Source organism: Vibrio sp. (assembly GCF_050299255.1).
Classification (GTDB): Bacteria; Pseudomonadota; Gammaproteobacteria; order Enterobacterales; family Vibrionaceae; genus Vibrio.
On the sequence record NZ_JBNKVP010000003.1, the window covers coordinates 1 to 57671 of the forward strand.

At 53.0% G+C, this 57671-nt stretch carries 54 protein-coding genes; 15 read left to right on the forward strand and 39 right to left on the reverse strand.

The features are described from left to right. Window positions 1-344: 344 nt before the first annotated feature. From hemG to ACQY6F_RS01795, 3 genes are read right to left on the reverse strand one after another with little or no spacing between them, the layout of a single operon-like run. Window positions 345-872: a menaquinone-dependent protoporphyrinogen IX dehydrogenase gene (gene hemG, locus ACQY6F_RS01785; RefSeq protein ID WP_428771866.1), complete on the reverse strand. Its 528-nt coding sequence runs from the start codon at window positions 870-872 to the stop codon at window positions 345-347. A gap of 9 nt (window positions 873-881) precedes the next feature. Then, window positions 882-2339 (reverse strand): TrkH family potassium uptake protein, encoded by a 1458-nt coding sequence (locus ACQY6F_RS01790; protein ID WP_428771868.1) that lies wholly within the window; start codon window positions 2337-2339, stop codon window positions 882-884. 37 nt (window positions 2340-2376) lie between these two features. Further along, entirely contained in the window at window positions 2377-3006 is a 630-nt protein-coding gene (locus tag ACQY6F_RS01795; protein WP_428771869.1) for a YigZ family protein, read from the reverse strand. Between the two features lie 220 nt (window positions 3007-3226). Between ACQY6F_RS01795 and fadB the strand changes: the two genes are divergently transcribed. After that, window positions 3227-5398 (forward strand): fatty acid oxidation complex subunit alpha FadB, encoded by a 2172-nt coding sequence (gene fadB, locus ACQY6F_RS01800; RefSeq protein WP_428771870.1) that lies wholly within the window; start codon window positions 3227-3229, stop codon window positions 5396-5398. A 12-nt stretch (window positions 5399-5410) separates the two neighbouring features. Further along, complete coding sequence (fadA, locus tag ACQY6F_RS01805) at window positions 5411-6574, forward strand: acetyl-CoA C-acyltransferase FadA (protein ID WP_428771871.1); 1164 nt, start codon at window positions 5411-5413, stop codon at window positions 6572-6574. A gap of 30 nt (window positions 6575-6604) precedes the next feature. Here fadA and punR read toward each other — a convergent pair whose 3' ends face one another. Next, on the reverse strand, window positions 6605-7525 hold the full coding sequence (punR, locus tag ACQY6F_RS01810; RefSeq protein WP_428771981.1) for a DNA-binding transcriptional activator PunR: 921 nt from the start codon (window positions 7523-7525) through the stop codon (window positions 6605-6607). A gap of 157 nt (window positions 7526-7682) precedes the next feature. Here punR and punC point away from each other — a divergent pair, with 157 nt between their 5' ends. Then, on the forward strand, window positions 7683-8882 hold the full coding sequence (gene punC / locus ACQY6F_RS01815; protein WP_428771872.1) for a purine nucleoside transporter PunC: 1200 nt from the start codon (window positions 7683-7685) through the stop codon (window positions 8880-8882). 53 nt (window positions 8883-8935) lie between these two features. On the opposite strand, the gene ACQY6F_RS01820 is transcribed toward punC, so the two are convergent. Continuing rightward, window positions 8936-9712: a transporter substrate-binding domain-containing protein gene (locus ACQY6F_RS01820; protein WP_428771873.1), complete on the reverse strand. Its 777-nt coding sequence runs from the start codon at window positions 9710-9712 to the stop codon at window positions 8936-8938. 89 nt (window positions 9713-9801) lie between these two features. On the opposite strand from ACQY6F_RS01820, the gene ACQY6F_RS01825 reads away from it, so the two are divergent. After that, entirely contained in the window at window positions 9802-10542 is a 741-nt protein-coding gene (locus ACQY6F_RS01825; protein ID WP_428771874.1) for an amino acid ABC transporter permease, read from the forward strand. A gap of 40 nt (window positions 10543-10582) precedes the next feature. Here the strand turns inward: ACQY6F_RS01825 and glmU are convergent, their stop codons facing one another. From glmU to ACQY6F_RS01940, 23 genes are all read right to left on the reverse strand, one after another. After that, entirely contained in the window at window positions 10583-11944 is a 1362-nt protein-coding gene (gene glmU, locus ACQY6F_RS01830) for a bifunctional UDP-N-acetylglucosamine diphosphorylase/glucosamine-1-phosphate N-acetyltransferase GlmU (protein ID WP_428771875.1), read from the reverse strand. A gap of 186 nt (window positions 11945-12130) precedes the next feature. Next, complete coding sequence (locus ACQY6F_RS01835) at window positions 12131-12553, reverse strand: F0F1 ATP synthase subunit epsilon (protein ID WP_176319949.1); 423 nt, start codon at window positions 12551-12553, stop codon at window positions 12131-12133. 18 nt (window positions 12554-12571) lie between these two features. Next, window positions 12572-13975 carry a F0F1 ATP synthase subunit beta gene (atpD, locus tag ACQY6F_RS01840; protein ID WP_428771876.1) on the reverse strand — a complete coding sequence of 468 codons (1404 nt, stop codon included), beginning with the start codon at window positions 13973-13975 and terminating at the stop codon, window positions 12572-12574. 35 nt (window positions 13976-14010) lie between these two features. After that, window positions 14011-14877 (reverse strand): F0F1 ATP synthase subunit gamma, encoded by an 867-nt coding sequence (atpG, locus tag ACQY6F_RS01845; protein ID WP_428771877.1) that lies wholly within the window; start codon window positions 14875-14877, stop codon window positions 14011-14013. A gap of 43 nt (window positions 14878-14920) precedes the next feature. After that, window positions 14921-16462 carry a F0F1 ATP synthase subunit alpha gene (gene atpA, locus ACQY6F_RS01850; protein ID WP_428771878.1) on the reverse strand — a complete coding sequence of 514 codons (1542 nt, stop codon included), beginning with the start codon at window positions 16460-16462 and terminating at the stop codon, window positions 14921-14923. 13 nt (window positions 16463-16475) lie between these two features. Then, entirely contained in the window at window positions 16476-17009 is a 534-nt protein-coding gene (gene atpH / locus ACQY6F_RS01855; protein WP_428771879.1) for a F0F1 ATP synthase subunit delta, read from the reverse strand. Between the two features lie 14 nt (window positions 17010-17023). Beyond that, the gene (gene atpF / locus ACQY6F_RS01860) at window positions 17024-17494 is read right to left on the reverse strand and encodes a F0F1 ATP synthase subunit B (RefSeq protein ID WP_428771880.1); all 471 of its coding nucleotides are present in this window, start codon (window positions 17492-17494) and stop codon (window positions 17024-17026) included. Window positions 17495-17565: 71 nt separating this feature from the next. Continuing rightward, a complete protein-coding gene (gene atpE / locus ACQY6F_RS01865) occupies window positions 17566-17820 on the reverse strand; it encodes a F0F1 ATP synthase subunit C (protein ID WP_002540812.1) in 255 nt (84 codons plus the stop codon). A 59-nt stretch (window positions 17821-17879) separates the two neighbouring features. Continuing rightward, a complete protein-coding gene (atpB, locus tag ACQY6F_RS01870; RefSeq protein WP_428771881.1) occupies window positions 17880-18689 on the reverse strand; it encodes a F0F1 ATP synthase subunit A in 810 nt (269 codons plus the stop codon). An 8-nt stretch (window positions 18690-18697) separates the two neighbouring features. Next, window positions 18698-19087, reverse strand: a complete 390-nt coding sequence (locus tag ACQY6F_RS01875) for a F0F1 ATP synthase subunit I (RefSeq protein ID WP_428771882.1) — start codon at window positions 19085-19087, stop codon at window positions 18698-18700. Between the two features lie 188 nt (window positions 19088-19275). Continuing rightward, complete coding sequence (locus ACQY6F_RS01880; RefSeq protein WP_428771883.1) at window positions 19276-20157, reverse strand: ParB/RepB/Spo0J family partition protein; 882 nt, start codon at window positions 20155-20157, stop codon at window positions 19276-19278. Between the two features lie 24 nt (window positions 20158-20181). Then, complete coding sequence (locus tag ACQY6F_RS01885; protein WP_428771884.1) at window positions 20182-20955, reverse strand: ParA family protein; 774 nt, start codon at window positions 20953-20955, stop codon at window positions 20182-20184. A gap of 10 nt (window positions 20956-20965) precedes the next feature. After that, window positions 20966-21601 (reverse strand): 16S rRNA (guanine(527)-N(7))-methyltransferase RsmG, encoded by a 636-nt coding sequence (gene rsmG, locus ACQY6F_RS01890; protein WP_428771885.1) that lies wholly within the window; start codon window positions 21599-21601, stop codon window positions 20966-20968. After that, a complete protein-coding gene (gene mnmG, locus ACQY6F_RS01895; protein ID WP_428771886.1) occupies window positions 21598-23496 on the reverse strand; it encodes a tRNA uridine-5-carboxymethylaminomethyl(34) synthesis enzyme MnmG in 1899 nt (632 codons plus the stop codon). Before mnmG ends, rsmG begins: the two co-directional genes overlap by 4 nt. A gap of 477 nt (window positions 23497-23973) precedes the next feature. Further along, entirely contained in the window at window positions 23974-24408 is a 435-nt protein-coding gene (mioC, locus tag ACQY6F_RS01900) for an FMN-binding protein MioC (RefSeq protein WP_428771887.1), read from the reverse strand. 280 nt (window positions 24409-24688) lie between these two features. Continuing rightward, window positions 24689-26050, reverse strand: a complete 1362-nt coding sequence (mnmE, locus tag ACQY6F_RS01905; protein WP_428771888.1) for a tRNA uridine-5-carboxymethylaminomethyl(34) synthesis GTPase MnmE — start codon at window positions 26048-26050, stop codon at window positions 24689-24691. A gap of 121 nt (window positions 26051-26171) precedes the next feature. Further along, the gene (gene yidC / locus ACQY6F_RS01910; protein WP_428771889.1) at window positions 26172-27791 is read right to left on the reverse strand and encodes a membrane protein insertase YidC; all 1620 of its coding nucleotides are present in this window, start codon (window positions 27789-27791) and stop codon (window positions 26172-26174) included. 2 nt (window positions 27792-27793) lie between these two features. Next, complete coding sequence (yidD, locus tag ACQY6F_RS01915; RefSeq protein WP_428771890.1) at window positions 27794-28051, reverse strand: membrane protein insertion efficiency factor YidD; 258 nt, start codon at window positions 28049-28051, stop codon at window positions 27794-27796. Continuing rightward, a complete protein-coding gene (gene rnpA, locus ACQY6F_RS01920; protein WP_428771891.1) occupies window positions 28018-28374 on the reverse strand; it encodes a ribonuclease P protein component in 357 nt (118 codons plus the stop codon). The genes yidD and rnpA overlap by 34 nt, the downstream gene beginning before the upstream one ends. A gap of 10 nt (window positions 28375-28384) precedes the next feature. After that, window positions 28385-28519, reverse strand: a complete 135-nt coding sequence (gene rpmH / locus ACQY6F_RS01925; RefSeq protein ID WP_005378825.1) for a 50S ribosomal protein L34 — start codon at window positions 28517-28519, stop codon at window positions 28385-28387. A gap of 230 nt (window positions 28520-28749) precedes the next feature. After that, the gene (locus ACQY6F_RS01930; RefSeq protein WP_428771892.1) at window positions 28750-29487 is read right to left on the reverse strand and encodes an amino acid ABC transporter ATP-binding protein; all 738 of its coding nucleotides are present in this window, start codon (window positions 29485-29487) and stop codon (window positions 28750-28752) included. Further along, window positions 29484-30155: an amino acid ABC transporter permease gene (locus ACQY6F_RS01935; protein WP_428771893.1), complete on the reverse strand. Its 672-nt coding sequence runs from the start codon at window positions 30153-30155 to the stop codon at window positions 29484-29486. Before ACQY6F_RS01935 ends, ACQY6F_RS01930 begins: the two co-directional genes overlap by 4 nt. Window positions 30156-30232: 77 nt before the next feature. Continuing rightward, a complete protein-coding gene (locus ACQY6F_RS01940) occupies window positions 30233-30979 on the reverse strand; it encodes an amino acid ABC transporter substrate-binding protein (RefSeq protein WP_428771894.1) in 747 nt (248 codons plus the stop codon). A 380-nt stretch (window positions 30980-31359) separates the two neighbouring features. On the opposite strand from ACQY6F_RS01940, the gene dnaA reads away from it, so the two are divergent. From dnaA to ACQY6F_RS01965, 5 genes are all read left to right on the forward strand, one after another. Continuing rightward, window positions 31360-32766: a chromosomal replication initiator protein DnaA gene (dnaA, locus tag ACQY6F_RS01945; protein WP_428771895.1), complete on the forward strand. Its 1407-nt coding sequence runs from the start codon at window positions 31360-31362 to the stop codon at window positions 32764-32766. 62 nt (window positions 32767-32828) lie between these two features. Next, the gene (gene dnaN / locus ACQY6F_RS01950; protein WP_428771896.1) at window positions 32829-33929 is read left to right on the forward strand and encodes a DNA polymerase III subunit beta; all 1101 of its coding nucleotides are present in this window, start codon (window positions 32829-32831) and stop codon (window positions 33927-33929) included. Window position 33930: 1 nt separating this feature from the next. After that, a complete protein-coding gene (gene recF / locus ACQY6F_RS01955) occupies window positions 33931-35031 on the forward strand; it encodes a DNA replication/repair protein RecF (protein ID WP_428771897.1) in 1101 nt (366 codons plus the stop codon). 17 nt (window positions 35032-35048) lie between these two features. Beyond that, complete coding sequence (gene gyrB, locus ACQY6F_RS01960; protein ID WP_428771898.1) at window positions 35049-37466, forward strand: DNA topoisomerase (ATP-hydrolyzing) subunit B; 2418 nt, start codon at window positions 35049-35051, stop codon at window positions 37464-37466. A gap of 329 nt (window positions 37467-37795) precedes the next feature. Continuing rightward, entirely contained in the window at window positions 37796-38230 is a 435-nt protein-coding gene (locus ACQY6F_RS01965) for an Hsp20 family protein (RefSeq protein WP_428771899.1), read from the forward strand. Between the two features lie 63 nt (window positions 38231-38293). On the opposite strand, the gene ACQY6F_RS01970 is transcribed toward ACQY6F_RS01965, so the two are convergent. The 3 genes from ACQY6F_RS01970 to glyQ form a co-directional block, all read right to left on the reverse strand. Then, the gene (locus ACQY6F_RS01970) at window positions 38294-39547 is read right to left on the reverse strand and encodes a valine--pyruvate transaminase (protein WP_428771900.1); all 1254 of its coding nucleotides are present in this window, start codon (window positions 39545-39547) and stop codon (window positions 38294-38296) included. A gap of 188 nt (window positions 39548-39735) precedes the next feature. Next, on the reverse strand, window positions 39736-41802 hold the full coding sequence (gene glyS, locus ACQY6F_RS01975; protein ID WP_428771901.1) for a glycine--tRNA ligase subunit beta: 2067 nt from the start codon (window positions 41800-41802) through the stop codon (window positions 39736-39738). Between the two features lies 1 nt (window position 41803). Then, window positions 41804-42724: a glycine--tRNA ligase subunit alpha gene (gene glyQ / locus ACQY6F_RS01980; RefSeq protein WP_428771902.1), complete on the reverse strand. Its 921-nt coding sequence runs from the start codon at window positions 42722-42724 to the stop codon at window positions 41804-41806. 418 nt (window positions 42725-43142) lie between these two features. On the opposite strand from glyQ, the gene ACQY6F_RS01985 reads away from it, so the two are divergent. Both ACQY6F_RS01985 and ACQY6F_RS01990 read left to right on the forward strand, forming a co-directional pair. Continuing rightward, entirely contained in the window at window positions 43143-43697 is a 555-nt protein-coding gene (locus ACQY6F_RS01985; RefSeq protein WP_428771903.1) for a TMEM165/GDT1 family protein, read from the forward strand. Between the two features lie 115 nt (window positions 43698-43812). After that, complete coding sequence (locus ACQY6F_RS01990) at window positions 43813-44073, forward strand: hypothetical protein (RefSeq protein ID WP_428771904.1); 261 nt, start codon at window positions 43813-43815, stop codon at window positions 44071-44073. Between the two features lie 33 nt (window positions 44074-44106). Here the strand turns inward: ACQY6F_RS01990 and tusA are convergent, their stop codons facing one another. Further along, window positions 44107-44355, reverse strand: coding sequence for a sulfurtransferase TusA (gene tusA, locus ACQY6F_RS01995; protein WP_428771905.1), 249 nt, complete (start codon window positions 44353-44355; stop codon window positions 44107-44109). A gap of 131 nt (window positions 44356-44486) precedes the next feature. On the opposite strand from tusA, the gene ACQY6F_RS02000 reads away from it, so the two are divergent. Beyond that, window positions 44487-44672, forward strand: coding sequence for a hypothetical protein (locus ACQY6F_RS02000; protein ID WP_428771906.1), 186 nt, complete (start codon window positions 44487-44489; stop codon window positions 44670-44672). Window positions 44673-44855: 183 nt separating this feature from the next. After that, window positions 44856-45797 (forward strand): LysR family transcriptional regulator, encoded by a 942-nt coding sequence (locus ACQY6F_RS02005; protein ID WP_428771907.1) that lies wholly within the window; start codon window positions 44856-44858, stop codon window positions 45795-45797. Window positions 45798-45840: 43 nt separating this feature from the next. Here the strand turns inward: ACQY6F_RS02005 and ACQY6F_RS02010 are convergent, their stop codons facing one another. The 6 genes from ACQY6F_RS02010 to ilvG all read right to left on the reverse strand — a co-directional run bounded on the left by ACQY6F_RS02010 (window position 45841) and on the right by ilvG (window position 53268). After that, window positions 45841-46821, reverse strand: a complete 981-nt coding sequence (locus ACQY6F_RS02010; RefSeq protein ID WP_428771908.1) for an MDR family oxidoreductase — start codon at window positions 46819-46821, stop codon at window positions 45841-45843. Between the two features lie 171 nt (window positions 46822-46992). Beyond that, on the reverse strand, window positions 46993-48525 hold the full coding sequence (ilvA, locus tag ACQY6F_RS02015) for a threonine ammonia-lyase, biosynthetic (protein WP_428771909.1): 1533 nt from the start codon (window positions 48523-48525) through the stop codon (window positions 46993-46995). Window positions 48526-48528: 3 nt separating this feature from the next. Then, on the reverse strand, window positions 48529-50370 hold the full coding sequence (gene ilvD, locus ACQY6F_RS02020) for a dihydroxy-acid dehydratase (protein WP_428771910.1): 1842 nt from the start codon (window positions 50368-50370) through the stop codon (window positions 48529-48531). After that, on the reverse strand, window positions 50363-51322 hold the full coding sequence (locus ACQY6F_RS02025; RefSeq protein WP_428771911.1) for a branched-chain amino acid transaminase: 960 nt from the start codon (window positions 51320-51322) through the stop codon (window positions 50363-50365). Before ACQY6F_RS02025 ends, ilvD begins: the two co-directional genes overlap by 8 nt. Window positions 51323-51335: 13 nt before the next feature. Further along, complete coding sequence (ilvM, locus tag ACQY6F_RS02030; RefSeq protein WP_428771912.1) at window positions 51336-51620, reverse strand: acetolactate synthase 2 small subunit; 285 nt, start codon at window positions 51618-51620, stop codon at window positions 51336-51338. Window position 51621: 1 nt separating this feature from the next. Further along, on the reverse strand, window positions 51622-53268 hold the full coding sequence (gene ilvG, locus ACQY6F_RS02035; protein WP_428771913.1) for an acetolactate synthase 2 catalytic subunit: 1647 nt from the start codon (window positions 53266-53268) through the stop codon (window positions 51622-51624). Between the two features lie 464 nt (window positions 53269-53732). On the opposite strand from ilvG, the gene ACQY6F_RS02040 reads away from it, so the two are divergent. Then, window positions 53733-55256 (forward strand): YifB family Mg chelatase-like AAA ATPase, encoded by a 1524-nt coding sequence (locus ACQY6F_RS02040; RefSeq protein ID WP_428771914.1) that lies wholly within the window; start codon window positions 53733-53735, stop codon window positions 55254-55256. A 15-nt stretch (window positions 55257-55271) separates the two neighbouring features. On the opposite strand, the gene ACQY6F_RS02045 is transcribed toward ACQY6F_RS02040, so the two are convergent. Continuing rightward, on the reverse strand, window positions 55272-56264 hold the full coding sequence (locus ACQY6F_RS02045; RefSeq protein ID WP_428771915.1) for a DUF2860 domain-containing protein: 993 nt from the start codon (window positions 56262-56264) through the stop codon (window positions 55272-55274). 160 nt (window positions 56265-56424) lie between these two features. Here ACQY6F_RS02045 and ACQY6F_RS02050 point away from each other — a divergent pair, with 160 nt between their 5' ends. Beyond that, window positions 56425-57303: an acyltransferase gene (locus tag ACQY6F_RS02050; protein ID WP_428771916.1), complete on the forward strand. Its 879-nt coding sequence runs from the start codon at window positions 56425-56427 to the stop codon at window positions 57301-57303. Window positions 57304-57671 lie beyond the last annotated feature (368 nt).

A 57671-nucleotide genomic window follows, 5' to 3' on the forward strand; every position in this document is an offset into this window, starting at 1 on the left:
TGAAACCGAAGTTTCGAATTTTGATTATCATCAACGAGTGCCCACACAGATTGATAGGTTTATATTGTTAAAGAGCGGTGTTTTAAGCTTCACTCAAAACGGACGGCTATTTTAGCGAGATAAGTTTTAGTGTCAACCACTTTTTGCAAACTTTCTTTCGACATTCTGTCGGGCTAAATTTTGCCTGCTTGACTCAGCTAGGAAGCTTGTTGCGCCTTGCCGTGTCAGCGAGGGGGCATTATAGAGATCGGACTGAACTTGGCAAGTCTTTTTGTACAACTTTTTTCGATTTTTTATCTTTCGAGTAATATTTGCTCGAAACGGTCAAAAACCTTGGTTCCGATCTACATTTGCTGAAATTTATCCGCAAAAAGGCTGACCTTTTGCCAGTTGGTATATTCGACCTCTTTACTGGTGTCGGTTTCGCCGCCAGTCAGAGTCATAATCAAGCGAATCATCATTTTGTCGAACCAGCGGTAACGTGGGTAATAGAGAGCACCGGCAAACACACCGATCAATTCCGGCTGCCATGGGGACTTTTTCAAAAAGGTTTTGATATAGGCACTGCCTTCCGGAGTATCTTTACCCTGCTCTTCTTTGCGGGCAGTGAGGTTTACACAGAAAAATGCCACTTTATTAGCCGCAAGTTGCTGCTGATAGCGGTCGATAAACTGATACAGCCTTTTATTCAGATGGCCATAGCGAATCGATGCACCGATCAACACCCGCTCATACTGGTCGAAATCGACCTGATCCATCTGGTGTAAATCCTTCAGTTCGCAATCCAATCCCGTCAATTGGTCTGCGATAAACTGCATTATTTTCTTGGTTTGCCCTTCCTGACTGGAGTACAAAAACAGAGCTTTGGACACGCGATCTCCTTAACTTCGCCAAAAGGTTGGCGTAAGTAATATCAACAGAGTAAAAATTTCCAGACGACCAAACAGCATGGACACCACCAGTACCCATTTTGCTTTGTCGTTAATATCACCAAAATGCAACGCCACTTCGCCCAGTCCCGGTCCGAGGTTGTTCAGTGTGGCGGCAACGGCAGAAAACGCACTCAACTCCTCCATTCCCGTGGCAATCAGCGCCAACATACACACGACGAACACCAGCGCATAGGCTGAGAAAAATCCCCACACTGCATCCACAACCCGCTGTGGCAATGCGGTACTACCCAGTTTAATGGTGTACACCGCCCGGGGGTGGATCAGGCGTTTCATTTCCCTGCCCCCCTGGAGCGTCAGCAGCAGAATACGAATCACTTTCAGGCCGCCACCGGTTGACCCGGCACAACCACCGATAAAAGATGAAAACAGTAGTAATACCGGCAAAAACAGCGGCCACTCAGAAAATCCTGTGGTGGTAAACCCGGCTGTGGTCGATATAGACACGGTCTGAAACAGCGCCTGATCGAACGCCTCATAGATAGAACTGTAACTGTGGTTACTCAGCAGCACCAAGAAGCACGCCACAAACAGTACCGCCTGAATGAATAAAAAAGCACGAAACTCCGGATCCCGCCAATAGTAGCGAGGGTGAACACCGCCCGAGGCGAACGCGGCAAAATGAAGCGAGAAATTACAAGCCGAAATCAGCAGAAACACTACCGTAATCATATTAATGGCGTAACTATCGAAATAGCCGATACTGGCGTCATGGGTCGAAAATCCACCGATAGCGATAGTGGAAAAGCTATGGCTAATGGCATCAAAGGGCGTCATGCCCGCCAGCCAGAATGCCAGCGCGCAACCGATAGTCAGGCTGAGGTAGATATACCAGAGTGCCTTAGCCGTTTCGGCAATCCTCGGGGTCATTTTGCTGTCTTTCACCGGCCCGGGTATTTCCGCCCGGTAGAGCTGCATGCCACCGATCCCCAGCACCGGCAGGATAGCCACCGCCAGGACAATGATTCCCATCCCGCCGAACCATTGTAAAAACTGGCGGTAAAACAGGATCGCTTTCGGCAACTCATCCAGACCGACGATTACCGTAGCCCCGGTGGTCGTCAGGGCTGAAAACGACTCAAAAAACGCATCGGTTACCGAGATGTTTGGATTGCTGGCAATCAAAAACGGCAGAGAACCGGCACTACCGATAACCGTCCAGAACAGTACCACGATCAGAAAACCGTCGCGGGCTTTTAATTCATATCGATGACGACGGTTGGGAAACCAAAACAGACCACCGCAAAACAGTAGGACAAAAAAGGTGGTAACAAAAGGTACACCCTCCCCATCCCGGTAGATAAAGGCTACCAGGGCCGGTGCCAGCATAGTGACACTAAACAAAGCCAGTAATAATCCGACGATACGGATAATCGAACGATATTGCATGCGTAATTGTGGTTGAAGCTTAGCTTCTGACTTCCTGTTAGCTCTGCTGCCTTTGTGGCGATATGACAATCGCCTTTGCTGCACTTTTATTGGTGATTGACTGGGTAAATGCTTCGACCTGTCGCGCTTCAATTTCTACCAGTAGCTCAACGTGATCGCTGTAATCAGCCCCGATTTCCACCGCATCAAACTGGCTGATAATGGACTGAGCTACCGGCATGAAGCCATAGTCTAGCTTCACTATTCGTTTTGTGGTGATTTTTTTCTCCAGAGTTTGAAGCAGCTTTAACGCTTGCTGCACCCCGCCGCCGTAGGCCTTAACCAGTCCACCGGTACCAAGTTTGATACCACCGGAATAACGAGTCACCACCGCAGTGATCTCCCCGACACCCGATCCCGACAATTGAGCCAGAATCGGCTTACCTGCGGTACCAGACGGCTCGCCATCATCGCTGAATCCCCACAACATAGAATCTTCCGGCCGGCCAGCAACAAATCCCCAGCAGTGGTGCCTGGCTGCCGGATGACGGGCTTTTATATGCTGAACAAACGCTTTTGCCGCATCCACGCCAGTGGTATGGGCCAGATTAGTAATGAAAAGACTCTTCTTTATCTCTTCCTCTGTTTCGACCGGATCTGCCGGAATACAAAAAGGGAGCGTGTTCATAGGGTTCCACTGCTGATATGACGGGTGCCAGAGTGTATCACAGCCACTATACGGATCTGAATGTTATGCTCAACCGCACAATGTTAAACACTTGTTTGAAAAATGTATTGAAATCGAGTCAGGGCCAGTCCAAACTTAATCCACTGGTCAAACCAGGATTAATAACGAGAACGATTTACCTCTACACGCAATCTCTGATTGAAAGTCATGGAGATAGACAATGATTTACCAAGCCAACACCCTACAGGTAAAGGAATTACAAGATGGCATCGCAGAGTTGAGCTTTTGCGCTCCTAACTCGGTGAACAAGCTTGACCTTGCAACACTGGAAGCCCTCGACCAAGCGCTGGACAAACTCGCGCAGTACCCTGGACTGAAAGGTGTGCTACTCACTTCCGATAAAGATACCTTCATCGTCGGTGCCGATATCACCGAATTCCTCGGCCTGTTTGCCAAACCCGAACACGAACTGGAAAAGTGGTTACAGTTTGCCCACCGCATTTTTGACAAGCTGGAAGACCTGCCCGTTCCGACGCTTTCGGCACTCAAAGGACACAGCTTAGGCGGCGGATGTGAGTGTGTACTTGCTACTGACTTCCGTATCGGTGATAAAACCACCAGCATCGGCCTGCCGGAAATCAAACTTGGCATCATGCCCGGTTTTGGCGGTTGTGTACGCCTGCCGCGCTTGATCGGCGCAGACAGTGCGATGGAAATCATCACCCAGGGCAAAGCCTGCCGCGCAGAAGAAGCGTTAAAAATTGGCCTGCTGGATGCAATCGTAGAGAGCGACAGCCTGATCGAATCCGGCCTGGCTACCCTTAACCAGGCGATCAATGAAAAGATTGACTGGCAGTCACGCCGCCAGCAAAAACAAGCCCCACTGACGCTGAGTAAACTGGAAGCCATGATGAGCTTCACCATGGCCAAAGGCCTGGTAGCCCAAAAAGCGGGCCCGCATTATCCGGCGCCGATGGCGGCGGTCACCACCATTGAGCAGTCCGCTCAGTCTGGCCGCGAAGAAGCGATGGCTATCGAGCGCAAGCACTTCATTACCCTGGCTAAATCCAAAGAAGCGCAAGCGTTAATCGGACTGTTCCTCAATGATCAGCACATCAAATCGCTCGCTAAGAAAGCGGCTAAATCCGCCACCAAAGACACCAACCGTGCCGCGGTGCTCGGTGCTGGCATCATGGGCGGCGGCATCGCCTACCAATCTGCGCTGAAAGGCGTGCCAGTATTGATGAAAGACATCGCTCAGGCATCACTGGATCTTGGCATGACCGAAGCGTCTAAACTGCTTAATAAGCAGCTGGAAAGAGGCAAAATCGACGGCTTCAAAATGGCCGGTATCCTGGCCTCTATCACGCCAAGCCTACATTATGCCGGGATCGAAAATGCCGATGTGATCGTTGAAGCGGTAGTAGAAAACCCGAAAGTGAAAGCGGCGGTATTAAGCGAAGTTGAGCAACAGGTGACTGCGGATACGGTACTTACCTCCAATACTTCCACTATCCCGATCGATCAGTTGGCGGAATCACTGCAACGCCCGGAAAACTTCTGTGGCATGCACTTCTTTAACCCTGTACACCGTATGCCACTGGTGGAAATCATTCGTGGTAAGCAGACCTCGGATGAAACCATCAACCGCGTAGTCGCCTATGCGGCTAAAATGGGCAAATCACCGATCGTAGTGAATGACTGCCCAGGGTTTTTCGTCAACCGGGTACTGTTCCCTTACTTTGCCGGATTCAGTCTACTGCTGCGCGACGGTGCCGACTTTACGCAAATCGATAAAGTGATGGAACGTCAATTCGGCTGGCCTATGGGCCCTGCGTATCTGCTGGATGTGGTTGGCATCGATACTGCTCACCATGCTCAGGCAGTCATGGCTCAGGGCTTCCCAGAGCGGATGGCCAAGTCCGCCCCTGACGCTATCGATGCGCTGTTCAACGCCAACCGATACGGTCAGAAAAATGGCGAAGGCTTCTACAGCTACAGCGTCGACCGCAAAGGAAAACCGAAGAAGACCTGGACCGAATCAATCCAGCCGATTCTGGCACCGGTTTGTGCAGCGTCTCAGCAATTTGATGCCCAGTCGATTATCGACCGCTGCATGATTCCGATGATCAACGAAGTCGCACTCTGCCTGCAGGAAGGCATCATCGCTTCACCTCAAGAAGCCGATATGGCACTGGTTTATGGCTTAGGCTTCCCTCCTTTCCGCGGTGGCGTATTCCGCTACCTGGATACTGTTGGTTTACAGCAATACGTCGACAACGCCAAACAGTACGCTGATTTGGGACCACTGTATCATGTACCACAACTGCTGATCGATATGGCCGCAAAAGGGGAAACCTTCTACGGCGCGCAGCAAGCCAGTTCAATCTAAGGAGAGATGCCAATGAAAAATGTAGTAGTGGTCGATTGCCTTCGTACCCCAATGGGCCGCTCCAAAGGTGGAGCGTTTCGAAATGTTCGCGCAGAAGAGCTGTCGGCTCACCTGATGAAAGGTATCCTGGCCCGTAACCCGCAAGTGGACCCTGGCGACATTGAAGATATCTACTGGGGCTGTGTGCAACAGACTCTGGAGCAAGGTTTCAACATCGCCCGTAACGCGGCGCTGCTGGCTGGCTTACCGATTGAAATCGGTGCGGTAACGGTGAACCGCCTGTGCGGCTCGTCAATGCAGGCGTTGCATGATGCTACCCGTTCTATCATGGTGGGTGATGCAGATATCTGCCTGATCGGTGGTGTCGAGCACATGGGCCACGTGCCAATGACCCACGGGATCGACTTCCATCCCGGTTTATCGAAAAACGTCGCCAAAGCATCCGGCATGATGGGCCTGACTGCAGAGATGTTGGGTAAACTGCACGGCATCAGCCGCGAACAGCAGGATCAATTTGCCGCCCGCTCCCATGCCCGTGCGCATGCCGCCACGGTTGAGGGCCGGTTTAAAAATGAAATTCTGCCAACCGAAGGCCATGCCGCTGACGGTACCCTGTTCACGCTCGATTACGATGAAGTGATCCGCCCGGAAACCACAGTGGAAGGACTGGCACAACTGCGTCCGGTGTTTGACCCGGCCAACGGTACCGTCACCGCAGGCACCTCTTCGGCTCTGTCGGATGGCGCGTCAGCCATGCTGATCATGAGCGAAGAGAAAGCCAACCAACTGGGGCTGAAAATTCGCGCCCGGGTAAAATCAATGGCGATTGCCGGCTGCGATCCGTCTATCATGGGGTATGGTCCGGTACCGGCCACCATGAAAGCGCTGCGCCGCGCTGGCTTAACCATTGAAGATATGGATGTGGTCGAGCTGAATGAAGCCTTTGCGGCTCAGTCGCTACCGTGTGCTAAAGACCTGGGACTACTGGACGTCGTGGACGAAAAAGTCAACCTCAATGGTGGCGCGATTGCGCTTGGCCACCCGTTGGGTTGTTCCGGTTCGCGGATCTCTACCACGCTGATCAACCTGATGGAAGCCAACGACGCTAAATACGGCCTGGCAACCATGTGTATCGGTTTGGGACAGGGAATTGCAACCGTATTTGAACGCCCATAAGCGCTCCCCCCTGCTGATTATATGCCGGCATTATTGCCGGCATTTTTTATCGGCCGACAACCAGTCATGATAGAGCCGCTGACTGTCACCGAGGTAATCCACCATCCACTCGATCATTTTGTGATTGTCGTCTTTGTGCCACACCAGACAACAGTGGCTGAGCGGTTTTTCTGCTGGTAATACCCGTTCCACCAGGGTACCGTCCGCCAGCAACGGCGCGGCGATATGCCGCGGCATATACCCGACCCCGACAGCATGTTCCAGACACTCAATGGCACTGTTCCAGTTAGGCAGCAGCAGGCGCCGCTGCTGCGGATAATGGACGGTATGACGCTTGGGCAGCACCTGGGACGTGTCATCCAGGCAGATCGCCGGAAACTGGCTGACCAACTGCTCGTTTAGCTCAGCGGCACTGGCGCAGGGGTGGTCCGCCGCCATCACAAACGCCCAGTCCAGTACCCCCATCTCCCGGATGGCGTAATCGCCACCGACCGGTATCGCCGAGGTCGCCCCGATGGCAATATCGGCCCGCCCCTGAGAGATAGCCTCCCAGGAGCCGTTAAAGACTTCCATATTGATCTGCAGTTCAGCATGAGGAAAGGTCTGATAAAAGTGTTCGATCAGTGTTGGCAACTTATCCAGCCTGACCACATTATCCAGCGTCAGCCGTAAACTCTGCTGCCAGCCATGAGCGGCGCGCCGGGTCTGGCTGCGCAGCTCTTCCATCTGGCGCAGCATCCCGCGAGCCTGGCTGAGGAACAGCTCGCCCGCCGGGGTCAGTTCAACCCGACGCGGCAGCCGGCGAAACAACAGCACGTCCAGTTCCTGCTCCACCTGACGAACACCATAGCTGATCGCCGACGGCACTTTGTGTAACGCTTGTGCCGCCGCGCTAAAACTGCCCAACCTGGCGACGGTATCGATCATCTCCAGCGAAGATTGGGAAAACACGCCCATAAACTACCTTTCAATTTTTTTGATTGATAACTACAAATTTTAGCGTTTTATTTTCCACAAATCGAAAAATAGAATGGCATGGTAATTAATTCAGGGTTGGCGCCAACTGATCTTAGCGAATAAATGATTAAATAATTTGATTGGTTAAAAAATGAAAATATCAAAACTGCAACTGGTGTATCTGGCTGCGCTGTCTATGCTCGGTTTTATCGCCACCGATATGTACCTGCCCGCTTTTAAACTGATGGAAGCCGATTTTGTCACCGGCCCTGAGCAGATTGCGCTGTCGTTAACTGTGTTTCTGGGCGGTATGGCCGTCGGTCAGTTACTCTGGGGCCTGGCCTGCGATAGATATGGCCACCGCAACACCTTAGCGGCTGGGCTGATGATCTTTACCTTCGCCTCATTTAGTCTGGCGTTTAGCGATCAGGTGTGGCAATTGCTCTCACTGCGTTTTGTCCAGGCAATTGGCGTTTGTGCGCCAGCGGTGATCTGGCAGGCAATGGTCATCAAACGTTACTCCACCAGCAGCCAACAGATTTTTGCCACGATTATGCCGCTGGTAGCGCTCTCTCCGGCCCTGGCACCACAGTTTGGGGTACTGCTGACCGAAAGCTTGGGCTGGCCGAGTATCTTTGTCGCGTTGGGCCTGATGGGACTGCTACTGCTCACGGCGACCCTGAGCCAGCAAAATGCCGCTGCAGAAGTCAAACAAACCAGCATCTCTGCCGATATCAGAGCGCTGCTGGGGTCAAAAACCTACCTGGGTAACGTATTGATGTTTGCGACCGCATCGGCGGCCTTCTTCGCTTACCTGACCGGGATGCCGGAGATCATGGCGCAACTGGGTTATCAGGCCAAAGAGATAGGTCTGAGCTTTATTCCGCAAACCATCGCTTTTATGACGGGTGGCTACCTGGGTAAAGTCGCGGTGAGAAAATATGGTGATGAAAAAGTACTGCGCCAATTGCTGGGCCTGTTCAGTGTCGCGGCACTGCTGATCTTGCTGGCATCACAATGGCAACTGACCTCTATCTGGCCCATATTAGCGCCGTTTTGCCTTATTGCCCTGGCCAATGGTGCTCTGTACCCCATCGTGGTGAACCGCGCCCTGGCCAGTGCCCAGCAAAGCCCTGCGACCGCAGCCGGACTGCAAAACAGCCTGCAAATCTGTGTCAGCAGCCTGGCCAGTGCGCTGGTGGCTGCCATGGCCAGCCAGGCACAGATCGTCACAGGTGTGGCCATCATCATCTGCACCGGCGGCTTATGGGTTGGCTATATTGTTGCTAACCGGGCACTATCAAAGCACTTTACCACGCCGGATAATTCGCGTGTGGTGCGGGACGAATAGTTAATAGTAGCAGAGCCGCGTTGGCGGCTCTTTGCGCTTGCAATAATGCGTCACTAGAGGCTTTTCAGCCCCCACTTCTCGGCGGTAGTTTTAAAGAAACCCTGGGTTTTCTTCAACTCAACCCAGTGATTGATGTAGTTAATCCAGACCTGATCGTCCTGTGGCAGCAACATGGCAATCGGAGTCGGTCTGCGTGGCTCGGCAACCGGCACGATCGCCAGTTGACTGAATTTCTCGACTAAGGTCGCCGCCTCGACATTCGAGGTCACCGATACATCAGCCCGTTTGGCCAGCAGCTCCTGAAAATCCCGCGCCGGTGCTTCTATCACGATATGCTGGGCAGACGGGAAAAACTCTTTGACCATTTTCTCCTGCACGGTGCCCAGAGTGGAAGCCACCTTCACCGATGGCGAGTCAAAATCACTCCAGTCGGCGTATTTGGCCAGATCACTTTTTTGTACCACAGGCACAAAGGCCAGATAGAAATAGGGCTGGCTGTAACCGGCCACTTTAGCCCGCGACATATTCAGTGACGCGCTACCGGTAATGTCGTATTTGTTGGCGGTAATGCCGTTGACCAGAGTTTTCCAGTCGGTGGCCACATACTCGACTTTCACCCCCAGGTCCTTGGCCAGCTCAGTGGTCACATCGATATCAAAGCCGCGATAACTGTTGTCGGCGGGATTTTTCATCGTCATAGGGTTCCAGTCCCCTGTGGTGCCGACTCTCAGTACACCAGCTTCTAGGATATCCTGCAGACGGCTGCTGGCATTCGCCGCTCCGGTAATGGCCAGCAAACACAATCCAAATGTCACTAATGCTTTATTCATTGTTCTGTCCTTAAAATTTGGCCACGTGCCATCTATCATTGATAACATAGCAGTAACAAAGGGATTTTCTAGTTTTATCAAGGAGTCATGTGACGATACGAATTTTGCTGCTGGCCAGTTTGGCGTTACTGACCGGCTGTAGCCAATACCAGTGGGGCTGGTATGTGCTCGACCCGGCCACACTGCAGGGCAAAACAAACCTGAAGTTTCTGGTCGGCGGTTTCACCGCCACCATTCAGGTCTCCTTACTGAGTATGCTGCTGGCGATGACCATCGGCTTAATGGTTGCCCTGCTTGCCCTGACAAAGTCGCGACTGCTGCGCGGGATTAACCGCGTCTATGTAGAAGTGATCCGCTCCATTCCGGTGCTGGTGCTGCTGCTGTGGGTCTATTACGGCATGCCGACACTACTGGATATCTCCCTGACCCACTTCTGGGCTGGTGTAATTGCCCTGACCATTGCCGAAAGTGCCTTTATGGCAGAAGTGTTTCGCGGTGGGATCCAGGCCATCAGCCGCGGCCAGCATGAAGCGGCGGAGTCGCTCGGGTTGAACTACTGGCAAAAAATGCGCTGGGTGATCCTGCCCCAGGCGATACGCCAGATACTGCCACCGCTTGGTAACCAGTTTGTCTATATCCTGAAGATGAGTTCACTGGTCAGCGTGATCGGCCTTAGCGATCTGACCAGGCGAGCCAACGAGCTGGTGGTTAATGAGTACTTACCTCTGGAAATCTACAGCTTTCTGGTGCTGGAGTATCTGCTGCTGATCCTGTTGGTATCTCAGGCGGTGCGCTGGCTGGAAAAAAAGATCGCCATTCCCCATCATTAAAAAACGCCGCATTATGCGGCGTTTGTCGATAGCTAGCGTGCTATTTGTTTTTCACCGGTCGTTGCCAGCCAGTAATTTTACGCTCTTTAGCGCGAGTGATGACTAACTCACCTTCGGCAACATCTTTGGTCAGAGTAGTCCCAGCACCGATAGTGGCACCATCGGCAATCGACACCGGAGCCACCAGCTGACAGTCAGAACCGACGAACACGTCATCACCGATAATGGTTTTGTGCTTATTGGCACCGTCGTAGTTGCAGGTAATCACCCCCGCGCCGACATTGGTACGCTGACCGATCTCCGCATCGCCCAGATAGGTCAGGTGGTTGGCCTTTGACCCTTCCCCGATGCGGGCATTTTTCACTTCAACAAAGTTGCCGACATGGGCATCGTCGCGCAGTTCTGCGCCGGGACGCAGGCGGCTGAATGGCCCGACAGTACACTGCTCACCCACCGTCGCACCTTCAATCACGCTGTACGGGCGGATCACAGTGTTGTCGTCGATTTCACAGTCTTTCAGCACACAGCCAGCACCGATCACTACGTTATCACCCAGGGTGACGCTGCCTTCGATAATCACGTTGACGTCGATCTCAACATCCATACCGCACTGCAGCTGGCCACGCAGATCAAACCGGGCCGGATCGCGCAGCATCACGCCCTGTTGCAGCAATTTCTGCGCCTGAATCGCCTGGTAGGCACGTTCAAGACGCGCCAGTTGTGCGCGGTCATTGACCCCTTCCACTTCAATCGGCGTGACCGGATGGACCGCTTCCACCGCCCGGCCCTCTTCATGCGCCGCAGCGATAACGTCAGTCAGATAGTACTCGCCCTGGGCATTATTGTTGTTCAGCCCGGACAACCAACGTTTCAGGTCGCCGCCGGTGGCCACCATCACACCGGTATTGATCTCTTTGATCAGCTTCTGCTCGTCAGTGGCGTCTTTCTGTTCCACGATCGCCACTACCGGGCCATTTTTACGTACGATACGGCCATAGCCGGTCGGATCGTCCAGCACTACGGTCAGCAGCGCAATGCCACCGGTCGGCTGGGCATCCAGCAGGCTTTCGATAGTCTGTTCCGAAATCAGCGGCACATCGCCGTACAGCACCAGCACTTTTTCATCGTCGGCAAAGCTTGGAGATGCCTGATCGACCGCATGACCGGTACCCAGTTGATCCGCTTGCAGTACCCAGTTGACCTGTTCCGCGGCCAGGCTGGTTTTCATCTGGTCACCGCCGTGGCCATACACCAGGTGGATGTTTTGCGCCCCCAGGCCGTTACAGGTATCAATCACATGTTTGACCATAGGTTTACCCGCCAATGTATGCAAAACTTTCGGCAAGTTGGAGTACATCCGGGTGCCTTTACCCGCGGCCAGGATCACTGCGCTGAAGTTCATAACTATCCTTTTAATTCTTTTACTGTAAAAACTGGCCCTAGTTTATCCCGCTTAATGGCATTAGTTAATCAATTGGCCATAATTTCCGGGCAAAATTAAGTCAAATAGCGTCAATTTGTTCTACGCCAGACAGCAAAAAGGCGGTCTATGACCGCCTTTCTCTCTTAGTTCAACGCTGCTGGTAAATTAGCGGCGTTTCTTTGTCAGCTCGATAACTCGTAGCTGAGCAATGGCTTTAGCCAGTTCACTGGCCGCTTGTGCGAAGTCCATATCGCCGTGCTGGTTCTGGATTTGCTCCTCAGCGCGACGTTTCGCTTCTTCTGCCTTCGCTGCGTCTAGCTCTTCACCACGGATTGCGGTATCAGCCAGCACGGTCGCCGTGCCAGGCTGTACTTCAACCATACCACCAGAAACATAAATAATTTCTTCGTGGCCGTGCTGCTTAACAATGCGCACCATACCAGGCTTGATAGCGGTCAGCAGCGGTGTGTGGCCGTGGAAAATACCAAGCTCACCTTCGCTACCGGTCACCTGAAATGTTTCAACACGTCCGGAAAAGATTTTCTTTTCTGCGCTGACCACGTCAAGGTGAAAGGTTATTGCTGCCATATCGCCTCCTAGTTAGCCTTATAGCTTCTTCGCATTCTCGATAGCATCGTCAATGGAACCGCAGTACATGAACGCTTGCTCTGGAATGTCATCGAAGTCACCTTCCAGCAGACCTTTGAAGCCACGTAGAGTCTCTTTCAGAGGTACGTAGATACCAGGGTCGCCAGTGAATACTTCCGCTACGTGGTAAGGCTGAGTCAGGAAACGCTCAATCTTACGAGCACGAGATACCACTTGCTTGTCTTCTTCAGACAGCTCATCCATACCCAGGATGGCAATGATATCTTTCAGCTCTTTATAGCGCTGTAGAGTCTGCTGAACGCCACGAGCGATGTCGTAGTGTTCTTGACCAACGACCAGCGGATCCAGCTGACGAGAAGATGAATCCAGTGGGTCGATCGCAGGGTACAGACCCATAGCGGCGATGTTACGGTTCAGTACAACTGTCGCATCCAAGTGAGCGAAGGTTGTTGCTGGAGACGGGTCGGTCAAGTCATCCGCAGGTACGTATACCGCCTGTACAGACGTGATAGAACCTTGTTTGGTTGACGTGATACGCTCCTGCAGAACACCCATCTCTTCAGCTAGGGTTGGCTGGTAACCTACCGCTGAAGGCATACGGCCCAGCAGTGCGGATACTTCTGTCCCCGCCAGGGTGTAACGATAGATGTTATCGATAAACAGCAGTACGTCACGACCTTCGTCACGGAAGCGCTCAGCCATAGTCAGACCGGTCAGAGCAACACGCAGACGGTTGCCCGGTGGCTCGTTCATCTGGCCGTAAACCATCGCTACTTTTGATTCTTCTGGTTTCTCGACGTTTACAACGCCCGCTTCCTGCATTTCGTAGTAGAAGTCGTTACCCTCACGAGTACGCTCACCTACACCAGCAAATACTGAAAGACCAGAGTGTTGCAGTGCGATGTTGTTGATAAGTTCCATCATGTTAACGGTCTTACCTACACCTGCACCACCGAACAGACCGATTTTACCACCCTTAGCGAATGGACAAACCAAGTCAATAACCTTAACCCCTGTTTCCAGCAGTTCAGTTACGTTCGACTGTTCTTCATAGCTTGGTGCTTCACGGTGAATAGAGTAAGACTCTTCTGCACCGATTTCACCACGCTCATCAATCGCATCACCAAGCACGTTCATGATACGACCTAGGGTTTTAGTACCTACTGGCACTGAGATTGGAGCGCCAGTATTTTCTACTGTCATTCCGCGACGTAAACCATCAGAGCTACCCATTACGATACAGCGAACTACGCCACCGCCTAGCTGCTGCTGAACTTCAAGAACCAAGCGTTCTTTAGCTTCCGTAAGGTTCAGAGCGTCGTATACACTAGGTACATCGCTCTGTGGGAACTCTACGTCGACTACCGCACCGATGATCTGTACGATCTTACCTGTAGCCATCGTTAATCCTCTAAACTGTTTCGTTTTACCTATGCTTAAACCGCTGCTGCACCACCGACGATTTCAGACAGTTCCTGGGTAATCGCAGCCTGACGGGCTTTGTTGTACACCAGTTCCAAATCTTCAATCAGGTTTGTCGCATTATCAGTTGCCGCTTTCATCGCAATCATTCGAGCTGCTTGCTCACAGGCCAGGTTTTCCACTACGCCCTGATAAACCTGAGACTCTACGTAACGCACTAATAGCGTATCCAGCAGAGGTTTTGGTTCAGGCTCATAGATGTAGTCCCAAGCGTGCTCGCGCTGCATCTCTTTGCTGTCCGATTTAGGCAAAGGTAGCAATTGATCGATCGTTGGTTGTTGCACCATTGTGTTGACAAACTTGTTGAACACAACGAACAGGCGATCCAACTCACCTTCATCATATTTCTTCAGCATCACGCTGACAGAACCGATCAGGTCTTGCAGGGCTGGGCTGTCGCCAAGACCCGATACCTGAGCCGCGACTTTTGCACCGCTGTTGTTAAAGAAGGCGGTGGCTTTAGAACCGACAATCGCCAGCTCCACTTCCGCGCCTTTTTCTTTCCAGCTCTGCATATCTGTAATGGCTTTCTTGAACACGTTAATGTTCAGGCCACCACACAGACCGCGGTCGGTAGAAATAATGATATAACCAACACGTTTGGCTTCACGCTCTTCCAGGTACGGATGACGGTACTCCAGATTCGCGTTTGCCACATGACCGATCACTTTACGCATTGTTTCCGCGTATGGACGAGAAGCTTCCATGGCGTCTTGTGAACGACGCATTTTTGAAGCTGCTACCATTTCCATCGCTTTCGTAATCTTCTGAGTGCTTTTTACACTACCGATTTTACTACGTATCTCTTTTGCGCCGGCCATCGTTACTCTCCATTAGTTGGTGGCACTTAAGGCCACCGACTTATTACCAAGTTTGGGTTGCTTTGAAGTCGTCGGTCAGCTTCTTCAGCTGCGCTTCGATTTCATCATTGTAAGCACCCGTCTTGTCGATCTCAGCTGCCAATTCAGCGTATTGACCGCGAGCGTACGATAGTAGAGCCGCCTCAAAATCCAGAACTTTGTTCAGTTCTACATCTTGCAGGTAACCGCGCTCTGCCGCAAAGATAGTCAGTGCCTGGTCAAAAACAGACATCGGAGCGTACTGCTTCTGCTTCATCAGTTCTGTTACTTTTTGACCGTGGTCTAGCTGACGCTTAGTGGCTTCATCAAGGTCAGACGAGAACTGAGCAAACGCTGCCAGTTCGCGGTAAGCTGCCAGTGCAGTACGGATACCGCCAGACAGTTTCTTGATGATTTTCGTTTGCGCTGAACCACCTACACGAGATACTGAGATACCTGGGTCAACCGCTGGGCGAACACCCGCGTTGAACAGCTCAGTCTGCAGGAAGATCTGACCATCGGTAATCGAGATTACGTTAGTCGGTACGAATGCCGAAACGTCACCAGCTTGGGTTTCGATGATTGGCAGGGCAGTCAAAGAACCGGTCTTACCTTTCACTTCACCGTTAGTGAAACGCTCTACGTACTCTTCGCTTACACGAGCGGCACGCTCTAGTAGACGAGAGTGGAGGTAGAATACGTCACCTGGGAAGGCTTCACGGCCTGGTGGACGTTTAAGTAGTAGAGAGATCTGACGGTAAGCTACTGCTTGCTTAGATAGATCATCGTAAACAATCAGTGCGTCTTCACCGCGATCGCGGAAGTATTCACCCATCGCACAACCTGCGTATGGCGCCAGGTATTGCAGTGCGGCAGATTCAGAAGCCGATGCAACCACTACGATAGTGTTTTTCAGTGCGCCGTGCTCTTCCAGTTTGCGAACCACGTTGGCGATTGTCGATGCTTTCTGACCGATCGCTACGTAGATAGAGAAAATACCAGAGTCTTTCTGGTTGATGATCGAGTCGATCGCCAGCGCTGTTTTACCAGTCTGACGGTCACCGATTACCAATTCACGCTGACCACGACCGATTGGGATCATTGAGTCAACAGATTTGTAACCGGTTTGTACAGGCTGGTCTACCGATTTACGGTCGATTACACCTGGGGCGATCACTTCAACAGGCGAAGTCAGTTTGGCTTCGATAGGACCTTTACCATCGATAGGCTCACCCAGCGTGTTCACTACGCGGCCTAGCAGTTCAGGACCAACTGGTACTTCAAGAATACGACCAGTACCTGTTACTTTCATGCCTTCCTTAAGGTCAGCATATGGGCCCATTACAACCGCACCAACCGAGTCACGCTCAAGGTTAAGTGCCAGTGCAAAACGGCCACCCGGTAATTCAATCATTTCACCTTGCATCACGTCCGCTAGGCCGTGAATGCGAATAATACCGTCGCTTACCGATACGATGGTACCTTCATTACGAGCTTCACTCACAACTTCGAAAGATTCGATACGTTGTTTGATCAGTTCGCTGATTTCCGTGGAATTAAGTTGCATGCTCCAATCCCCATTAAGACTGCAATGCATCGCTCAGGCGGTTCAAACGACCACGCGCTGAGTCATCGATGACTAGGTCTCCGGCTCGAATAATCACCCCACCAAGTAGGGCCTCATCTACACTGCAATTCAGCTTCACTTTGCGCGCAAGGCGCTGCTCAAGTTTGCTAATGATGTCTGCCTGTTGCTGCGTCGAAAGCTCGGTCGCTGAAATCACATCAACGTCGATCTCTTTCTCATGCTCTTGTTTCAGAGCCATGAACTGCAGGCTTACTTCAGGAAGAGCCGTCAAACGGCCATTCTCTGCCATCACCTTTAACAGGTTCTGGCCAAACTCATCAACTTGCTCACCACATACCGCGACAAATATCTCAGCCAGTTTATCGGCTGAGGTTGAGCCGGTTAACAGCTCTTTTATTTGGTCGTTATGGGCGACTTCAGCAGCGAAAGACAGCATTTGACCCCATTGGTCAAGCTGGCCTTTCTCCACTGCAAAGTCGAATGCTGCTTTAGCATAGGGGCGTGCGATAGTAGTCAAATCAGACATATGCGCCCCCAGACTTAAAGTTTTGCAGTAATGTTGTCGAGAATATCTTTGTGCGCATCTTTATCGATTGTGCGCTCAAGGATTTTCTCAGCACCAGCTACAGCCAGAGTTGCAACTTGTTTGCGCAGCTCATCGCGTGCACGGTTGCGTTCAGCTTCAAGTTCTGCATCTGCTTGCGCAAGGATTTTCTGGCGTTCTGCCTGAGCTTCCTCACGAGCTTCATCTAGAATTTGAGCTTTGCGCTTATTCGCTTGCTCGATGACCTCAGTTGCTGTGCGCTTCGCTTCTTTCATTTGTTCAGAAGCGTTGGCTTGTGCCAGATCCAAGTCTTTTGCAGCGCGTTCCGCAGCTTGCAAACCGTCAGCGATTTTCTTCTGACGTTCTTCGATCGCATTCAGAATTGGTGGCCACACGAACTTCATGCAGAACCACACAAACAGAGCAAACGAAATTGCTTGACCCAGCAGAGTTGCGTTTATATTCACAACAGCTACCCCTCTCTTCGGACTTAGTGTTAATCAGTGACAAACCTGAGTTTGTCCCGCATTCAAAGTGATTAACCTAGTTGACCAACGAATGGGTTTGCGAAAGTGAACAGCAGTGCGATTACAATACCGATCATTGGAACCGCATCAAGTAGACCCGCGATGATGAACATCTTAACTTGTAGCATAGGAGCCATTTCTGGTTGACGAGCTGCACCTTCAAGGAATTTACCGCCCAGAAGTGCGAAACCAATCGCTGTACCAAGAGAAGCAAGACCGACGATGATACCTACGGCGATTGCAGAAAAGCTCAGTAAAGTTTCCATTACTATCTCCAATTTTATAGTTGTTGGCTTAGTGCCCAATAAAAAAAGCTAAAAATTTATTAATGATCAGAATCTTCGTGTGCCATTGACATGTAAACAATTGTCAACATCATAAATACGAAGGCCTGAATCGTGATAACCAGAATATGGAAAATAGCCCACGGAAGTGAACCCATCCATTGTAGCCACCATGGTAGCATTGCCGCACAAAGAATGAATACAACCTCACCCGCGAACATGTTACCGAAAAGACGCATACCGAGTGACAGCGGTTTCGCCAGCAGCGAGACGACTTCAATCAGCAGGTTAAACGGAATCATGATTGGGTGGTTAAACGGATGCAGTGCCAATTCTTTTGCAAATCCACCTAGACCTTTCACTTTAATGCTGTAGAAAATCATTAAAGCAAACACGCCCAGTGCCATAGCCATGGTGATATTCACATCAGCCGAAGGTACTACTTTCAAGTAAGGAATACCGAGCCAATGCTCTGCTGGATAAGGCAAGAAATCGATTGGAACTAAGTCCATGATGTTCATTAGCAATACCCAACAAAAGATAGTCAGTGCCAGCGGAGCTATTAGTGGGTTGCGTCCATGGAACGTGTCTTTGACGCTGTCTGCGACAAATTCAACGATCATTTCTACAGCACACTGAAGCTTACCTGGTACACCTACTGTTGCTTTCTTAGCGACCGAGTAAAAAATTCCTAGGAAAATCAGACCCGTGAACCAAGAAAAAAACAGGCTATCGATATGTACGTTCCAGAAACTCGTCTCCTCCACCAGACCAAGTCTTCCCAGAGAAAGGTTGGTTAAGTGGTGAGTGATGTAACCGGACGATGTTAGCGCTTCACCTGGCGCAGCCATAACTCATCCTATTTTTTGTTGTTAATGAATAGCGCTGGCGCAAAGATATTAATACCTAGTGCCAGCAAATAGGTTAGTTTCAGGGGAACGAGTTCCACCTGCATATACATGTAGGCAGCCGAGAACAGAACCACCGTAATGAGAATTTTCAGTGCTTCGCCGGTATAGAAAGAGGCCGTGATCCGCTTTGCGGCCCGAGCTCCACTAAACATAAAAGCACATAACGCAAAAACCGCGTTAGCGATAACAAAAATGCCACCGCCAACTAGCGCTGAAAGCCCCCATTCAGCATTGATAGACACTGCCATCCCTGCTGCCACTACAATAACCGCGCCAAACTGGAGCATTAACAATTGCTTTGCAAGCTCTCGTCCTGGTCTAGCCAACGCAGCTACCATGTATTCTTACCTCATAAATATTCCCCGGCGTATTAACAACTGCCACCGAGGAAATTGGCGAAAATTATACGTTCAGTCGAATTGATTGCAATTAAAACGCTGTAAAAAGTTACAAATTTGTTCACAATCCGACAACTTTTACTTAAATAAAATGTTTTCTCACATTTGATTTAAATCAATTATCTCATTTAGGCTTCTAGCTTCGCAATTAGTTGCTCTAATTTGTGAGGTTCATCAAGGCTTATCGTCAATTTGGACTTTCCGGAACTCGAGCGGACGATAGACACTTTGCCACCCAACATTTCGCTTAATTTTTGCGAAATATGTTGTGCTTCTTGGTCCTCTGGCTCATTTTTCGCCTCGACTTGCGGTGCTAAGCACTTTTTCACCAACTGCTCGGTCTGACGTACCGTAAGTTGTTTCTTCGCCACCTGCTGTGCGATCTCAACCTGCTGTTCACCAGGCAAGGCCAGCAGAGCACGGGCATGGCCCATCTCCAGCTGCTTTTCCGCCACCAGCAGTTTGACGTCCTCGTCTAGCTGATTGAGTCGCAGCAGGTTGCTGACCGTGGTGCGGGATTTACCGATCACATCCGCCACTTGCTGATGAGTGAGGGCAAATTCGTCCTGCAGACGTTCCAACGCCTGGGCTTCTTCGATGACGTTAAGGTCTTCACGCTGAATGTTTTCAATCAGCGCCATCGCGATGGCGGCACGGTCCTCGACCGATTTCACCAGACAGGGAACTTGTCTTAGTCCCGCCTGGCGGGCCGCTCGCCAGCGTCGTTCGCCGGCGATAATTTCATACTGACTGATACCAACCTGGCGAACCACGATCGGCTGGATAATACCTTGCGACTGGATCGACGCGGCTAACTCTTCCAGAGCTTCCGGCGCCATATCTTTACGCGGCTGATAGATACCTGGCTGCAACTGACCAATGGCAATACTGGTCAACTCACCATCAACGGATTTGATCTGACTCTGACTGGCAATCTGTTGTTTGTCACGCGCTAGCGAGCTGGTCGATAGCAACGCATCCAAACCTTTTCCTAAACCACGTTTAGACATGGAGGTGCATTCCTTCGGTTAGGGTTAAACTGGAACTTCTTCTCGACGCAGCATTTCGCCCGCCAGCGCCAGGTAAGCTTTCGCTCCGGCAGAGTACTTGTCATAGTACATTGCTGGCTTACCATGGCTGGGCGCTTCCGCCAGCCGTACATTGCGAGGAATCACAGTACGGTAGACTTTATCGCCAAAATGCTTTTTCAGTTGATCGGACACTTCATTGGCCAGCCGGTTGCGCGGGTCATACATGGTGCGAAGCAAACCTTCAATTTTCAGGTTGTCGTTCACTACCGCGGCCAGTTTGCTAATGGTATCCATCAGAGCAGTTAAACCTTCCAGAGCAAAATATTCACATTGCATTGGCACCAGGACAGAATCCGCCGCCGCCATTGCATTGATTGTAAGGAGATTCAACGAAGGAGGACAATCGATAAAGATGAAATCATAGTTATCGCGAACTGAAGCCAGGGCATTTTTCAGCCTGACTTCGCGGGCAAACACTTCCATTAACTTGATTTCTGCAGCGGTCACATCGCCATTGGCGGCAATCAGGTCGTACTTGCCACTGGTGGTCTGACAAACGACCTGCTCAAATGGGGTATCTTCAACCAACAGATCGTAAGCGGTGGCTTCCACCATGTATTTATCGACGCCGCTGGCCATGGTAGCGTTGCCCTGCGGATCCAGATCAATCACCAGTACTTTACGTTTGGTCGCCGCCATGGACGCTGCCAAATTGATACAGGTTGTTGTTTTGCCGACCCCACCTTTCTGGTTGGCGATTGCTACAATTTTTCCCACGTTTGCCTCGCTATTTGTCGTGACCCGATAAGATTACTAGATGACGCTCACCTTCAAGCTCAGGAACGGTCAAAGATATGATCTCAATCACATCGCTCCAGGCGGGTAACTGGTCTATCTCATCGGTTGGACGCTGACCTTTCAGGGCCAAAAACAGGCCATTTTCCGGCTTGGGAAGATGATGACACCACTCAAGCATATCTGTCATCGACGCAAAAGCGCGACTTAGAACACCATCAAACTTTTGCTCAGGCTGAAACTCTTCTACCCGGCTCTGAACCGGGGTGACATTGTTGAGCTTCAGGTCATGCACCACCTGTTTGAGAAAACGGACCCGTTTACCCAAACTGTCCAGCAGCACAAACTCCGCATCAGGGTTCATGATCGCTAATGGGATGCCTGGCAAGCCGGGGCCGGTGCCCACATCGATAAAACGCTGGCCATTCAGATGTGGACTGACCACGATACTATCAAGAATATGGCGAGTCAGCATCTGCTCAGGGTCGCGTACTGAGGTCAAATTGTAGGCTTTGTTCCATTTATTCAACAACTCGACATAGCCGAGCAGTTGTTGTTTCTGATGTTCCGTTACCTGCAGTTCAGTCTGGCTTAACAGGTCATCTAATCGCTGGCGCAAACGGCTCATAAGGCTTCCTCACCTTTTTTCAGCAGACCGTGCTTTTTCAGGTGCACCAGCAAAATTGAAATCGCCGCCGGGGTAATACCGGAAATCCGTGACGCGATACCTATGGTTTCTGGTTTGGCCTGATTCAGTTTCAGCACCACCTCATTGGAGAGGCCTTTGACCGCCTGATAGTCCAGGTCTAGTGGCAACTTGGTATGCTCATGGCGCAATGATTTTTCGATCTCGTCCTGCTGACGCTTGATGTAGCCTTCGTATTTGACCTGAATTTCAACCTGCTCTGCCGCCTGAGGATCATCCAGTGGCGGGGCAAACGCCTCCAGTTGAGTCAACTGGGCATAGGTCATTTCGGGCCGGCGCAACAGATCTTCACCGCTGGCTTCCCGCACCAGTGGCGTTTTCAGCAATGAATTCAGCTGTTCGACTCCGGCTGACTGAGGGTTGATCCAACTGCTGGCCAGTCGCTGACGCTCCTGCTCCATGTGATCAATCTTCTGGTTGAAGCGCGCCCAACGCGCGTCATCGACCAGCCCCAGCTGACGGGCTTTTTCCGTCAGGCGTAAGTCGGCATTGTCTTCCCGCAGCAACAAACGGTATTCCGCACGCGAGGTAAACATCCGGTACGGTTCCAGTGTACCCATCGTCGACAGGTCGTCGATCAGCACACCCATATAGGCCTGGTCACGACGTGGACTCCAACCCTCTTTGTCCTGGCTGTAAAGACTGGCGTTGAGACCGGCCATCAACCCCTGGGCGGCGGCTTCTTCGTAACCTGTGGTGCCATTAATCTGGCCGGCAAAGAACAGCCCCTGAACAAACTTGGTTTCATAAGTCTGTTTCAGATCGCGGGGATCAAAATAATCGTATTCGATCGCATAGCCTGGCCGGACGATATGAGCGTTGGCAAACCCGTTCATCGAGCGAACAATCTGAACCTGGACATCAAACGGCAGGCTGGTGGAGATGCCGTTCGGGTACAGCTCCTGAGTATCCAGTCCTTCCGGTTCGATAAAAATCTGGTGGCTGTTTTTGTCCGCGAAGCGCATCACTTTGTCTTCGATCGACGGACAGTAGCGCGGCCCGATCCCTTCAATCACACCGGCATACATTGGGCTGCGATCCAGGTTATTACGGATCACTTCATGGGTCTGCTCATTGGTGTGAGTGATGTAACACGGGATCTGGCGCGGATGTTGATCGCGGGATCCCATGAAGGAAAATACCGGTGTCGGGTTGTCACCGTGCTGGACACCGAGCTGACTGAAATCGACACTGCGGGCATCAATTCTCGGTGGGGTACCGGTTTTCAGACGATCAACCCTAAACGGAAGATCCCGTAACCGGTTCGCCAACGCGATCGACGGTGGATCGCCGGCTCGGCCACCGGCAAAGTTTTCCATACCGATATGGATCTTACCGCCCAGGAAGGTGCCGACCGTCAAGACCACCGCTTTGGCGCGGAATTTGAGTCCCATCTGAGTGACCACTCCGGTCACGCGATCCTGCTCAACGATCAGATCGTCTACCGATTGTTGGAACAGGGTCAGATTGTCGGTGTTCTCCAGCGTGTGACGAACATAGGCTTTGTACAGGGCACGGTCCGCCTGAGCACGTGTCGCACGGACAGCCGGTCCTTTGGATGCATTCAGAGTTCGGAATTGAATACCTGCATGATCAATCGCCTGGGCCATTAAGCCGCCCATGGCGTCCACTTCTTTAACCAGGTGACCTTTGCCGATCCCGCCAATGGCCGGGTTGCAAGACATCTGACCCAGGGTGTCGATATTGTGGGTTAACAGAAGTGTCTTTTGCCCTGTCCGTGCTGATGCAAGTGCAGCTTCCGTTCCTGCATGTCCGCCTCCGACAACAATAACGTCAAAAGATTCGTGATAGAGCATGAACTGACCTCAGCTATTCAATAGATTCGATGCACAAGATAAAAGAGCCGCATTTTACCTGCTTTATCGGGGTGTGAAAATTATTTTCTCGTTTTTCCATCAGACGGGATCGATATAAATATATATAAGATCTCTATATAGATCTTTTATTGGATCTATTATTAAGGGCGAGTGGATCTGTGGATAACCATCAAATGATCAACAAGATCATGGATCTTAAGACGATCAATTCATGTGATCATTCGTTGATCTATGCTGGGATTAGCTGGGATCAAAATCGATGGTTATGCACAGGGCCTAATGAGCCTAAAGGTTGTCCTTTGGATAACTAAAGGAAGATCACCGGATATCATTGTTTTTATCCACAGCTCAATTGATGAATAAAGCAGCAGTTAACTTGTAATGACAATGGAAAGCGGACCACTTGGAAAGTTGTCAGGCTGGTGAATCAGCCTGACGGGAGAGGAAAAGTGGACTTTAGAACTTATCCAGGTGCTGGTTGAGCCACTGTTCGGCGGCGTCTTCCGGGACCGAATGACTCAGCACATCGATGGTGAAGCAGTCGGTCAGCGGCGTGGCACCGATGTCGGCCAGCAAGTCATAAGCATGTTTACCCGCGGCACAGAAAGTGTCATAGCTCGAATCGCCAATCGCGATCACCGCGTAGCGCACCTCGGCCATTTTCGGCGGGGTGGCCTGCAGGGCATGAATAAACGGCTGAATATTGTCCGGGTATTCGCCTGCGCCATGGGTAGAGGTGATGATCAGCCAGGTGCCTTGGGCCGGAATGTCGGCTAATACTGGCTGATTGTGAATCGTGGTCTCTTTTCCCTGCGCCTGCAGAAGGTCACTGAGGTGATCTCCGACGTATTCGGCGCCGCCCAATGTACTGCCTGTGATGATGTGAATCATATAAACCCCGATGATTTCGTGTTGAACGAAAGAAGTGATTAATCGACTTGGTGTAGAAGAATACAGGGGTAAGTTGTGGATAGTAAAGTAACAGATCATCTGGTGGTTGAATTGGTGAGGATCCTGTCTGTGGACAAGCTCATCCACAGCGATGATCGCCGCAGTGGTGATCTTAAACGGTGACCGTGGGCTATTTGACCTGCGAACCAGGCGCGAAAACCAAAACTGAGCGAAGCTGGGAAGGGCAGGCTAAGAGCACAATGACTCTTAGCCAATACGGTTATTTACCGATACAGAATGAAGAGAATATCCGTCCTAACAGATCGTCGGAACTGAATTCCCCGGTAATCTCATTCAGGTGCTGCTGGGCAATGCGCAGTTCTTCGGCCAGAATTTCTCCTGCCATAAAGCCTTCCAGCTGTTGCTGGCCAATGTCCAGGTGTTCTGCGGCCCGCGCCAGGGCGTCCAGGTGGCGACGGCGGGCCATAAAGCCGCCTTCGCTGCTGCCGGCATAGCCCATGCACTGTTTGAGGTGATCGCGCAGTGCCTCCACGCCCTGACCGGTTTTGGCGGACAGGCGGATCAGGGTCGGGTGGTTGACGTGACATATGCCCAGCGTCTCTCCGGTTTGATCCACTTTGTTGCGGATCACCGTCATGCCGATATTGTCTGGCAGCCGGTCAACGAAATCGGGCCAGATCTGCAACGGATCGGTGGCATCGGTGGTGGTACCATCCACCATGAATAGCACCCGATCGGCCTGTCGGATCTCGTCCCAGGCGCGTTCAATACCGATTTTTTCCACTTCGTCCGCTGCGTCGCGCAGTCCGGCGGTATCGATAATGTGCAGTGGCATACCGTCGATGTGGATATGCTCCCGCAGCACGTCACGGGTGGTACCGGCGATATCGGTGACGATGGCGGTCTCTTTGCCGGACAATGCATTGAGCAGGCTGGATTTACCGGCATTCGGTCGGCCGGCGATAACCACTTTCATTCCTTCGCGCATCAGGGCGCCCTGATTGGCTTCGCGCCTGACTGCATCCAGGTTATCGATGATGGTCTGTAGATCGGCCGCCACTTTGCCGTCGGCAAGAAAATCGATCTCTTCTTCCGGGAAGTCGATGGCGGCTTCGACATAGATTCTCAGATGGATGAGAGATTCCACCAGGGTCTGAATTCGTTTCGAGAACTGGCCCTGCAGCGACTGTAAAGCTGATTTGGCCGCCTGTTCTGAACTGGCGTCGATCAGGTCGGCAATTGCTTCCGCCTGGGTCAGGTCCATCTTATCGTTGAGAAAGGCGCGCTCGGAGAATTCCCCTGGCCTGGCCGGGCGCACGCCGGGAATGGTCAGGATGGATTTGATCAGCATATCGATGACCACAGGACCGCCATGGCCCTGCAGCTCAAGGACATCTTCCCCGGTAAATGAGTGCGGATTAGGAAAATAGAGCGCGATGCCCTGGTCGAGCTCAGTGCCGTCTTGCGCGCGAAACGGCAGGTATTCCGCGTAGCGCGCTTTGAGGCTCTTACCGGTCAGCTGACGGGCAACTTCCGCGGCTTGCGGGCCGGAGACCCGGATAATGCCCACCCCTCCGCGTCCCGGAGCCGTCGCTTGTGCGACTATGGTATCTGTAGTCATAGAATTGCCTATTGAGCGAGGTGGACACGCTTGTGGCCACCAGAAATAACAACTAGCTGAATTGTAATCAGCCAAAAGCAAAAAGGCGACCCTTGGGCCGCCTTTGAATGCTGTTCCAGACCTATTTGCTGTGCAGGCCTTTTTTCTCCAGCGACTTGTAAATCAGGGTCTGCTGGATCAGCGTCACGATGTTCGACACCAACCAGTACAGTACCAGCCCTGACGGGAAGAACAGGAAGAAGAAGGTGAACATCAACGGCATGAAGGTCATGATCTTCTGCTGCATCGGATCGGTCACTGTCGTTGGGCTCATTTTCTGGATCATAAACATACTTGCACCCATCAACAGTGGCAGTATGTAGTATGGGTCCTGGGCTGAAAGGTCATGAATCCAGCCGAAGAAAGGTGAGTGACGTAGCTCGACCGATTCCATCAGTGCCCAGTAAAGAGCGATGAAGATTGGCATCTGCAGGAACAGCGGCAGACAGCCACCCAGCGGATTCACTTTCTCTTTCTTATACAGCTCCATCATTTCCTGGCTCATACGCTGGCGGTCATCGCCGATGCGTTCACGCATGGCCTGCAGTTTAGGTTGCAGCATACGCATTTTCGCCATCGAGGTGTATTGCGCTTTGGTCAGCGGGTACATAGCACCACGGACGATAAATGTCAGCACAATGATCGCGATACCCCAGTTAGAAACAAAGCTCTGGATAAACGACAGCAGGCTGTGAAGAGGTTTAGCGATAAACCATAACCAACCGTAGTCAACTACCAAGTCCAGGTTTGGTGCGACAGCGGCCATGGCGTCCTGTAGCTTAGGACCTACCCAAAGCGTTGCGGTCAGGGAAGCTGAAGCGCCGTCGGCGATGGTTTGATTCGGCATGCGGACACCGATATCGCCCAGGTTGCCGATCACTCGGGTGTACAGGCTGCTGCCAGGTGCGTTACGAGGGATCCAGGCTGAGGCAAAGTAGTGCTGGATCATCGCTGCCCAACCTTGGCCATTTGGCAGGTTCAGCGACAGGTTACGATCCTGCATTTCGTCGAAGCCGTATTTCTTATAACGCGTCTCTTCAGTTGAGTAGGCACCGCCACGGTAGGTTGGCATCGTGATGCTGCCGCCATCGTCCATCAGGTTCTGGCGCAGGTGGGCATACATACCAAAGGTCGCATTGTTGCCGGAGTTGTTGACGACATCGTACTTAACGTCGATGGCGTAGCTATCACGTTTAAGGATAAACGTTTTGGTGTAGCTCAGGCCATTGGCGCTGTATGTCATCGGAATGCGCAGTTCGTCCTGACCGTCGGCCATGTTGAAGCTGTCGGCGCTGACGTTGTAGTTCGGACGGTTATTGCTGCTCAGGTCGATGCCCTGTGGACCGACCAGGCCGCTCTGGGCGATAAATTGGTGGCCCTGCTCGTTTTTCAGCATCACAAACGGCTGGTCTGAATCCAACTCATCTGAGTACTGGTTCAGCTTGGCAGACACAATGTCACCGCCTTGTGTGTCGATTGCCAGCGTCAACACGTCGGTTGTCACTGTGATCGTTTTGGCTGCTGCTGGTTGGCCCGGGGCCGGGTCTAACTCATCAGCTAGGGATGGCGCTGATAGCGTATTGCTAGATTGTGCCTGCTCAACCGCTTGTGGTGCTGGATTCTTTGCAACTTGCCATTGTTGATACAGCAAGAAAGAAACCAGTGCCAGTGCGATTAACAGGATATTACGTTGAGAATCCATCGTTATTTATCTCTGTCTTGTTTCTGGACTGGTGGAACGGGGTCATAACCCCCTTCATTCAAAGGGTGGCATTTTAATAGACGTTTGCCTGATAACCAACACCCTTTTACAAAACCGTGCGCTTTGAGGGCTTCTAGAGCATACGCAGAACACGTTGGCGTGAACCGACAACGAGGCCCAATCAGCGGACTAATCAGCCAGCGATACAGGTGAACTAGCCCGATGGCTAGCCACGTGAGGGGCGAGACAGGCGATGCCATAATTTATCAAAAAGCTTGAACAGTTCATCATTGCTCAGATTCTGGGCACTTTTCTTGGCGATTACCACAAAATCTTTATTGGGTAACTGGTGCTGTTTGAGACGAAAGCTTTCCCGAGCCAGGCGCTTGAAGCGATTTCGGCCCACGGCGGTTTTTATCTGTTTTTTAGGTACAGCTAAGCCAAGTCTGGGATGCGTCAGAGTGTTGTTGCGAGCAATAATGGTGAAATGAGGGGAGCCAGCACTGTGTGCTTGCTGGAAGACGGTTTGATAATGCTCGGGAGTTAACAAACGTAACTCCCGATTAAACGCGTACGTGTTCAAAATAAATTAATTATTTTGATAGGCGCGCACGGCCTTTTGCACGACGTGCGTTGATTACTTTACGACCGTTCTTAGTCGCCATGCGAGCACGGAAGCCGTGAGTACGCTTGCGCTTCAGAACTGTAGGTTGAAAAGTGCGTTTCATGATAATTACCTTTACTGATCAGTAGTTTTAGGTCAATGTTAACCCGGCGTGGGCACTCTGTTCTGCTTTATTTGACTAAAGAGAACCACCGACGCCTCTCAACAAAGAGGCGGAATTGTAATCACAGTCACATAAAGTGTCAATCACTGAAGTGCTGTGCAATTCCGGCCGGGCGATTATACGTAGTGTGAGTAAAATCTCAAGGATCTTACGATCCGATGAAAAGATCGTTACTCGATTCCTACCTGACGTAAGAATTTCTGTAAGCGGGGATCCTGTGGATGATTAAAAATATCCTGTGGAGAACCCTGCTCAACAATCTGGCCTTCGGCCATAAAGATCACCCGGTCTGCCACTTCTTTGGCAAACTGCATTTCATGGGTGACCACCAACATAGTCTGGTGCTGGGTTGCCAGTCGTTTCATCAGCGCCAATACTTCGCCGACCCACTCGGGATCCAGCGCTGAGGTCGGTTCGTCAAACAGCAGTAGTTCCGGTTGTAGTGCCATGGCACGACCGATCCCCACCCTTTGCTGCTGGCCGCCGGAAAGCGCAGACGGATAGCTGTCGCCTTTCTCACCCAGACCGATGTCGTCCAGGATTTGCTGCGCTTTTTCCAGCGCCTGTGCTTTTTTCCAGCCCCTTACCGTGATCAGACCCTCCGCGATGTTCTGTCGCGCAGTCATATGGGCAAACAGGGCGTAGTTCTGGAATACAAAACCGGTCTTGCGTCGTAGCGCCAGCACTTCGGCCTTGGTGTGGTTCTGGCTGTCGACACAGACATCGTCGACACAGATGCTGCCGCGGTCGGCGGTTTCCAGGAAATTCACGCAGCGCAGCAGGGTGGATTTGCCGGTGCCGCTGGAGCCGATCACCACGATGATTTCGCCCTGATTGATCGAAAGATCGATGCCATTCAGAACAGCAGTGGTGCCAAAGCGTTTATGAATATTGGTCAGTTTAATCATCGTACATAGGCCTTATTCAGTTTGGCTTCCGCCCAAATCTGCACCCGGGTCAGAATCACCACCACTCCCCAGTAGATCAGCGCGACCGCCAGGAAAGCCTCAAAGAAACGGAAACTGGAGGACGCTTCCATCTGGGCTTTGGCCATAATCTCTGCCACGCCCAGGGTAAACGCCAGTGAGGTGGATTTGATCATGTCGATGAAGTAGTTCATCAGCGAGGGCAGGGCAACGCGGGTTGCCTGCGGCAGTATGATGCGGCGCATCGCCTGGGCGGTGGTCATGCCGACCGACAGGCTGGCTTCCATCTGGCTGCGGTCGACGCCGATGATGGCGGCCCGAATACTCTCGGCCTGATAAGCGGCAAAGTGCAGCGTTAAGCCGATCACGGCAGCGCTGAATGCATCGATCCCGACCAGTAACGGAAATATTTGCGGCAAGCCGTAATATAGCAGGAATAGCTGCACCAACAACGGTGTGCCGCGAAAGAAACTGATGTAGAGCTGGCTGAGCTGATCCAGCAGCGGAACTTTAAACACACGGATATTGGCCAGGATAACGGCCAGGATCAATGAAAACAGCAATCCCCAGGTCGCCATTTCCATGGTGGTGCCGAGATATTTGAGCAGGATCGGCATCAGCTCCATCATGTAGTTAAAGTCAAAGCCCATAAACTTACCTTAAATGAAAAGAAAAGGTGGAACTGTTAATTCCACCTTTTGCGACTGTTCTTTGGCGAGTGCGCGAATTACTTAGTGATATCCGCGTCGAACCACTTCTCAGAGATGCGCGTTAGCGTACCATCTGCGCGCATTTCTGCCAGTGTTTTATTCACTTCTGCCTGCAGTTGGCGGCCTTTTTCATTGTCGACAAATGGCCAGGCGTTCTGGATGGTTTCGAACGGTTCGCCGGCTAGCTGCAGTGGCAGACCGGTTTTCTTGATCAGCTCCAGCGTTGACAGACGGTCCATGATAAACGCATCCGCGCGGCCCAGTGCCACATCGTGCTCAATACCCGTGTCATAGGTTTTGATGTTGATCTTGCCGTCTTTGTCGTAGCTGCGCAGCAGTTGCTCGAAGTTCGAGCCCAGGTTCACTGCCACGGTTTTGCCGTACAGATCTTCAATGCTATTGATACTGTCGTTGCCTTTACGCACGGTGATCTGAGCGCCGTCGATTACATACGGGTCTGCGAACAGGTATTTGGCCTGACGCGCTTCGGTAATGGTAATCTGGTTCGAGATGGTGTCGATTCGGCCGGTTTCCAGCAGACCAAACAGACCGGAGAAGTTTGCAGTGACGTATTCCACGTTGTAATCGTTACGCTTGCCGATCTCGTCCCACAGATCCACTTCAAAGCCTTGCAGTTTGTCCTGTTTAACGAAAGTAAACGGGAAGTAACGTCCTGACATGCCCACTTTGACGTCGGTCGCCGCTTGCACGCTGGCAGCAGATAGTACAATTGCTGCAACTGCAGCCTTAAACCAGTGTTTCATAATGCATCTCCTTGTAATTATGGAACGGAATACTACTGTTATTCCTGACAATTAGATAAATAACTTACAGCAATATTCTATAGTGATGGGGAATAAGAGTAGGGGGCTGAGCGCTGGATCAACATTCTTGTTTGTCACCAGTTTGATCGACAACTATTCACAGAGTTATCACCAGAGTGAGGATCCTGGCCAAAACGACCTATCTGGGATCAATGTGTGGGTAATAGTGGGGCAAGGTGTGGGGATCCAAACAATAAAAGCGGAAATATTGTGAATAACTTAGATCTTATTCACTGACTGGACGATCAATTGCTGGCGATCTTGGTTATCAACAGGTAAAATTGCCAATCTTTTCAGATCAATGACTTTGTGAGGGCAACGTGTCATCTTCGCTTTGGTTGCAGTGTATGCAACGGCTTCAAGAAGAGCTTCCAGCTACCGAATTCAGTATGTGGGTCAGACCGTTACAAGCGGAGCTCAATGACAATACCCTTACTCTGTTTGCGCCTAACCGTTTTGTGCTCGACTGGGTGCGCGACAAATACCTGAATAGTATCAACCGGTTGCTGCAGGAGTATTGCGGCAACGATATCCCCAGTCTGCATTTTGAAGTTGGCAGTCGCCGGGTGGCGACACCAAAGCAGGCACCAAGCCGCACTCCAGCCGATCTGGCGGCCGAGTCCTCGGCGCCGGCCCAACTGCAGGCGCGCAAACCGGTGCACAAAACCTGGGATGACGATCCGGCCGCGCTGGCGGAAATCAACTACCGTTCCAACGTCAACCCGAAACACAAGTTTGATAACTTTGTCGAGGGTAAATCGAACCAGCTTGGCCTGGCTGCGGCCCGTCAGGTGGCGGATAATCCGGGTGGCGCGTATAACCCGCTGTTTCTGTATGGCGGCACCGGTTTAGGCAAAACCCACCTGTTGCAGGCCGTTGGCAATGCCATCGTCGATAACAAGCCCAACGCCAAAGTGGTCTACATGCACTCTGAGCGTTTCGTGCAGGATATGGTGAAAGCGCTGCAAAACAACGCAATTGAAGAGTTTAAGCGTTACTATCGTAGTGTGGATGCGCTACTGATCGATGATATTCAGTTCTTTGCCAATAAAGAGCGCTCTCAGGAAGAGTTCTTCCACACCTTTAACGCACTGTTGGAAGGCAACCAGCAGATCATCCTGACTTCAGACCGTTATCCAAAAGAGATCAACGGGGTAGAAGACCGGCTAAAATCCCGCTTTGGTTGGGGCTTGACCGTTGCGATCGAACCGCCGGAGCTGGAAACCCGGGTCGCGATCCTGATGAAAAAAGCGGAAGACCACCAGATCCACCTGGCCGACGAAGTGGCGTTTTTTATCGCCAAACGACTGCGGTCCAATGTTCGTGAGCTGGAAGGTGCGCTGAACCGGGTGATCGCCAACGCCAACTTTACCGGCCGTCCGATCACCATCGACTTTGTCCGTGAAGCGCTGCGCGATCTGCTGGCGCTGCAGGAAAAGCTGGTGACGATAGACAACATCCAGAAGACGGTGGCGGAGTACTACAAGATCAAAGTGGCCGATCTGCTCTCCAAGCGCCGTTCCCGTTCGGTTGCCCGACCGCGTCAGCTGGCGATGGCATTAGCCAAAGAGCTGACCAACCACAGCCTGCCGGAAATCGGTGACGCATTTGGTGGCCGTGACCACACCACAGTACTGCACGCCTGTCGTAAAATAGAACAGCTACGGGAAGAGAGCCACGATATCAAGGAAGATTACTCGAACTTGATTCGGACCCTTTCTTCGTAATTGTCGCGTTTGCGAGTATGCTAAACCCATTCGCCTAACCAAAGCTGAGAAAAGAGCCAAATATGAAATTTAGCGTTGAGCGTAGTCATCTTCTGAAACCTCTACAGCAGGTCTCCGGCACTTTAGGTGGTCGACCAACTTTACCGATTCTGGGTAACCTGTTACTCAAAGTCGATCAGGGCGAGTTGTCGATGACCGCCACCGACCTGGAAGTGGAACTGGTGAGCCGACTGGCACTGGAAGGCGACTTTGAAGCGGGCAGCGTGACAGTACCGGCGCGCAAGTTACTGGATATTTGCCGTGGACTGCCGGATGACGCCGTGATCACTCTGGTGCTGGAAGGTGACCGGGTGCAGCTGCGTTCTGGGCGTAGTCGCTTCTCTCTGGCGACTTTGCCGGCCAGTGATTTCCCGAATATCGAAGACTGGCAGAGCGATATCACGATAACCCTCAGTCAGGCAGAGCTGCGCAACCTGATCGAGAAAACCCAGTTTTCCATGGCCAACCAGGATGTACGCTATTTTTTGAATGGCATGCTGTTTGAAATCGATGGCAGTACGCTGCGCAGTGTCGCCACCGACGGCCACCGAATGGCGGTAGCCCAAACCGAACTGGACGCGGAATTTGCCCAGCAACAGATCATCGTGCCACGTAAAGGGGTACTGGAACTGGTCAAACTGCTGGATGCCCCGGAACAACCGGTTGAGTTACAGATCGGCAGTTCCAACCTGCGCGCCAGTGTGAATAATTTCGTGTTTACTTCTAAGCTGGTGGATGGTCGTTTCCCCGACTACCGCCGGGTACTGCCGCAGAGTACTAACAAAACGCTGCAGGCGGGCTGTGATGAACTGCGTCAGGCCTTTTCCCGTGCTGCGATCCTGTCGAACGAGAAATTCCGTGGCGTCAGGGTGAACCTGGCCGGGGAAGAGATGCGTATTACCGCCAACAACCCGGAGCAGGAAGAAGCGGAAGAGATGCTCGACGTTCAGTTTGACGGCGAGCCGATCGAAATCGGCTTCAACGTCAGCTACGTACTGGATGTGCTCAACACGCTGCGCTGTGACTCGGTACAGGTATCGATGTCCGACGCTAACGCCAGTGCGCTGATTGAAAACGCTGAGGACGACAGTGCCATGTACGTGGTGATGCCGATCCGACTCTAGCATGCCGCTCTCACGTTTAGTCATTCAGCAATTTCGCAATATTAAAGCCTGTGATATTCGTTTATCCGCAGGCTTTAACTTTCTTATCGGCCCCAATGGCAGTGGCAAAACCAGCGTGCTGGAAGCCATCTACCTGCTTGGCCACGGCCGCTCATTCAAAAGTACCCTGACCGGCCGGGTGATTCAAAACGAGTGCGATCAGCTGTTTGTCCATGGCCGGATATGTGACTCGGCAGACGGTTTTTTGAACTCGGACCAATTTGAGCTGCCAATTGGCATTAATAAGCAGCGTGATGGCTCAACAGAGGTTAAAATAGGCGGTCAGTCCGGGCAAAAGCTGGCGCAGCTAGCCCAGGTCATGCCACTGCAGTTGATCCACCCGGAAGGGTTTGAACTGCTGACCGACGGCCCCAAGCACCGCCGGGCATTTATCGACTGGGGGGTATTCCACAGTGAAAGCGCCTTTTATGATGCCTGGGGACGCTTCCGGCGTTTGAACAAGCAGCGCAATGCCTTGCTGAAGACGGCGCGCAGTTATCGTGAACTCAGTTACTGGGACCAACAACTGGCGACGCTGGGGGAACAAATCAGTCAGTGGCGGGCCGATTATGTGGCACAATTAAAGCCGGCCGCGGAGGCCATATGTCAGGCGTTTTTGCCGGAATTTGCTATCCAGCTCAGTTATTACCGAGGCTGGGACAAACAGACGCCGTATCAGGACATCCTGGCCAGCAATTTTGAGCGCGACCAGTCGCTCGGCTACACATTCAGTGGTCCCAATAAAGCGGATCTGCGCATTAAGGTCAATGGCACGCCGGTGGAAGACGTGTTGTCGCGCGGACAATTGAAATTGATGGTGTGCGCACTGCGGGTCGCGCAGGGCCAGTTACTGACGGAAAAGACCGGCAAACAGTGCATCTATCTGATAGATGACTTTGCCTCTGAATTAGACAGCCAACGTCGCAAGCGATTAGCGGATTGCTTGACCGAGACGGGGGCTCAAGTTTTTGTAAGCTCTATAACGGCCAGCCAAATTGCTGATATGCAAAATGAAAATGGCAAGATGTTTCATGTGGAACATGGCACAATAGAGTCAATATAAATAGTGGAAGATAACTCATGTCTGAAAATTACGATTCATCGAGTATTAAAGTACTGAAGGGTCTGGACGCGGTGCGTAAGCGTCCGGGAATGTACATCGGCGACACAGATGATGGCACCGGTTTACACCACATGGTTTTCGAAGTGGTGGATAACTCTATAGATGAAGCGTTGGCGGGTCACTGTAAAGATATCGTGGTCACCATACATGAGGATAACTCGGTGTCTGTCAGCGATGATGGCCGTGGTATTCCGACTGAAATGCACTCTGAAGAGAACGTGTCAGCGGCCGAAGTGATCATGACGGTACTGCACGCCGGCGGTAAGTTCGACGATAACTCGTACAAAGTCTCCGGTGGTCTGCACGGGGTAGGGGTTTCGGTAGTCAACGCGCTATCAAAGCAAGTGACACTGACCATCCATCGTGGCGGCCATATCCACACCCAAACCTATCATCACGGTGAACCGCAGGCACCGCTGGCGGTTGTGGGTGACACGGACAAAACCGGTACCATGATTCGTTTCTGGCCGAGTGAACAGACGTTCACCAACACCGAATTCCACTACGACATCCTGGCGAAGCGTCTGCGTGAACTGTCGTTCCTGAACTCCGGCGTCTCTATCAAGCTGATCGACGAACGCGAAGAAGATAAACAGGACCACTTCATGTATGAAGGGGGCATCCAGGCGTTTGTTGAACACCTTAATACCAACAAGACGCCGATCATCGAGAAAGTGTTCCACTTCAACTCGGAGCGTGAAGACGGCATCGCGGTCGAAGTGGCGATGCAGTGGAACGATGGTTTCCAGGAAAACATCTACTGCTTTACCAACAACATTCCGCAGCGTGATGGTGGTACCCACCTGGCCGGTTTCCGTGCCGCACTGACTCGTACCCTGAACTCCTTTATGGACAAAGAGGGCTTCTCCAAGAAGGCGAAAACCGCGACATCCGGTGATGACGCTCGTGAAGGCCTGACCGCGGTCATTTCGGTGAAAGTACCGGATCCAAAATTCTCCAGCCAGACCAAAGACAAACTGGTGTCGTCAGAAGTGAAGTCGGCGGTAGAGTCGATCATGGGCGAAAAACTGTCCGAGTACCTGGTGGAGCACCCAGCCGAAGCCAAAACGGTGTGTGGCAAAATTATCGATGCAGCCCGTGCCCGTGAAGCGGCGCGCAAAGCGCGTGAAATGACCCGTCGTAAAGGCGCGTTAGACCTGGCGGGCCTGCCAGGTAAGCTGGCAGACTGTCAGGAAAAAGACCCTGCGCTGTCTGAACTCTACATAGTGGAGGGTGACTCGGCAGGCGGCTCCGCAAAACAAGGCCGTAACCGTAAGAATCAGGCGATTCTGCCGCTGAAAGGTAAGATCCTGAACGTAGAAAAAGCCCGTTTCGACAAAATGCTTTCGTCTCAGGAAGTGGCCACACTGATCACCGCACTGGGTTGTGGTATCGGCCGCGATGAGTACAACCCGGATAAACTGCGTTACCACAACATCATCATCATGACCGATGCGGACGTCGATGGTTCGCACATCCGCACCCTGCTGCTGACCTTCTTCTACCGTCAAATGCCGGAACTGATCGAGCGTGGCTACGTTTATATCGCTCAGCCACCGCTGTACAAAGTGAAAAAAGGTAAGCAAGAGCAGTACATCAAAGATGAAGACGCGATGAACCAGTATCAGGTCGCTCTGGCACTGGACAACGCTGCGCTGCACGTCAACGCGGATGCTCCGGCTCTGGCGGGTGAAGCGCTGGAGAAACTGGTGCAGCAATACAATGCCGGTATCAAGCTGGTGGAGCGCATGAGCCGCCGCTACCCATATGCGATGCTGCATGAACTGATCTACTCGCCGCGACTGACCGCGGAACAGTGTCAGGATGCCGCACAGGTGGACAGCTGGACCAAGCAGTTGGTTGAGCAACTGAACAGCAAAGAAGTGGGTGCCAGCCAGTACAGCTATGAAGTTGAACAACATGCTGAACTGGGCCTGAACCTGCCAAAGATCATCGTCCGTACCCACGGTGTCAGCCATGAATACGCGCTCAGCATCGACTTGATCGGCTCGAAAGAGTACGGCAAGCTGGCGGATCTGTCTGAAGCGCTGGACGGTCTGGTGGAAGACGGCGCCTACATCAAGCGTGGTGAACGGACTCAGCCGGTCAGTAACTTCGTTGAAGCGCTGAACTGGCTGATCAAAGAGTCGCGTCGTGGCCTGACTACCCAGCGCTACAAAGGTCTGGGTGAGATGAACCCGGATCAGCTGTGGGAAACGACCATGGACCCGGAAACCCGTCGCATGATGCAGGTAACCATCGAAGATGCCGTCGGCGCAGACCAGCTGTTTACCACTCTGATGGGCGACCAGGTTGAGCCGCGTCGTAACTTCATCGAAGAGAATGCGCTGAAAGTCGCCAACCTGGACGTCTAGTCCGGCTGAGTTCGCCGGTGGGTTCCGGCGTTAAACTAGCGCTTTGATTATCGTGAAAGCACCCTTTTGGTTTCAAAGGGTGCTTTTTTATTGCCGGTCTGAAAAATTGTCTTGCCGGGCTTGAAAGTGATTTTTCTGCCCTTATATCTGGTTATGAAGAGGATGCCATTAGGGCCTCTGCAACGTTTGTCCGAAGCGGTTGAGATAACCCGACAACGGAAAACACCCATTTGATTGATCCCGGCCTGTCCACTATGGAAGGCGAGTGGATTCGGTTCGTTCAACCATTACTGAGCGAACGCTATTGCTTAGTTGAAGAGGATAGATTTATGCGTAATGTTGATTTCTCACCTTTGTACCGTAATGCCATCGGGTTTGACCGTCTGCTTAATCTGATGGAAGCCAACGGAGCAAAAAACAGCTCGGCCGGTTACCCGCCTTACAATATCGAACAGCACGATGACCATCACTACCGTATCACCATGGCGGTGGCGGGTTTTTCTGAGCAGCAGCTGGAATTGACCCAGAAAGAGAACCTGCTGATCGTTCGCGGCGAACGTAAAGCGGAAGAAGGTAAGAATTATGTCTACCAGGGCATTGCCGAGCGCGACTTTGAGCGTAAATTCCAGTTGGCTGACTACGTCAAAGTGACCGGTGCCAGTATGGAAAATGGCTTACTGCACATCGACCTGGAGCGAGAGATCCCGGAAGCGATGCAACCGCGTAAAATCGCCATCAATGGTCAGAAGCTGATCGACGGTTAATCGTCAATAGAGTGAAATTGCAAAGAGCGCCTATCGGCGCTCTTTTTGATCGTGCTGCGATGGTTACTCGCCGCTCTGGTAGGCCTGCATGACCTCTTCGGCAATAATAGCGATCCCTTTCTGCATCAGCTCATCATCCTGCACATAGTTCATTCTCAGGCACTGGTGGGCATGGTCCCATTCATCCTGTTGGCCGATAAAGAAAAATTCGCCGGGCACGATCAGCACTCCGCGCCGTTTCAGCCGTTGGTACAGTTCCATGGTGGTAATGGGCAGTTGATCGAACCACAACCAGAGGAACATCGCCCCTTCGGGCTTGTGAATACGAAAACGCGGATCGTCAATGGCCTGCTGCAACAGGCTGACCGCCCGCTGTGATTTCTGCTGGTAGAAAGGTTTGATCACCTCGCTGGAGAGCTGCAGCAAATCGCCCTGTACAATCATACGATGGGCGATGGCCGGGCCGATGCTGCCGGGCGCCAGGCTGATGATGCCGTTCATATTGGTCAGTGCCTGGGTGATGGCTTCACTGGCGATCACAATACCACAGCGCACACCCGGCAGGCCCAGTTTCGACAGGCTCATGCACAAGATGGTGTTGTCGTTCCAGAACGGTTCAACATCTTCGAAAATGATGTTGGGAAACGGCACGCCGTAGGCGTTGTCGATAATCAGTGGAATGTTGTGTTGACGCGCCAGCCGGTCGAGTTTATGGATTTCCTCGTCCGTCAGCACGTTGCCGGTCGGGTTGGTCGGCCGGGAGGCGCAGATCGCCGCGATGCTGTCATCGACCTGCAGCTGTTCAAAATCAACGTGATATTTAAACAGACCATTGTCGAGCAGCTCTATTTCCGGGTGATAGGAGACGAAAATGTCTTCATCAATGCCGGCATCGCCGTAACCGATATATTCCGGTGCCAGAGGCAACAGAATTTTCTTATGGCTGCCGTCTGGCTGCTGGCCGGCCAGCAGATTGAACAGGTAGAAAAAGCCACACTGACTGCCGTTGGTCAGGCTGATATTTTTTTCACTGATCTCCCAGCCGTAGGTGTCGCGCAGCAGCTTGGCCAGGGATTTGACCAGTACATCTTTGCCCTGCGGACCATCATAGTTGGTCATGGCGGCGACCAGTTCGCCGTCGGCCAGCATCGCTTCGCTGGTCTGGCGGAAATAGTCGACCATTTCGGGGATTGCCGCCGGGTTACCGCCGCCGAGCATGATCGCCCCTGGGGTGCGCAAGCCGTCGTTTAAATCATCCATCAGCCGGGTGATACCGGAGTACTGGTTAAATTTTTCGCCGAATTTAGAAAACTGCATAAGAAGAAAACCCTGTTCTGACTCTGTTTATTATAGTGTGGGGGAAGGGCCAGCTTGGCTGGTCAGTTAAGCTATTGCTGACCTTACCTGAATGGGCTACACAGATAAACCCCAATTTGGTGCAAGCAGGATAGAAAAAGCCCGATGCACAGGCATCGGGCTTTCAGTTATCTCAGTGACGCCGTGGTCTATTTTTGCAACAGCGAAATATCGGCAATTTGCAGGAACAGGTTGCGCAGCTGGTTCAGCAGTGTCAGACGGTTGAGCTTGAGCGCTTCGTCGTCGGCCATCACCATCACGTTGTCAAAGAAGGCATCGACCGGTTCGCGCAGGTCGGCCAGCTTGCTCAGCGCCTGCTGATAGTCGCCGGTCGCGAAGGCCGGCTCCAGCGCTTCAGCCATCACAGTGACGTTTTCCGCCAGGGCTTTTTCCGCGTCTTCCTGCAACAGGGCCAGGTCGATATCTTCAGCCAGCTCGCCGTCGAATTTAGCCAGAATGTTGCCTACCCGTTTGTTGGCTGCCGCCAGCGATTCTGCGGCATCCAGACCACGGAAGTGCGAAACTGCTTTAACGCGCTGGTCAAAGTCGGCCGGTTTGGTCGGATGACGCGCCAGTACCGCCTGGATGATGTCGACACTGAAGCCTTCGTCCTGGTACCAGGCACGGAAACGACCCAGCATAAACTCGATCACGTCCTGCTCAACCTTGTCGTTGCTCAGCTTGGCACCGAACAGCATTTTCGCTTCACGGACCAGATCGACCAGATCCAGCTTGTAACCGTACTCGACGATGATACGCAGCACACCCAGCGACGCGCGGCGCAGCGCGAACGGGTCGGAGCCTTTCGGTGCCTGACCGATACCAAAGATACCGACCAGGGTATCCAGCTTGTCGGCCATCGCCACGGCCGAAGAAACGCCGTCTGTCGGCAGCGCATCACCGGCAAAGCGTGGCATGTACTGCTCATTCAGGGCTACCGCAACCTGCTCGTCTTCACCATCGTGGCGGGCGTAGTGCATGCCCATTACCCCTTGGGTGTCGGTAAATTCAAACACCATAGAGGTCATCAGGTCACACTTGGCCAGCAGGCCAGCACGGGTCGATTTCTCCACGTCGGCGCCAATCTGTTTGGCAATGTAACCCGCCAGCGCGGCGATACGATCGGTCTTGTCTTTGATGGTCCCGAGCTGCTTCTGGAAGATGGCATTTTCCAGTTCCGGCAGGCGGTCGATCAGCGGACGTTTACGGTCGGTGTTGAAGAAGAACTCCGCGTCTGCCAGACGGGGACGAACCACTTTTTCGTTACCTTCGATAACGTGGCGTGGCTCTTTCGATTCGATGTTGGACACAAAGATAAAGTTGGGCAGCAACTGGTTGTTTTCGTCGTAAACCGGGAAGTACTTCTGGTCACCTTTCATGGTGTAAACCAGCGCTTCGGCCGGCACTTTGAGGAACTCTTCTTCGAACTTGGCGGTCAGTACCACTGGCCATTCCACCAGCGAGGTCACTTCTTCTACCAGGTCGTCTTCCAGGTCGGCAACGCCACCCACTGCCGCCGCGGCTTTCTGCGCGTCGGCAATGATGATCGCTTTACGCGCTTCGTAGTCAGCCATCACTTTACCGCGTTCCAGCAGAAGCTCTGGATATTGCTCAGCAGAGTCGATAGTGAATGCCTGCTCACCCATAAAGCGGTGACCACGAATCGTGCGATCGGATGCAACGCCCAGAATCTCACCTTCGATCAGGCTGTCACCCATCAGCATGGTCAGGGTTTTCACCGGACGAATGAATTGGGTCTCTTTATCGCCCCAGCGCATCGGCTTGGCGATCGGCAGGTTGGCCAGCGCTTTCGCCGCCAGATCTGCGATGATGTCAGCGGTATCCTGGCCTTTCACTTCCTGTTTAAACAGCAGCCATTCGCCTTTGTCGGTTTTCAGTCGCTCAGCCTGTTCCACGGTAATGCCGTTACCGCGGGCCCAGCCCTGAGCGGCTTTGGTCGGATTGCCGTCGGCGTCGAATGCCACCGCGATGGCCGGGCCACGTTTTTCCACTACTTTGTCGGCCTGGCCTTCTGCCAGAGCGGCGACTTTCAGCGCCAGGCGGCGTGGAGCGGCATACCATTTGATGCCCTCGTGAGCCAGTTCGGCATTTTTCAGTTCAGCAGCAAAGTTAGCGGCAAAGGCTTCCGCCAGCGTGCGCAACTGCGTCGGTGGCAGCTCTTCGGTACCCAGTTCAATCAGAAACTCTTTTGCCATCTTATTTCTCCTCATCCTTTTTGCACATTGGGAAGCCGAGGGCTTCGCGTGATGCGTAGTACGCTTCGGCAACTGACTTGGTCAGGTTGCGGATACGCAGGATGTAGCGTTGACGCTCGGTTACTGAGATGGCTTTGCGGGCATCCAGCAGGTTAAAGGCGTGACCGGCTTTCAGAATGCGCTCGTAAGCGGGCAGTGGCAGGGGCTTTTCCAGCTCCAGCAGGTGCTTACACTCTTTTTCACACTGGTCAAAGAAGCTGAACAGGAAGTCAACATCGGCGTGTTCGAAGTTGTAAGTCGACTGCTCCACTTCGTTCTGATGGAAGATATCGCCGTAAGTGACTTTGCCGCCATCCGGTGCGATGTTCCACACCAGGTCATAAACAGAATCCACGCCCTGAATATACATCGCCAGACGTTCAATACCGTAAGTGATCTCGCCGGTAACCGGTTTGCACTCCAGGCCACCCACTTGCTGGAAGTAGGTAAACTGGGTGACTTCCATACCGTTTAGCCAAACTTCCCAGCCCAGACCCCAGGCACCCAGAGTCGGGTTTTCCCAGTTATCTTCCACGAAACGGATATCGTGGACTTGTGGGTCGATACCCAGCACTTCCAATGAACCCAGGTACAGCTCCTGGATATTGTCCGGTGATGGCTTGATGATCACCTGGAACTGGTAGTAGTGCTGAAGACGGTTAGGGTTTTCGCCGTAACGGCCATCGGTTGGTCGACGAGATGGCTGCACATAAGCGGTCGCGATTGGCTCAGGGCCAAGTGCACGTAAGCATGTCATTGGATGAGAGGTACCGGCACCCACTTCCATATCTAATGGTTGAACAATGGTGCAGCCTTGTTGGGCCCAATAATCCTGCAGCGCGAGGATCATACCCTGAAAGGTTTTGATGTCGTATTTTTGCATAGTCAGCTTCGCGCGATTCTTCTGTCTAAAGTGATAAAAAATAACAATCAAGTATACCCAGTTCTGTTCGATGGTAGTAGCGCAAATCTTGATTAATTGCTGGCCAATGCTTGAGTTAAGGGCAAATTTTTCGCTTTAGCCGACAAGTTTGCCGAAAAAGCGCGGTTTTCGTCGCTTTAGTGCTTGAGCTTTGCGCAGCGGCACCTTAAAATGCGCCGGTCTTTGGGGAGTAGCTTATTGTTCAAACCAGCCGGTAAGAACGATTCGTCCGTCAACATAATTGGTGCAAAATCACCATGGCGTTCGAGACTTGAAGCCTTTCGAGTTTAGCAAGACCTTAGACAAACATCGTGAACCGGGGTGGGGCGCGAGGTTTGTCTTTGGTTAATATAATTATCCCTGCCCTATCGAGCATGTCGTGAGCGTTATCGCAATTTCCATTACTACCGTTGCCCTGGCAGAGATCGGCGACAAAACCCAGTTGTTATCCCTGCTGTTAGCCAGCCGTTACCGTAAACCCGTGCCGATTATCGCGGCTATCTTCTTCGCTACTATCGCCAATCACGCACTGGCCGCCTGGTTGGGTGTGGTGGTGGCCGATTATCTCTCGCCGCAAACGCTGCAGTGGGTGGTGGTGGCCAGTTTTGCCGCCATGGCTGCCTGGGTGCTGATTCCGGACAAAATGGACGATGATGAACAGATCTCCAACCGGGGACCGTTTATTGCCAGTTTCATTGCGTTTTTTGTCGCTGAAATCGGCGATAAAACCCAGATCGCCACTTCTATCCTTGGCGCCCAATATGCCGATGCGCTGGTTTGGGTCGTGCTGGGGACCACGATAGGTATGCTGCTGGCGAACGTGCCTGTGGTGGTGATCGGTAAGCTGTCTGCAGACCGGATGCCACTGGCGCTGATTCGCAAGGTCACCGCGGCGCTGTTTGTCGGCCTGGCCATTGCGGCGGCGATGTTTTAATTGCCTCTGTCGAAAAGCTGTTGATTCGGTATGAATTGCGTGACCGCTGACCTATTCGTCTGGTCGGGCTCATGCTAATTTTAATACTAGACATAGTGACCGGGAGGACACTGAGATGCTGACACGTTATACGGGTATGACGGCAAAAAGTCAGAGTTATCTTTTCACTTTTGGCTTGGCTCTGACGCTGCTGGGTATGGCACTGACCGATATGTGGTTACCTATGGTGGCTGGGGCAATTATCCTGGCCGGACTGGCGGTGGAAGCTTGGATCCGGGTCGCGCACATTATCCCGATGCATGAGGAGATGAGGGCGATGAAAAAACAGCTCAACCAACTGCAATCTGAATTGCGCAATATCGAATACGATCAATAGTAAAACGGCTGCCAATGGCAGCCGTTTGTCCTGTTATTCAACCCCTTTCCTGATCAAGTACAGGTAGGGCTTCTGATCGGTTTTTGCTGCCACTAGCTGGTGGTCCATAAAGCGACAAAAGCTGGGGATGTCCCGGGTCGTGGACGGATCGTCTGCTTTCACCAGCAGCACCTCGCCATCTTGCATATTTCGTATAGTCTTCCTGACCATCATGACTGGCTCTGGGCAGCGTAATCCCTCTGCTTCCAGGGTATGGTTGGCCAATTCAGGATTAAAGGTCATGGTGTACTCTGATTTGTCTGTTTTGAGGCCTTGATAATACCGCCGAAGAAAAAATATTCAATAACCCCTTGGCAAAGCGATCAATTTGTTTTAACTTAGTTAACAAGTTGGTAACAAATGAGGTGCAAATTATGTTAACAGCTCTGGATAGACTGACCATCTACTCGGTTCTCTGTTTGATTTCATTTTGTGCACTCGTATTACGTTCTCCAGCAGAAGCGACGTTGACACCGCTGTTTGGTGTAGCGGCAACGGTCGTAGGGATTTGGCTCGAGATGCACCGCTGGCAAGGTGGATCTGAAGAGCAAGAGAATTAACGCATTTGCAATACTACGCTCAATTACATTCCGACACTATCCCCATTTTTCTTGGGCTTCCCCGCTGAAAGGCGGGATTTTTTTTATCTGAAATCTGCGTTTTCCACCATCAGTGTCAGTGAAGCCGACGCGCATGTGTGCTAGGAATAGAGGCTGTTCAAATTAGCGTAAGAGCACATCCATATGGAACTCGAAGACATCTATCGCCGCGACCTGAATCTGCTGATCGCACTGCGGGTACTGATTGAGGAGAGCAGTGTCAGCCGGGCGGCAACCAGACTGAACCTCAGCCAGTCGGCGATGAGCCGGGTCTTGGGCCGGCTACGCGAGTTACTCGGTGATCCCTTGTTTACCCGCCAAGGGCAGCGGCTGATCCCGACCGAGAAAGCTCGTGAAATTAACAGCGCGTTGGGTGAGCCGCTGGAATCACTGCGTCAGTTGTTGTCTCCGGCGGAGTTTGATCCGCGCAGTTGTGACCAGACCTTTACCATCGCCACCACCGACTACGCCATGCAGACCATTTTGCCGTTTGCGTTGCCGCGTATCTATCAGGAAGCGCCTCAGGTGTCGTTTAACTTCCAGCCGCTGCAGCATGACCGGCTGGCCGACCAGCTTACCCATCAGGGCGCGGACCTGGCCATCTGTCGCCCTACCGCCCCAGTTCATCCGCTGCGCAGTGAAGTGCTCGGCCGGGTCGGGGTGCTCTGTCTGCTGTCCAAACAGCATCCACTGGCGGATCAGCCGCTTAGTCTGACGGACTATCTGCGCTATCCCCATGCGATGATTGCCATTAGTGATGGAGTTAAGGCATTGATAGAGCAGGCGTTAGTCGATCAGCCTCCCTGTAAAATGGTGCTGCGTGCCTATCATCTGGAAGCCGCGCTGGCGATCGTCGATACCATGCCGCTGATCATTACCGTGCCCGCGGATCTGGCTTATCTGGTCGCGGAACGCCATCAGCTGGTGGTTAAGCCGCTGCCATTCCAGTTTACCCCGTTCGATTATCTGATGATCTGGCACCCACGCTGTGAACATTCCCCGGCGCAGGAGTGGTTAAGAGGCATTGTGAAGCAGGAGTGCAGCCGGTTGATCGCCAGGCGAATTGAAGCGATCAGGCTGGATTGAGCAGGGAAGCAGGAGCCAGTAGAAAGCTGGCTCCAAGGATAGATTACAGCTTGATTACTACCCGGCCGGTTACCTGGCCATTGGTGATGTCTTCAGCGTATTTAGGCGCGTCATGCAGCGAGATTTCAGTACAGGCTTGCTCAAAGTAGCTGACCGGCAGCAGCTCGACCAGTTTTTCCCAGGCCTGAACGCGTTTCTCGGTCGGGCACATGACCGAGTCGACTCCTTGCAAACGAACGTTGCGCAGAATAAACGGCATCACTGTGGTAGGCAGATCAAAGCCGCCCGCCAGGCCACAGGCCGCGACGGTACTGTTGTAGTCCATTTGCGCCAGCACCTTGGCCAGCACTTTGCTGCCGACGGTGTCGATGGCGCCCGCCCAGAGCTGTTTTTCCAGTGGTCTGGCCGGTGCTTCAAACTCACACCGGTCGATGATCTCGCTGGCACCGAGCTGTTTCAGTAGCGGACCATTCTGCTCCACCCGGCCAGTGACCGCGCTCACCTGGAAGCCCAGCTGACTGAGCAGCGTGACGGCCACGGAACCGACGCCACCACTGGCACCGGTCACCAGTACCGGTCCGGATTGCGGGGTGACGCCACCGTCCAGCAGTGCCTGAACGCAGAGCATGGCGGTAAAACCGGCGGTACCGACCATCATCGCCTGCTTGCTGCTCAGACCTTTAGGTAGCGGCACCAGCCAGTCGGCTCTCAGACGCGCTTTTTGCGCCATACCGCCCCAGTGATTTTCGCCGACTCCCCAGCCGGTCAAGACTACGTGGTCACCGGCCTGGTAGCGTTCATCGTCTGAACTGATCACAGTACCGGCCAGATCGATGCCCGGCACCATAGGGAAATTGCGGATGATTTTGCCTTTGCCGGTGATCGCCAGGCCATCTTTGTAATTTAGCGAAGTGTAGTCGACTGCCACCAGCACATCGCCTTCCGGCAGTTGGCTTTCGTCGATTTGCTGAATGTCAGCCTGGGTGCGTTTGTCTTCTAATTTGAGTAGCAGTGCATCGAACATGAGTATCTCCCAAGGTGTGCTGCGTTTAACGGGGTTTTAAATTAGTGTAGCGGCAGGGAGACTATGACTAAAATGAAACTTTAGCATTATATCTATGTGCATCACGCATTTGCGTCGGATGGCAAATAAAAAAGCCGGTCAGAGACCGGCTTTAAACTTGAGGTTAGCGTATTAACGGGACAGGAAAAAGCGGTAGGCGGGGTTCTCGCTTTCGTCTTTGCACTGGTAGCCCAGTTCACGCAGATGGCTGGAAAACTCAGCCAAATCTGACGTTTCCAGCTGGAATGCACACAGTACCCGGCCGTAATCGGCGCCGTGGTTACGGTAGTTGAACAGGCTGATGTTCCAGTGGCTGCCGAGGGTGTTGAGGAACTTGATCAGTGCCCCCGGGTACTCTGGGAACTCAAAACTGTACAGCCTTTCGTGCAGTGGTTTGGACGGCCTGCCACCGATCATGTAGCGAATGTGCTGTTTGGCCATTTCATCTTCCGACAGATCCACCACCGGATAGCCCCCATCACGCAGGTCATGGATAATGCCGTCCAGTTCCTGCTGACCGTTCTGCAACCGTACGCCGACAAAGATATTGGCTAACTCATCGTCGCTGTAGCGGTAGTTAAATTCGGTCACTGCCCGGCCACCGATCAGGTGACAGAACTCTAAAAAGGCGCCCTGACGTTCCGGAATGGTCACCGCCAGCAGGCCTTCGCGTTTTTCACCCAGCTCACAACGTTCAGACACGTAGCGCAGGCCGTGGAAGTTGGTGTTGGCACCGGACAATACGGTTGCCAGCTGTTTGTCGGCCAGCTGATGCTGTTCGGCGTACTTTTTCAGTCCCGCCAGCGCCAGGGCACCGGATGGCTCGGCAATCGCGCGGGTATCTTCAAAGATATCTTTCACCGCCGCGCAGATCTCATCGCTGGAGACGGTGACGTGATCGTCAATATATTGCTGACAGAGACGGAAAGTCTCTTCACCGATACGTTTGACCGCCACGCCGTCGGCGAACATGCTGACCTGATCCAGTACCACAGGCTCACCGGCATCCAGCGCCGCTTTCAGGCAGGCCGAATCTTCCGGCTCAACGGCGATCACTTTCACTTCCGGCATCAGCTGCTTGATCAGCACTGCGACACCGGCCGCCAGGCCACCGCCGCCGACCGGCACAAAGATACAATCCAGATGGCCGTTCTGCTGCAGCATCTCCATCCCTATCGTACCCTGACCGGCGATCACCAGCGGGTGGTCAAACGGGGGCACAAAGGTGTAGCCGTGCAGTTCGGCGAGGCGTTCGGCTTCCGCTTTCGCTTCATCGAAGTTACTGCCGTGCAGCACCACTTCGCCGCCAAAACCGCGTACGGCATCGACTTTGATGTCCGGGGTGGTTTTGGGCATCACGATAATGGTTTTGATGCCGAGCTTAGTGCCCGACAGCGCCATCCCCTGGGCATGGTTGCCCGCGGAGGCGGCGATCACCCCGGCGGCTTTCTGCGCTTCGGTCAGGTTGGAGACCATGTTGTAGGCCCCACGCAGTTTAAACGAGTGCACCGGCTGACGGTCTTCGCGTTTAATCTGCACCTGGTTGCCAATCCGGGCCGACAAGCGCGGCATATCCTGCAACGGGGTCACCGTGGCGACCTCGTAGATTGGTGCTCTGAGTATCTGGCGCAGGTAATCTGCGCCAGTCTGTCTGGTTAAGCTCATCCGTTAGCCCTCGAGCTTAGATTTGTCTCGTACCGCCCCTTTATCGGCACTGGTCGCCATGCTGGCGTAAGCTTTCAGTGCAAAAGAGACTTCACGTTGGCGATCGACCGGCTTCCAGCCACGCTTGTCCTGTTCGGCGCGGCGCTGCTCCATCTCCTGATCGGAGATCTGTAAGGAAATCGAGCGGTTAGGGATATCGATAGCGATCAGATCGCCGTCTTTCACCAGACCAATCGCCCCGCCATTGGCCGCTTCCGGAGAGGCGTGACCAATAGACAGCCCTGAAGTACCGCCGGAGAAGCGGCCGTCAGTCAGCAGTGCACACTCTTTACCCAGCCCCATCGATTTCAGGTAAGTCGTCGGGTAGAGCATTTCCTGCATGCCCGGACCGCCTTTCGGCCCTTCGTAGCGGATAACCACCACATCGCCGGCTTTGACTTTGCCGCCGAGAATGCCTTCCACGGCGTCTTCCTGGCTTTCAAATACCACAGCCGGACCGGTGAACTTGAGAATGCTCTCATCAACCCCGGCGGTTTTGACGATACAGCCGTCCAGCGCGATGTTGCCTTTCAGTACCGCCAGACCACCGTCCTGGCTGAAGGCGTGCTCTTTGGTGCGGATACAACCGCCCTCGCGGTCATCGTCGAGGCTGTCCCAACGGCAGTTCTGCGAGAAAGCTTCCGTGGTACGGATCCCCGCCGGGCCGGCGCGGTAAAACTCTTTCACCTGTTCCGAGTCGGTCTCGACGATGTCGTATTGCGCCAACTGCTGCACCCAGTTCAGCCCCAGTACCGTTTTGGCCTGGTTGTGCAGCAGCCCGGCCCGGTTCAGTTCGCCCAGAATGCCGATCACGCCGCCGGCACGGTGGACGTCTTCCATATGGTACTGCTGGGTGGACGGCGCCACTTTACACAGGTGAGGCACCTGGCGGGACATGCGGTCGATATCGGTCATATCGAAGTCAACTTCCCCTTCCTGAGCCGCCGCCAACAGGTGCAGTACCGTGTTGGTCGAGCCGCCCATGGCGATATCCAACGCCATGGCATTTTCAAATGCCTGCTTGGTGGCAATGTTGCGTGGCAGGGCGGACTCATCGTCCTGTAGGTAGTAACGCTTGGTCAGTTCCACGATGCGCTTACCGGCGTTGATGAACAGCTCTTTACGGTCGGCGTGAGTTGCCAGCATTGAGCCGTTACCTGGCTGAGACAGGCCCAGAGCTTCGGTGAGGCAGTTCATCGAGTTGGCGGTAAACATACCGGAGCAGGAGCCGCAGGTCGGACAGGCCGAACGCTCAATCTGTTCGCTCTGTTCGTCAGACACTTTCGGGTCGGCGCCCTGGATCATGGCGTCTACCAGGTCGAGTTTAATCAATTGATCAGACAATTTGGTCTTGCCGGCTTCCATCGGGCCGCCGGAGACAAAAATGACCGGGATATTCAGTCGCATCGAAGCCATCAGCATTCCGGGAGTGATCTTGTCACAGTTGGAAATACAGACCATGGCGTCGGCACAGTGGGCGTTGACCATGTATTCGACTGAGTCGGCGATCAGTTCCCGTGAAGGCAGTGAGTAGAGCATACCGCCGTGACCCATGGCGATACCGTCATCGACCGCGATGGTGTTGAACTCTTTGGCGATGCCGCCCGCCGCTTCGATCTCTTTGGCGACTAACTGGCCGAGATCTTTCAGGTGGACGTGGCCCGGTACGAATTGGGTAAAGGAGTTCACCACCGCGATAATCGGTTTGCCGAAGTCTTCGTCTTTCACCCCGGTGGCTCGCCAGAGTGCGCGTGCGCCGGCCATGTTACGTCCGTGAGTGGTGGTGGCTGATCTGTATTTAGGCATTGCTGGTTTCTCCTTGCTGTTGTTGCGGGTTGACGTAGTCCAACCAGCCCCACTTGTCTTCCGTGGTGCCATTGAACAGACCAAAATAGGCTTGCTGAATCGCCTGGGTTACCGGTCCGCGTTTACCGATACCCACTTCAATTTTGTCGACGCTGCGCACCGGAACGACTTCTGCCGCGGTGCCGGTCATAAACACTTCATCAGCCAGATAGAGCGCCTCTCGGGCGATATTGGCTTCAGATACTTGATAGCCCATATCCCGGGCCAGGGTCATGATCGAATCACGGGTGATGCCGGGCAAAATCGAGCTGCTGGCCGGTGGCGTGGTGATCACGCCGTCTTTGACCACGAAAATATTTTCACCGGCGCCTTCCGACAGGTAACCGTCGACACTCAGGGCAATGCCTTCGGCATAGCCGTTGCGGCGGGCTTCGCCACCCACCAGCAGTGAAGAGAGGTAGTTACCGCCGGCTTTGGCGGCGGTCGGGATCGTGTTCGGTGCGGCGCGATGCCAGCTGGAAACCATTGCATCCACGCCCTGTTCCAGCGCTTCTTCGCCCAGGTAAGACCCCCAGGGGAAGGCGGCAATGATCAGGTCCATATTGGTGTCGACCGGTGGACAGACGCCCAGCCCCACGTTACCGACAAATCCGAGCGGACGTATGTAGGCGTCATTGAGTTTGTTCTGGCGCAAGGTCTCACGGGTGGCTTCCATGATTTCCTCAATCGTGTAGGGGATCGGGAAACGGTAGATCTTGGCCGAGTCTTTCAGTCGCTTGGCGTGATCGTAGTGACGGAATACAACCGGGCCGTTGGGTGTGTTATAGCAGCGCACACCTTCAAACACTGACGTCCCGTAGTGCATGGCGTGGGTTAGAACGTGAACATTGGCCTCCGCCCAGGGGACCATGTCGCCGTTAAACCAGATGTAATCGGCAGTTGTTGTTGCCATTGACGTGCCTTCCTTATGCGTAGATCTTCTGCTGTAAATTGTTGTTCGGCAGTTCGTTACTCTTGATCACTGTGACCTCAACGCTGCGAATATCCCACAATTTCTCGATCTGATTGGTCAAAAAGGATATCGGTCGGTCGCTGTCGACAATGATCTCTACACTGGCAATTTTACTCTCGTGGTTTTGCGTGGCCGCGACTTGCTTAATGACAAAACCGCGGTGACGGGTAACACGCAGCACGCGCTCCAGCAGGACAGGTTTGTCGTCCGCTTTGATGTCGATTAGATATCTTTCCATCTTAGGTATTCTCCAGCATGTCATTGTTTGAAGCACCCGGCGGTACCAACGGCCACACGTTCTCTTCTTCATCGATCAGAACATGCAATAGGTAAGCGCTGTCGCAGGCCAGCATTTCTTCCAGTGCCGGTTGCACTTCTTCTTTGCGGGTAATGGTTTTACCCGGAATATCAAACGCTTTTGCCAACATCACGAAGTCTGGGTTGTCGTCCAGAATGGTTTCACTGTGGCGGCCGTCAAAGAACAGCGATTGCCACTGGCGCACCATGCCAAGACGCTGGTTATTCAGTAACACGATCTTGACCGGAATTTTGCGTCGTTTCAGCGTGCCCAGTTCCTGGACGTTCATCATAAAGGAGCCGTCACCGGAGATCAGGATCGACTGGTCATCCGGCCGGGCCACCGCAGCCCCCATCGCTGCCGGCAGACCAAAGCCCATGGTGCCGAGACCGGCAGAGGTAATAAAATTCTGTGGCTGGCGGGGCTGAATATGCTGGGCCGCCCACATCTGGTGCTGGCCGACATCGGTCGAGACGATGGCGCTGTCCGGCATAGTGTCTGACAGCTGTTTCAGTAGCAGCGGGGCAAAAATCGGCTCACCCGGGTGATCGTAACGCCACTTGAATCCGCTGCGCAGGCTTTCACTGTGGTGTACCCACGGGCTGATATCCTGGGTCAGCTCCAGGCGTGGCAGAACGGCGTTGATATCACCGCGCAGCGGCGCATTGGCATGACGCAGTTTATGGATTTCCGCCGCATCGATATCGATATGGATGACTTTGGCGTGCGGGGCAAAAGTTTCCAGTTTGCCGGTCACCCGGTCGTCAAAACGGGCGCCGACAACGATCAGCAGGTCACACTCCTGCACCACCAGGTTAGCCGCCTTGGTGCCGTGCATCCCCAGCATCCCCAGATAGTGCGGGTCATGGCGCTCAATGGTGCCCAGACCTTTCAGGGTGCTGACTGACGGCATCGGGTTGAGACGGAGAAATTCACGTACGGCCTCGGTCGCTTTACCCAGCTGCACGCCACCACCGACGTAGAATACCGGACGATGGCATTCAGATAACAGTTGCTGCGCAGAGGCGATAGCTTGATCGGTGACAACAGGGAGAGGGGGAGGAGTAAAAGGGGTAAGGCTAGTAACAGGAGCTTCAGCGAGTTGAACGTCTTTGGCGATATCGACAATCACCGGACCGGGACGACCGGTCTTGGCCACTTCAAACGCTTCGGCCAGTGTTGGCGCCAGCTCGTTGATGTCCGTGACCAGATAACTGTGCTTGGTACAGGACAAAGACATACCGATCACATCCATCTCCTGGAACGCATCGGTGCCGATATGCGAGGTGGCGACCTGTCCGGTGATGGCCACTAACGGCACTGAATCCAGAAACGCGTCTGCCAGCCCGGTCACCAGGTTGGTTGCCCCTGGCCCCGAGGTGGCCATACAGACCGCGACATCCTGGCTGGCTCTGGCCATACCAATCGCCGCCATTGCCGCGCCCTGTTCGTGTCGGCATAACACGTGCTCGACCCCGCCGTCATAGAGGGCATCATAGATCGGCATGATGGCTCCGCCCGGATAGCCAAATACGGTTTTAATGCCTTGTTGCTGCAAGGCGGCTACGACCAATTCCGCGCCTGTCATGCCTGGCCTCCGTTATTCGCACTGTTGCGATGTTGTGTTGTTTTGCACGCCATGTGTGCTCCCATTTTTCCTGTTATTTTTTAATTAAATTTCAATTACATTCCGTTGCAACAGTTGAAAAAAAACCCCCGGACTTTCCAGTGCGGGGGTTTTTTCTAAACTGTGGTTATCTGTCGCCCACAATCCCCCGCGCGGTGCCAATAATGACCACGATAAGTAGGATAATTAGTGCGTTGAAACGGGCGATGATATTCATTTCTTTTCGATGTTGTTGTGTTGCTAAATATGGTACGAAAATGTTTGCGTCTCTAGTGGTATCACACCTTTCTGTTAATTGACAAGCAAAAAGTCATTCTTTTTTCACATTCAGTCAATGGTGCGACAGGCTATATAACAAGCTCGGTTGCCTTAATCTCGCCCAGCGGGCGGTGATAAACGAATCAATTCAACAACAAGGAAGCGTAATGGGACTTGCAATCATCCATAGCCGGGCCAGTGTTGGGGTGGAAGCCCCGGCCGTCACGGTTGAAGTGCACATCAGTAATGGCATGCCGGGATTCACCCTGGTTGGCTTGCCGGAAACTACGGTCAAGGAAGCCAAGGACCGGGTCCGCAGTGCCATCATCAATTCCCGTTATGAATTTCCGGCCAAACGGATCACGGTAAATCTGGCTCCGGCTGACCTGCCGAAAGAGGGCGGCCGGTTTGACTTGCCGATCGCACTGGGGATTCTGGCCGCCAGTGAACAGCTGCCGGAAGCCAAGCTGCATCAGTATGAGTTTGTTGGTGAGCTGGCGCTTTCTGGCCAGTTAAGGCCAGTGAAAGGGGTATTGCCGGCGGCGTTGGCCGCCAATCAGAGCCAGCGCTGTCTGTTGGTACCGGAGCAAAATGGCGACCAGGCGGCGCTGGTGGGGGCACAACAACATAAATCGGCGCAAACCCTGCTCGAGGTGTGTGCCGAGCTGTCTGGCCAGACCGAACTGGGGCTGTTTCAGAGCCCGTCAGCGGCCAAAGCTTCGCCGTCGGGGCGGGATTTGCAAGATATTATCGGCCAGCAGCAGGGCAAGCGGGCGCTGGAAATCGCCGCCGCTGGTGGCCACAATTTGATGTTTTTAGGCCCGCCCGGTACCGGCAAGACTATGCTGGCATCCCGGTTGTGCGATCTGCTGCCGGAAATGAGCGATGAGGAAGCGATGCAAACCGCGGCGGTCGGCTCGCTGGTGCATCAGGACATCAATCAGTTTAACTGGAAGCAGCGGCCGTTTCGTGCTCCGCACCACTCCAGTTCCATGGCGGCTCTGGTGGGCGGCGGTTCGATTCCCCGTCCGGGTGAGATCTCGCTGGCCCATAACGGCCTGCTGTTTCTGGACGAGATGCCCGAGTTTGACCGCAAGGTGCTGGATTCACTGCGAGAGCCGCTGGAGTCGGGGGAAATCATCATTTCCCGGGCGCAGGGCAAAACCCGTTTCCCGGCCCGATTCCAGTTAATCGGCGCCCTGAATCCCAGCCCGACCGGCTACTACGAAGGTCAGCAAAGCCGCGCCAACCCGCAGGCTATCCTGCGCTACCTGAGCCGGCTGTCCGGGCCACTGATCGACCGGTTTGATATGTCACTGGAGATCCCGGCACTGCCAAAAGGCACCCTGGCACAGGGTGGTCACCGCGGTGAATCGACCGAAGTGGTGAGGGAGCGGGTGTTGGCCGCCAGGGAAACAATGCGCCAGCGCTGTGGCAAGGTCAACGCGCTGCTGAGCAGTCGTGAAGTGGAGCGTTATTGCGTGCTGGAGCAAGCCGACGCACAGTTTCTGGAGACCGCCCTGCACCAACTGGGGTTATCGATTCGCGCTTACCACCGCATCATTAAGGTGGCGCGCACATTAGCCGACCTGGAGCAGTCGGCCAATATCCAGCGCCCGCATCTGGCGGAAGCGCTGGGTTATCGGGCCATGGACCGGCTACTGAAGCAACTGACCGCGCAACTGGCCTGAGTCGCTCGGTAGCGGTTAAAAGCGGAAGTTTAACCCCAGTGAAGCCAGCAGCTGCTCTTCATCGTAAAAATTGAGGTTGCTCTCGACCTGGTTGTAACCGGCGAAACTGACCAAGGACAAATTCGGCCAGCCTAACAGTTGCTGCAGTTCATAAGCTAGGAAGATATTGTATTCCCTGTCGTTGCGTTTGCTGTCGCCATACAGTGGGTGACCCTGCCGGAAGTGCCGTTCACTGTAACCGGCAGTGAGCGCCAGCTGATGCGGGCCAGTGCGATGGAAGATACTCAGTTCACCACCTAGTGAATCATTGGAATAGGCGGCGCCGTCGGCGGAGGTATGGATATACACCAGCGCCGGTGCAATCGAAGTGCTGCGGCTGACCGACAATCGGTAGTTGGCTTTGAGATAATTGTAACTGGCGTTTCTGCGCAGGGAATCCTGCTGGGTCTGGCTGAGCCCCCAGCTACTGCCGGATCGCTCTTGGTCCAGTGATTTCTTACCGTAAGCTGTGTCTAGGCTCACCCCGCTGCCGGCAATATTCTCCAGTCGCAACCTGAACGCATTACCACGTTCATCGGTGGTGGTACGGTTGCTGCCGAGTAAGAAAGGGTCGGCCCAGGTTTCCCCGGCCAGGATGGTTGGCAGCCAAGACACGGCCACCGAGGTGCCATTGCGCATCAACTGCTGGCGGTAACCCAGTTCAAACGCCAGGGTACCGACCGCAATATCGCTCCGGGTTGTACCGGCGAACAGTTGTTTGTCGGCCCGGCGGCCAAAGGTATAGCGAACGTTGCCAAGCGGGGCAAATAGCGTTCGGGTTTCGGTTTCCGGGCGCTGGTTTAGGCTGTCGATGCGCGCGGTGCCGTCGGTATTAAACTGGGATTGAGAGGAAATATAGAGGCCGTTCAGGGACAGTTCGCCGCTCAAACCGGGCTCTTGCCGTCCATATTGAGCGCTGGCCGGAAGGGCGAGTAGCAGTAAACTGAGCGCGAGCAGTGGCTGTTTCATTTGGTTCTCCTAACCATTGTTGGCCGAAAGCGGGGCCGGTATGTCCTAGTGAGTCATGTGTAACTAATCTGACCATATCAACAGAGATTCCAAACTGACGGTGGCTCTGTATAATTACACGCTGTTTTATTGTTCAACTCCTTGATGAATATACCCGGATATGTTGGCTTACCTATTACTGATTCTCAATGTTTCTCTCGTTATTGTTAATTCGGCCTTATGTTCAATTGTGATTTGTGTGATCGCGTTGCTGAAATTGTTGCTGCCAACCCCGGAGCTGAAAGCGAAAGGAACCGCATTAGCCAACCGGGTGATGTGGCTGTGGGCGACCATCAATGCGTACATGCTGCGCTTGTCCAACCGGGTGGAATGGGATGTACAAGGGGTCGAAGACTTACGTAAAGACGGTTGGTACCTGCTGATCAGTAATCACCTTAGCTGGACTGACATTGTGGTGCTGTGCTGCGTGTTTAAAGATCGGATTCCGATGCCGAAGTTTTTCCTTAAACAGCAGCTGCTGTATGTGCCGTTTATCGGTATGGCCTGTTGGGCGCTGGACATGCCATTTATGCGTCGCTATTCGCGCACCTACCTGATTCGCCATCCGGAAAAGCGCGGCCAGGATCTGAAAACCACCCGCCGTTCCTGCCGTAAATTCAAATTCAGCCCCACCACTGTGGTCAATTATGTTGAAGGCACCCGTTATACGGAAGAAAAGAGCCAACAGAGCAAATCGGGTTATCAGTATTTGTTGCCGCCGAAATCCGGCGGTATCGCCTATACGCTGGCCGCGATGGGCGATCAGTTTGACAATATAATTGATGTGACTCTGGCTTACCCGAACAACACCAATAAGCCGTTCAAAGACATGTTGATGGGGCGGATGACTAAAATCGTCGTTCACGCCGATCTGCTGCCGATTGACGAACAGGTTTCCGGCGATTACTTCAATGATAAGCCGTTCAAGCGCCAGTTTCAGGTGTGGCTGGCCGATGTCTGGCAGCGTAAAGACGACAAGCTGAAACAGCTGTATAAATAGCTCCGCCTTAAAAAAACAAAGCCGCTTGCACCAGGGTAAGCGGCTTTTTTTTATTGGCGTAACTTTCGTTCTAAATCGCTAGCCACACAAAAGCCTCATCACCTCACATTTATACTGTTAGTGTAAAAATACAGTTACAAACCGAGACGAGGTTCACTTTTTGTTAACATTTTCGATCTTAGTGATTTTTAACCGTGTTAGCCTGCTAATCGGTTTCGTGAGTTTCATTTAAAAAATTCGGACCATTGGGTTAACCGTAACTATTAAAACAGGAGTCAGTGTTGTGCTCTGAAATCGCGGTTAGCTCGAAATCAGTCCGTAGCTTGTATTCAAAGGCGTCATGGACAGCGAGGTCAGTGGCCTGGGAA

Bases quoted from the DNA above. Each gene is read 5' to 3' on its own strand.
- ACQY6F_RS01790 (WP_428771868.1), bottom strand. From the start codon at position 2,339: ATGCAATATCGTTCGATTATCCGTATCGTCGGATTATTACTGGCTTTG.
- ACQY6F_RS01795 (WP_428771869.1), bottom strand. From the start codon at position 3,006: ATGAACACGCTCCCTTTTTGTATTCCGGCAGATCCGGTCGAAACAGAG.
- fadB (WP_428771870.1), top strand. From the start codon at position 3,227: ATGATTTACCAAGCCAACACCCTACAGGTAAAGGAATTACAAGATGGC.
- fadA (WP_428771871.1), top strand. From the start codon at position 5,411: ATGAAAAATGTAGTAGTGGTCGATTGCCTTCGTACCCCAATGGGCCGC.
- punC (WP_428771872.1), top strand. From the start codon at position 7,683: ATGAAAATATCAAAACTGCAACTGGTGTATCTGGCTGCGCTGTCTATG.
- ACQY6F_RS01820 (WP_428771873.1), bottom strand. From the start codon at position 9,712: ATGAATAAAGCATTAGTGACATTTGGATTGTGTTTGCTGGCCATTACC.
- glmU (WP_428771875.1), bottom strand. From the start codon at position 11,944: ATGAACTTCAGCGCAGTGATCCTGGCCGCGGGTAAAGGCACCCGGATG.
- ACQY6F_RS01835 (WP_176319949.1), bottom strand. From the start codon at position 12,553: ATGGCAGCAATAACCTTTCACCTTGACGTGGTCAGCGCAGAAAAGAAA.
- atpD (WP_428771876.1), bottom strand. From the start codon at position 13,975: ATGGCTACAGGTAAGATCGTACAGATCATCGGTGCGGTAGTCGACGTA.
- atpG (WP_428771877.1), bottom strand. From the start codon at position 14,877: ATGGCCGGCGCAAAAGAGATACGTAGTAAAATCGGTAGTGTAAAAAGC.
- atpA (WP_428771878.1), bottom strand. From the start codon at position 16,462: ATGCAACTTAATTCCACGGAAATCAGCGAACTGATCAAACAACGTATC.
- atpH (WP_428771879.1), bottom strand. From the start codon at position 17,009: ATGTCTGATTTGACTACTATCGCACGCCCCTATGCTAAAGCAGCATTC.
- atpE (WP_002540812.1), bottom strand. From the start codon at position 17,820: ATGGAAACTTTACTGAGCTTTTCTGCAATCGCCGTAGGTATCATCGTC.
- atpB (WP_428771881.1), bottom strand. From the start codon at position 18,689: ATGGCTGCGCCAGGTGAAGCGCTAACATCGTCCGGTTACATCACTCAC.
- ACQY6F_RS01875 (WP_428771882.1), bottom strand. From the start codon at position 19,087: ATGGTAGCTGCGTTGGCTAGACCAGGACGAGAGCTTGCAAAGCAATTG.
- ACQY6F_RS01880 (WP_428771883.1), bottom strand. From the start codon at position 20,157: ATGTCTAAACGTGGTTTAGGAAAAGGTTTGGATGCGTTGCTATCGACC.
- rsmG (WP_428771885.1), bottom strand. From the start codon at position 21,601: ATGAGCCGTTTGCGCCAGCGATTAGATGACCTGTTAAGCCAGACTGAA.
- mnmG (WP_428771886.1), bottom strand. From the start codon at position 23,496: ATGCTCTATCACGAATCTTTTGACGTTATTGTTGTCGGAGGCGGACAT.
- mioC (WP_428771887.1), bottom strand. From the start codon at position 24,408: ATGATTCACATCATCACAGGCAGTACATTGGGCGGCGCCGAATACGTC.
- mnmE (WP_428771888.1), bottom strand. From the start codon at position 26,050: ATGACTACAGATACCATAGTCGCACAAGCGACGGCTCCGGGACGCGGA.
- yidC (WP_428771889.1), bottom strand. From the start codon at position 27,791: ATGGATTCTCAACGTAATATCCTGTTAATCGCACTGGCACTGGTTTCT.
- yidD (WP_428771890.1), bottom strand. From the start codon at position 28,051: ATGGCATCGCCTGTCTCGCCCCTCACGTGGCTAGCCATCGGGCTAGTT.
- rpmH (WP_005378825.1), bottom strand. From the start codon at position 28,519: ATGAAACGCACTTTTCAACCTACAGTTCTGAAGCGCAAGCGTACTCAC.
- ACQY6F_RS01930 (WP_428771892.1), bottom strand. From the start codon at position 29,487: ATGATTAAACTGACCAATATTCATAAACGCTTTGGCACCACTGCTGTT.
- ACQY6F_RS01935 (WP_428771893.1), bottom strand. From the start codon at position 30,155: ATGGGCTTTGACTTTAACTACATGATGGAGCTGATGCCGATCCTGCTC.
- ACQY6F_RS01940 (WP_428771894.1), bottom strand. From the start codon at position 30,979: ATGAAACACTGGTTTAAGGCTGCAGTTGCAGCAATTGTACTATCTGCT.
- dnaN (WP_428771896.1), top strand. From the start codon at position 32,829: ATGAAATTTAGCGTTGAGCGTAGTCATCTTCTGAAACCTCTACAGCAG.
- recF (WP_428771897.1), top strand. From the start codon at position 33,931: ATGCCGCTCTCACGTTTAGTCATTCAGCAATTTCGCAATATTAAAGCC.
- gyrB (WP_428771898.1), top strand. From the start codon at position 35,049: ATGTCTGAAAATTACGATTCATCGAGTATTAAAGTACTGAAGGGTCTG.
- ACQY6F_RS01965 (WP_428771899.1), top strand. From the start codon at position 37,796: ATGCGTAATGTTGATTTCTCACCTTTGTACCGTAATGCCATCGGGTTT.
- ACQY6F_RS01970 (WP_428771900.1), bottom strand. From the start codon at position 39,547: ATGCAGTTTTCTAAATTCGGCGAAAAATTTAACCAGTACTCCGGTATC.
- glyS (WP_428771901.1), bottom strand. From the start codon at position 41,802: ATGGCAAAAGAGTTTCTGATTGAACTGGGTACCGAAGAGCTGCCACCG.
- glyQ (WP_428771902.1), bottom strand. From the start codon at position 42,724: ATGCAAAAATACGACATCAAAACCTTTCAGGGTATGATCCTCGCGCTG.
- ACQY6F_RS01990 (WP_428771904.1), top strand. From the start codon at position 43,813: ATGCTGACACGTTATACGGGTATGACGGCAAAAAGTCAGAGTTATCTT.
- tusA (WP_428771905.1), bottom strand. From the start codon at position 44,355: ATGACCTTTAATCCTGAATTGGCCAACCATACCCTGGAAGCAGAGGGA.
- ACQY6F_RS02000 (WP_428771906.1), top strand. From the start codon at position 44,487: ATGTTAACAGCTCTGGATAGACTGACCATCTACTCGGTTCTCTGTTTG.
- ACQY6F_RS02005 (WP_428771907.1), top strand. From the start codon at position 44,856: ATGGAACTCGAAGACATCTATCGCCGCGACCTGAATCTGCTGATCGCA.
- ACQY6F_RS02010 (WP_428771908.1), bottom strand. From the start codon at position 46,821: ATGTTCGATGCACTGCTACTCAAATTAGAAGACAAACGCACCCAGGCT.
- ilvA (WP_428771909.1), bottom strand. From the start codon at position 48,525: ATGAGCTTAACCAGACAGACTGGCGCAGATTACCTGCGCCAGATACTC.
- ilvD (WP_428771910.1), bottom strand. From the start codon at position 50,370: ATGCCTAAATACAGATCAGCCACCACCACTCACGGACGTAACATGGCC.
- ACQY6F_RS02025 (WP_428771911.1), bottom strand. From the start codon at position 51,322: ATGGCAACAACAACTGCCGATTACATCTGGTTTAACGGCGACATGGTC.
- ilvM (WP_428771912.1), bottom strand. From the start codon at position 51,620: ATGGAAAGATATCTAATCGACATCAAAGCGGACGACAAACCTGTCCTG.
- ilvG (WP_428771913.1), bottom strand. From the start codon at position 53,268: ATGACAGGCGCGGAATTGGTCGTAGCCGCCTTGCAGCAACAAGGCATT.
- ACQY6F_RS02040 (WP_428771914.1), top strand. From the start codon at position 53,733: ATGGGACTTGCAATCATCCATAGCCGGGCCAGTGTTGGGGTGGAAGCC.
- ACQY6F_RS02045 (WP_428771915.1), bottom strand. From the start codon at position 56,264: ATGAAACAGCCACTGCTCGCGCTCAGTTTACTGCTACTCGCCCTTCCG.
- ACQY6F_RS02050 (WP_428771916.1), top strand. From the start codon at position 56,425: ATGTTGGCTTACCTATTACTGATTCTCAATGTTTCTCTCGTTATTGTT.